Origin of the sequence: Streptomyces sp. NPDC005820 (genome assembly GCF_040630255.1) — a bacterium.
In the GTDB taxonomy this organism is placed as follows: Bacteria; Actinomycetota; Actinomycetes; order Streptomycetales; family Streptomycetaceae; genus Streptomyces.
The window spans coordinates 1-57,215 of the sequence record NZ_JBEXXE010000057.1; the positions used below are offsets into that span (position 1 = coordinate 1).

48 protein-coding genes and 1 pseudogene (1 of these 49 running past the window's edge) are annotated in these 57,215 nt (G+C 71.9%); 28 read left to right on the forward strand and 21 right to left on the reverse strand.

The window, feature by feature from the left end; translation table 11 throughout:
* The 9 genes from ABZ464_RS44770 to ABZ464_RS44810 all read left to right on the forward strand — a co-directional run.
* Positions 1–276, forward strand: a 276-nt coding sequence (locus tag ABZ464_RS44770; protein WP_359287691.1) for an alpha-glucosidase C-terminal domain-containing protein, incomplete at its 5' end; no start/stop codon positions are given.
* Positions 277–337: 61 nt separating this feature from the next.
* Positions 338–1,666 (forward strand): maltokinase, encoded by a 1,329-nt coding sequence (locus ABZ464_RS44775; RefSeq protein WP_359287750.1) that lies wholly within the window; start codon positions 338–340, stop codon positions 1,664–1,666.
* Positions 1,667–1,670: 4 nt separating this feature from the next.
* The gene (glgB, locus tag ABZ464_RS44780) at positions 1,671–3,875 is read left to right on the forward strand and encodes a 1,4-alpha-glucan branching enzyme (RefSeq protein WP_359287692.1); all 2,205 of its coding nucleotides are present in this window, start codon (positions 1,671–1,673) and stop codon (positions 3,873–3,875) included.
* Positions 3,876–3,975: 100 nt separating this feature from the next.
* Positions 3,976–5,070 (forward strand): glutamate--cysteine ligase, encoded by a 1,095-nt coding sequence (locus ABZ464_RS44785; protein WP_359287693.1) that lies wholly within the window; start codon positions 3,976–3,978, stop codon positions 5,068–5,070.
* Between the two features lie 165 nt (positions 5,071–5,235).
* Positions 5,236–7,134, forward strand: coding sequence for an AMP-dependent synthetase/ligase (locus ABZ464_RS44790; RefSeq protein WP_359287694.1), 1,899 nt, complete (start codon positions 5,236–5,238; stop codon positions 7,132–7,134).
* A gap of 151 nt (positions 7,135–7,285) precedes the next feature.
* Positions 7,286–7,720, forward strand: coding sequence for an ATP-binding protein (locus ABZ464_RS44795; protein ID WP_359287695.1), 435 nt, complete (start codon positions 7,286–7,288; stop codon positions 7,718–7,720).
* A gap of 117 nt (positions 7,721–7,837) precedes the next feature.
* On the forward strand, positions 7,838–8,227 hold the full coding sequence (locus ABZ464_RS44800) for an STAS domain-containing protein (protein WP_359287696.1): 390 nt from the start codon (positions 7,838–7,840) through the stop codon (positions 8,225–8,227).
* A gap of 259 nt (positions 8,228–8,486) precedes the next feature.
* A complete protein-coding gene (locus ABZ464_RS44805; protein WP_359287697.1) occupies positions 8,487–9,872 on the forward strand; it encodes an NAD(P)/FAD-dependent oxidoreductase in 1,386 nt (461 codons plus the stop codon).
* Complete coding sequence (locus ABZ464_RS44810; RefSeq protein ID WP_359287698.1) at positions 9,869–12,127, forward strand: FUSC family protein; 2,259 nt, start codon at positions 9,869–9,871, stop codon at positions 12,125–12,127. Before ABZ464_RS44805 ends, ABZ464_RS44810 begins: the two co-directional genes overlap by 4 nt.
* Positions 12,128–12,135: 8 nt before the next feature.
* On the opposite strand, the gene ABZ464_RS44815 is transcribed toward ABZ464_RS44810, so the two are convergent.
* From ABZ464_RS44815 to ABZ464_RS44830, 4 genes are all read right to left on the reverse strand, one after another.
* Positions 12,136–12,567, reverse strand: coding sequence for a hypothetical protein (locus ABZ464_RS44815; protein WP_359287699.1), 432 nt, complete (start codon positions 12,565–12,567; stop codon positions 12,136–12,138).
* 28 nt (positions 12,568–12,595) lie between these two features.
* Positions 12,596–13,447 (reverse strand): ANTAR domain-containing protein, encoded by an 852-nt coding sequence (locus ABZ464_RS44820; RefSeq protein WP_359287700.1) that lies wholly within the window; start codon positions 13,445–13,447, stop codon positions 12,596–12,598.
* 92 nt (positions 13,448–13,539) lie between these two features.
* Positions 13,540–14,382: a SigB/SigF/SigG family RNA polymerase sigma factor gene (locus ABZ464_RS44825; protein ID WP_359287701.1), complete on the reverse strand. Its 843-nt coding sequence runs from the start codon at positions 14,380–14,382 to the stop codon at positions 13,540–13,542.
* Positions 14,383–14,564: 182 nt separating this feature from the next.
* Positions 14,565–15,017 (reverse strand): ATP-binding protein, encoded by a 453-nt coding sequence (locus ABZ464_RS44830; RefSeq protein ID WP_359287702.1) that lies wholly within the window; start codon positions 15,015–15,017, stop codon positions 14,565–14,567.
* Positions 15,018–15,213: 196 nt separating this feature from the next.
* Between ABZ464_RS44830 and ABZ464_RS44835 the strand changes: the two genes are divergently transcribed.
* Both ABZ464_RS44835 and ABZ464_RS44840 read left to right on the forward strand, forming a co-directional pair.
* Positions 15,214–15,435 carry a hypothetical protein gene (locus ABZ464_RS44835; protein WP_359287703.1) on the forward strand — a complete coding sequence of 74 codons (222 nt, stop codon included), beginning with the start codon at positions 15,214–15,216 and terminating at the stop codon, positions 15,433–15,435.
* A 280-nt stretch (positions 15,436–15,715) separates the two neighbouring features.
* Positions 15,716–16,171, forward strand: coding sequence for a cyclic nucleotide-binding domain-containing protein (locus ABZ464_RS44840; RefSeq protein ID WP_359287704.1), 456 nt, complete (start codon positions 15,716–15,718; stop codon positions 16,169–16,171).
* Between the two features lie 14 nt (positions 16,172–16,185).
* On the opposite strand, the gene ABZ464_RS44845 is transcribed toward ABZ464_RS44840, so the two are convergent.
* On the reverse strand, positions 16,186–17,496 hold the full coding sequence (locus ABZ464_RS44845; protein WP_359287705.1) for an MFS transporter: 1,311 nt from the start codon (positions 17,494–17,496) through the stop codon (positions 16,186–16,188).
* 103 nt (positions 17,497–17,599) lie between these two features.
* Positions 17,600–18,217, reverse strand: coding sequence for a LysE/ArgO family amino acid transporter (locus tag ABZ464_RS44850; protein WP_359287706.1), 618 nt, complete (start codon positions 18,215–18,217; stop codon positions 17,600–17,602).
* A gap of 104 nt (positions 18,218–18,321) precedes the next feature.
* On the opposite strand from ABZ464_RS44850, the gene ABZ464_RS44855 reads away from it, so the two are divergent.
* Positions 18,322–19,224 (forward strand): LysR family transcriptional regulator ArgP, encoded by a 903-nt coding sequence (locus ABZ464_RS44855; protein ID WP_359287707.1) that lies wholly within the window; start codon positions 18,322–18,324, stop codon positions 19,222–19,224.
* A gap of 225 nt (positions 19,225–19,449) precedes the next feature.
* Here ABZ464_RS44855 and ABZ464_RS44860 read toward each other — a convergent pair whose 3' ends face one another.
* Positions 19,450–20,157 (reverse strand): TetR/AcrR family transcriptional regulator, encoded by a 708-nt coding sequence (locus tag ABZ464_RS44860; protein WP_359287708.1) that lies wholly within the window; start codon positions 20,155–20,157, stop codon positions 19,450–19,452.
* Positions 20,158–20,297: 140 nt separating this feature from the next.
* Between ABZ464_RS44860 and ABZ464_RS44865 the strand changes: the two genes are divergently transcribed.
* Together ABZ464_RS44865 and ABZ464_RS44870 are read left to right on the forward strand one after the other, a co-directional pair.
* Entirely contained in the window at positions 20,298–21,515 is a 1,218-nt protein-coding gene (locus ABZ464_RS44865; RefSeq protein ID WP_359287709.1) for a saccharopine dehydrogenase C-terminal domain-containing protein, read from the forward strand.
* 85 nt (positions 21,516–21,600) lie between these two features.
* Positions 21,601–21,849, forward strand: a complete 249-nt coding sequence (locus tag ABZ464_RS44870; RefSeq protein ID WP_359287710.1) for a WhiB family transcriptional regulator — start codon at positions 21,601–21,603, stop codon at positions 21,847–21,849.
* Positions 21,850–21,867: 18 nt separating this feature from the next.
* Here ABZ464_RS44870 and ABZ464_RS44875 read toward each other — a convergent pair whose 3' ends face one another.
* Positions 21,868–23,283 carry a M1 family metallopeptidase gene (locus ABZ464_RS44875; RefSeq protein ID WP_359287711.1) on the reverse strand — a complete coding sequence of 472 codons (1,416 nt, stop codon included), beginning with the start codon at positions 23,281–23,283 and terminating at the stop codon, positions 21,868–21,870.
* Positions 23,284–23,416: 133 nt separating this feature from the next.
* Here ABZ464_RS44875 and ABZ464_RS44880 point away from each other — a divergent pair, with 133 nt between their 5' ends.
* Complete coding sequence (locus ABZ464_RS44880) at positions 23,417–23,764, forward strand: DUF488 family protein (RefSeq protein ID WP_359287712.1); 348 nt, start codon at positions 23,417–23,419, stop codon at positions 23,762–23,764.
* A 22-nt stretch (positions 23,765–23,786) separates the two neighbouring features.
* Here ABZ464_RS44880 and ABZ464_RS44885 read toward each other — a convergent pair whose 3' ends face one another.
* Together ABZ464_RS44885 and ABZ464_RS44890 are read right to left on the reverse strand one after the other, a co-directional pair.
* Complete coding sequence (locus ABZ464_RS44885; RefSeq protein WP_359287713.1) at positions 23,787–25,460, reverse strand: FAD-binding dehydrogenase; 1,674 nt, start codon at positions 25,458–25,460, stop codon at positions 23,787–23,789.
* A 46-nt stretch (positions 25,461–25,506) separates the two neighbouring features.
* Positions 25,507–26,139 carry a TetR/AcrR family transcriptional regulator gene (locus ABZ464_RS44890; RefSeq protein WP_359287714.1) on the reverse strand — a complete coding sequence of 211 codons (633 nt, stop codon included), beginning with the start codon at positions 26,137–26,139 and terminating at the stop codon, positions 25,507–25,509.
* Positions 26,140–26,347: 208 nt separating this feature from the next.
* Here ABZ464_RS44890 and ABZ464_RS44895 point away from each other — a divergent pair, with 208 nt between their 5' ends.
* A complete protein-coding gene (locus ABZ464_RS44895; RefSeq protein ID WP_359287715.1) occupies positions 26,348–28,282 on the forward strand; it encodes an RICIN domain-containing protein in 1,935 nt (644 codons plus the stop codon).
* Positions 28,283–28,385: 103 nt separating this feature from the next.
* Here ABZ464_RS44895 and ABZ464_RS44900 read toward each other — a convergent pair whose 3' ends face one another.
* On the reverse strand, positions 28,386–29,939 hold the full coding sequence (locus ABZ464_RS44900) for an MFS transporter (RefSeq protein WP_359287751.1): 1,554 nt from the start codon (positions 29,937–29,939) through the stop codon (positions 28,386–28,388).
* 263 nt (positions 29,940–30,202) lie between these two features.
* Positions 30,203–31,234 (reverse strand): LacI family DNA-binding transcriptional regulator, encoded by a 1,032-nt coding sequence (locus ABZ464_RS44905; RefSeq protein ID WP_359287716.1) that lies wholly within the window; start codon positions 31,232–31,234, stop codon positions 30,203–30,205.
* 110 nt (positions 31,235–31,344) lie between these two features.
* Between ABZ464_RS44905 and ABZ464_RS44910 the strand changes: the two genes are divergently transcribed.
* From ABZ464_RS44910 to ABZ464_RS44920, 3 genes are all read left to right on the forward strand, one after another.
* Positions 31,345–32,523 carry a phytanoyl-CoA dioxygenase family protein gene (locus ABZ464_RS44910; protein WP_359287717.1) on the forward strand — a complete coding sequence of 393 codons (1,179 nt, stop codon included), beginning with the start codon at positions 31,345–31,347 and terminating at the stop codon, positions 32,521–32,523.
* Positions 32,524–32,629: 106 nt separating this feature from the next.
* Positions 32,630–32,821, forward strand: a complete 192-nt coding sequence (locus tag ABZ464_RS44915) for a hypothetical protein (RefSeq protein ID WP_359287718.1) — start codon at positions 32,630–32,632, stop codon at positions 32,819–32,821.
* A 56-nt stretch (positions 32,822–32,877) separates the two neighbouring features.
* On the forward strand, positions 32,878–34,191 hold the full coding sequence (locus ABZ464_RS44920; RefSeq protein WP_359287719.1) for a TetR family transcriptional regulator: 1,314 nt from the start codon (positions 32,878–32,880) through the stop codon (positions 34,189–34,191).
* Here the strand turns inward: ABZ464_RS44920 and ABZ464_RS44925 are convergent.
* The 5 genes from ABZ464_RS44925 to ABZ464_RS44945 form a co-directional block, all read right to left on the reverse strand.
* Positions 34,115–34,867, reverse strand: coding sequence for a DUF2071 domain-containing protein (locus ABZ464_RS44925; RefSeq protein WP_359287720.1), 753 nt, complete (start codon positions 34,865–34,867; stop codon positions 34,115–34,117). The genes ABZ464_RS44920 and ABZ464_RS44925 overlap by 77 nt on opposite strands.
* An 18-nt stretch (positions 34,868–34,885) precedes the next feature.
* Positions 34,886–35,887, reverse strand: coding sequence for an MASE1 domain-containing protein (locus tag ABZ464_RS44930; RefSeq protein WP_359287721.1), 1,002 nt, complete (start codon positions 35,885–35,887; stop codon positions 34,886–34,888).
* Positions 35,888–36,092: 205 nt separating this feature from the next.
* Positions 36,093–37,415: a hypothetical protein gene (locus ABZ464_RS44935; RefSeq protein ID WP_359287722.1), complete on the reverse strand. Its 1,323-nt coding sequence runs from the start codon at positions 37,413–37,415 to the stop codon at positions 36,093–36,095.
* Between the two features lie 137 nt (positions 37,416–37,552).
* The gene (locus tag ABZ464_RS44940; RefSeq protein WP_359287723.1) at positions 37,553–37,879 is read right to left on the reverse strand and encodes a helix-turn-helix transcriptional regulator; all 327 of its coding nucleotides are present in this window, start codon (positions 37,877–37,879) and stop codon (positions 37,553–37,555) included.
* Positions 37,879–39,009: a site-specific integrase gene (locus ABZ464_RS44945; protein WP_359287724.1), complete on the reverse strand. Its 1,131-nt coding sequence runs from the start codon at positions 39,007–39,009 to the stop codon at positions 37,879–37,881. The genes ABZ464_RS44940 and ABZ464_RS44945 overlap by 1 nt, the downstream gene beginning before the upstream one ends.
* Positions 39,010–39,368: 359 nt before the next feature.
* Here ABZ464_RS44945 and ABZ464_RS44950 point away from each other — a divergent pair.
* Positions 39,369–42,514 (forward strand): annotated as a pseudogene (locus ABZ464_RS44950) (Tn3 family transposase).
* Positions 42,515–42,589: 75 nt separating this feature from the next.
* Here ABZ464_RS44950 and ABZ464_RS44955 read toward each other — a convergent pair.
* Complete coding sequence (locus ABZ464_RS44955; protein ID WP_359287725.1) at positions 42,590–44,722, reverse strand: glycogen debranching N-terminal domain-containing protein; 2,133 nt, start codon at positions 44,720–44,722, stop codon at positions 42,590–42,592.
* 137 nt (positions 44,723–44,859) lie between these two features.
* On the opposite strand from ABZ464_RS44955, the gene ABZ464_RS44960 reads away from it, so the two are divergent.
* The 6 genes from ABZ464_RS44960 (at position 44,860) to ABZ464_RS44985 (ending at position 52,075) form a co-directional block, all read left to right on the forward strand.
* The gene (locus ABZ464_RS44960; RefSeq protein ID WP_359287726.1) at positions 44,860–45,909 is read left to right on the forward strand and encodes a LacI family DNA-binding transcriptional regulator; all 1,050 of its coding nucleotides are present in this window, start codon (positions 44,860–44,862) and stop codon (positions 45,907–45,909) included.
* A 339-nt stretch (positions 45,910–46,248) separates the two neighbouring features.
* The gene (locus ABZ464_RS44965) at positions 46,249–47,709 is read left to right on the forward strand and encodes a glycoside hydrolase family 32 protein (RefSeq protein WP_359287727.1); all 1,461 of its coding nucleotides are present in this window, start codon (positions 46,249–46,251) and stop codon (positions 47,707–47,709) included.
* Positions 47,710–47,791: 82 nt separating this feature from the next.
* On the forward strand, positions 47,792–49,135 hold the full coding sequence (locus tag ABZ464_RS44970; protein WP_359287728.1) for a sugar ABC transporter substrate-binding protein: 1,344 nt from the start codon (positions 47,792–47,794) through the stop codon (positions 49,133–49,135).
* A 68-nt stretch (positions 49,136–49,203) separates the two neighbouring features.
* On the forward strand, positions 49,204–50,193 hold the full coding sequence (locus ABZ464_RS44975; RefSeq protein ID WP_359287729.1) for a sugar ABC transporter permease: 990 nt from the start codon (positions 49,204–49,206) through the stop codon (positions 50,191–50,193).
* Positions 50,194–50,195: 2 nt separating this feature from the next.
* On the forward strand, positions 50,196–51,032 hold the full coding sequence (locus tag ABZ464_RS44980) for a carbohydrate ABC transporter permease (RefSeq protein ID WP_359287730.1): 837 nt from the start codon (positions 50,196–50,198) through the stop codon (positions 51,030–51,032).
* A gap of 35 nt (positions 51,033–51,067) precedes the next feature.
* Positions 51,068–52,075 carry a carbohydrate kinase gene (locus tag ABZ464_RS44985; protein WP_359287731.1) on the forward strand — a complete coding sequence of 336 codons (1,008 nt, stop codon included), beginning with the start codon at positions 51,068–51,070 and terminating at the stop codon, positions 52,073–52,075.
* An 8-nt stretch (positions 52,076–52,083) separates the two neighbouring features.
* Here ABZ464_RS44985 and ABZ464_RS44990 read toward each other — a convergent pair whose 3' ends face one another.
* Complete coding sequence (locus ABZ464_RS44990; RefSeq protein ID WP_359287732.1) at positions 52,084–52,980, reverse strand: recombinase family protein; 897 nt, start codon at positions 52,978–52,980, stop codon at positions 52,084–52,086.
* Between the two features lie 346 nt (positions 52,981–53,326).
* A complete protein-coding gene (locus ABZ464_RS44995) occupies positions 53,327–54,172 on the reverse strand; it encodes a PP2C family protein-serine/threonine phosphatase (protein ID WP_359287733.1) in 846 nt (281 codons plus the stop codon).
* Positions 54,173–54,267: 95 nt separating this feature from the next.
* Here ABZ464_RS44995 and ABZ464_RS45000 point away from each other — a divergent pair, with 95 nt between their 5' ends.
* Positions 54,268–54,675, forward strand: a complete 408-nt coding sequence (locus tag ABZ464_RS45000; RefSeq protein WP_359287734.1) for a hypothetical protein — start codon at positions 54,268–54,270, stop codon at positions 54,673–54,675.
* Positions 54,676–55,192: 517 nt separating this feature from the next.
* On the opposite strand, the gene pgm is transcribed toward ABZ464_RS45000, so the two are convergent.
* Positions 55,193–56,833, reverse strand: coding sequence for a phosphoglucomutase (alpha-D-glucose-1,6-bisphosphate-dependent) (pgm, locus tag ABZ464_RS45005; protein ID WP_359287735.1), 1,641 nt, complete (start codon positions 56,831–56,833; stop codon positions 55,193–55,195).
* Positions 56,834–57,041: 208 nt separating this feature from the next.
* On the opposite strand from pgm, the gene ABZ464_RS45010 reads away from it, so the two are divergent.
* Positions 57,042–57,215, forward strand: the beginning of a protein-coding gene (locus ABZ464_RS45010) for a lysophospholipid acyltransferase family protein (RefSeq protein WP_359287736.1). 492 nt of this gene lie beyond the right edge of the window; the window shows 174 of its 666 coding nt (coding positions 1–174); it begins with the start codon at positions 57,042–57,044; its stop codon lies off the right edge, out of view.

Consider the following 57,215-nt stretch of genomic DNA (forward strand, 5'->3'; position numbering starts at 1 on the left):
ACGTACACCGAACTGCCCTCCAGCAATCCGGCCGTGCTCGCGTTCCTGCGCGAATACGAGGACGACCTGGTGCTCTGCGTGCACAACTTCTCGCGTTTCGCCCAGCCCACCGAGCTCGACCTGCGCCGCTTCGACGGGCGCCATCCGGTCGAACTGTTCGGCGGGGTGCGGTTCCCGGCCATCGGCGAGCTGCCCTATCTGCTCACGCTGGCCGGGCACGGCTTCTACTGGTTCCGGCTCACCCGAGCCGCGGCCCGGGTCGGCCGACGCCTGTGAGCGTGCGCCGAGGAAAGGATGGGTCACCGTGACGAAGACCGCCCCGCTCAGGCCGAGCACCGTGAGCGCCTTCCGCTCCGGGGGGCCGCTCGTCGCGCTGTTGCGCGAGTGGCTGCCCCGGCAGCGCTGGTTCGCCGGCAAGGACCGGCCGCTCACCGATCTGCGCATGCTGTCGATGACCGAGCTGTACCCGGGCTGTCTCCATCTGCTCGTGCACGCCGGGCAGTCCGGGGTGCCGACCCCCGGCGGCACTCCCCCGGCCGGTGACTGCTACCAGCTGCTCATCGGTCTCCAGGAGCATCTGTCGCCCCGGCTGGGCCGGGCCCTCATCGGCAGGGTCGAGGAGGGCCCGCTGGCCGGGCTGACGGTGCACGACGCGTTGCAGGACCCCCGCTCGGCGCAGCTGCTCCTGGAGCGGATGCGGCACCCGGGCACGCTCGGTCCCCTGTCCTTCGAGTCGGATCCGTCGGTGTCGCTGCCCGCCGGGCTGGCGCCGCGGCTGCTGGAGGCCGAGCAGTCCAACACCTCGCTGGTGTACGGCGACGCGTTCATCCTGAAGATCTTCCGGCGGATCCAGCCGGGGGTGAACCCCGATCTGGAGGTGCCGGTGGCGCTGGCCGGCCAGGGGTGCGGGCGGGTCCCCGCGCCGGTGGCCTGGTTCCGGACCACCCACCCCCAGGAGGCCACGCTCGGAGTGCTCCAGCCGTTCCTGCCCGACGCGGCGGACGGCTGGACGCTGGCGCTGCAGGCGCTGGCCCGGGGCGAGGACTTCACCGCGGAGTCCGAGGAGCTGGGCCGGGCGACGGCCGATGTGCATCTGGCGCTGGCGGCGGCCCTGCCGGCCGGTCCGGACGCCGAGGACGGGCGTACGGCGGCGGCGATGACGGAGCGGCTGGAGGCGGCGGCGCACCACGTGCCGGCACTGCGGCCGTTCGTGCCGGGTCTGACCACGGCGTTCGCCTCGCTCGCCGTCTGCGACCAGGGGCCGCCCGCCCAGCGCATCCACGGCGATCTGCACCTGGGTCAGGTGCTGCGGGCCGGGCGGGACTGGTTCGTGATCGACTTCGAGGGCGAGCCGTCCCGTCCGCTGGCCGAGCGGCGGCTCGCCCACTCCCCGGTGCGGGACATCGCCGGGATGCTGCGCTCCTTCGACTACGCCGCCCGCCAGCGGCGGCCCTGGCGGCCGGAGTGGGCACGCCGCTGCCGGGAGGCCTACTGCGCGGGCTACGCGGCCCGGGCGGGCTGGGATCCGCGCAAGAAGCACGCCCTTCTGCGTGCCTATGAGACGGATCGCGCCGTTTACGAAGTGCTGTACGAGGCCCGCAACCGGCCCGACTGGCTACCCGTACCCATGGCGGCGATCGAACGACTCGCCGTCCGAGGAGGCTGACCCCATGGCCCTGCGCGACACCGCTCCCCCCGAGGCCGCCGGCCCCCGGCCGCTCGCGGCGCCCGCGCTCGACCCCGCCGACCGCGCCCGTCTGCTGTCGGGCGCCCACCACGACCCGCACGCCCTGCTGGGCGCGCACTCGGTGGCGGGGGGCGTGCTGTTCCGGACCCTGCGCCCCTTCGCCGACTCGGTGAGTGTGCTGGTCGGCGGTGCGGCGACCCCGCTCGCCTCGGAGGAGGACGGTCTCTTCGCCGCCGTACTGCCGCTCGAGGAGGTGCCCGCGTACACGCTGCTGGTGTCGTACGACGGCGACCCGCGCGAGGTGGAGGACCCGTACCGGTTCCTGCCGGCGCTCGGTGATCTCGATCTGCATCTGATCCGGGAGGGCCGGCACGAGGAGCTGTGGCGGGCGCTGGGCGCCGAGCCGACGACCCACCAGGGGGTGGCCGGCACCCGGTTCACGGTGTGGGCGCCGAACGCCCGGGGGGTGCGGGTCGCGGGTGACTTCTGCTGCTGGGACGGGACCGCGTTCCCGATGCGCTCGCTCGGCGCGGCCGGGGTGTGGGAGCTGTTCCTGCCCGGCATCGGCGAGGGCACCCGGTACAAGTTCGAGATCACCTCGCGGCACGGCGGCCGTTTCCTGAAGGCCGATCCTATGGCCCGGCGGGCGGAGGTCCCGCCGGACACGGCGTCGATCGTGCACGCCTCGCACTACGCGTGGGGCGACGCGGAGTGGATGGCGCACCGCGGGGACGTCCCGGTGCACGAGGCGCCGTTCTCGGTCTACGAGGTCCATCTGCCGTCCTGGCGGCCGGGGTCGACATACCGGCAGCTCGCCGAGGAGCTCCCGGGGTATGTCCAGGACCTCGGTTTCACGCATGTGGAGTTCATGCCGGTCGCCCAGCACCCCTTCGCCGGTTCCTGGGGCTACCAGGTCACCGGCTTCTACGCGCCGACGGCCCGGCTCGGCACCCCGGACGACTTCAAGTACCTGGTGGACGCCCTGCACCGGGCGGGCATCGGGGTGATCGTGGACTGGGTGCCGGCGCACTTCCCCAAGGACGACTGGGCGCTGGCCCGGTTCGACGGGGATCCGCTGTACGAGCCCGGGGACGCGCGGCGGGCCGAGCACCCGGACTGGGGGACGTTCGAGTTCGACTACGCGCGGACCGAGGTGCGCAACTTCCTGGTCGCCAACGCCACGTACTGGTGCGAGGAGTTCCACGTGGACGGGCTGCGGGTGGACGCCGTCGCCTCGATGCTCTACCTCGACTACTCGCGGGACTCCGGGCAGTGGGAGCCCAACGCGTACGGCGGGCGGGAGGATCTGGCCGCGATGGCGTTCCTGCAGGAGATGAACGCCACCGTGTACCGGCGCAACCCGGGGGTCGTCACGATCGCGGAGGAGTCGACCGCCTGGGGCGGGGTGACCCGGCCGACCGACAGCGGCGGGCTGGGCTTCGGTCTGAAGTGGAACATGGGCTGGATGCACGACTCGCTCCAGTACATGACGAAGGAGCCGGTGCACCGCAAGTACCACCACCACGAGATGACCTTCTCGATGGTGTACGCCTACAGCGAGAACTACGTGCTGCCGATCTCCCACGACGAGGTGGTGCACGGCAAGCAGGCGCTGGTGTCGAAGATGCCCGGCGACTGGTGGCAGCGGCGGGCGAACCACCGGGCGTATCTGGGGTTCATGTGGGCCCATCCCGGCAAGCAGCTGTTGTTCATGGGGCAGGAGTTCGCGCAGGGGGCCGAGTGGTCCGAGGCGCACGGTCCCGAGTGGTGGCTGCTCGACCCCGGGTACGCGTCCGCGGGTGATCACCGGGGCGTGCAGGACCTGGTGCGTGACCTGAACACGCTGTACCGGGCGACCCCGGCGCTGTGGGAGCGCGACACCGACCCGGCCGGGTTCCGGTGGGTGCTCTGCGACGCGGCCGACGACAACGTCTTCGCGTTCCTGCGGTACGGCGCCGACGGCACCCCGCTGCTCGCGGTGAGCAACTTCTCGCCGGTGGTCCGTCACGACCACGTCCTGGCCGTTCCCGGTGAGGCACCGGTGTGGGAGGAGGTCCTCAACACCGACGCGGCACGGTACGGCGGCGGTGACGTCGTCCACGCCGATCCGGTCAAGGCGGCGAACGGGGAGCTGGTGCTCACGCTGCCGCCGCTGGCCACGGTGTGGCTGAGGCCGTCGTCCGTGTGAGGTAGCGCTTCAGGGGGCAGTCGGGTGCGTACCACCCGCCCGCAGCCCCACCCATCATCAGTCGGCCCCGCAGCCAGGGCGCAGAGAAAGGCCGCATCGCGTGCGCACCGTCGGAGTGGAGGAGGAGCTCCTCCTGGTCGACCCGGAGACCGGGGAGCCCAGGGCGCTGTCCGCCGCGGTCCTCGCCCGCGCCGCGCGGTGCGAGGTGGCGGAGCAGGAGCCCGTCTTCCAGAAGGAACTGCACAACCAGATGGTCGAGTTCGCCACCCATCCCCAGTCGGAGATGGGTGAGCTCGGCGCCGATATCGTCCGGATCCGCGCGGAGGCGGCCAAGCACGCGCGGGAGGCCGGCTGCGCGGTCGCCGCGCTCGCCACCTCCCCGCTGGCGGTGCGCCCCTCGGTGAGCATCGGGACGCGCTACCGGTGGATGGCGGACCAGTACCGCATCGCGACCCGTGAGCAGATCGTGTGCGGCTGTCACGTACATGTCTCGGTCGACTCCGACGAGGAGGGGGTCGCGGTCATCGACCGGCTCCGGCCGTGGCTGTCGGTGCTGACCGCGCTGAGCGCCAACTCGCCCTTCTGGCAGGGCCGGGAGACGGGGTACAGCAGTTATCGCAGCCGGGTGTGGCTGCGCTGGCCGTCGGCCGGCCCGACCGAGCTGTTCGGGTCGGCCGATCGCTACCACCGGCGGGTGGCGGACATGCTGGCCACGGGGACGATCCTCGACGAGAAGATGGTCTACTTCGACGCCCGGCTGTCGGCGCGCTGGCCGACGGTGGAGGTGCGGGTGGCGGACGTCTGTCTGCACGCGGACACCGCCGTCCTCGTCGCGACGCTGGCGCGGGCCCTCGTGGAGACGGCCGCCCGTGACTGGGAGGCCGGGAAGGAGCCGGTGGACCACAGCGTCAGCCTGCTGCGGCTGGCCGACTGGCGGGCCGCCCGCTCAGGTCTGACCGGGGACCTGGTCGACCCGCTGACCATGCGGAACGCGCCCGCCGAGACCGTCGTACGGTCGCTGCTGGAGTACGTCGAGGACGCGCTCTCGGACAGCGGGGACCTGGAGCGGGCCCGGGAGACGTGCGCCGGGCTGCTGCTGAACGGCAACGGGTCCCAGGTGCAGCAGGAGGTGTTCGAGCGTACGGGCAGTCTGCGCGAGGTCGTCACCACCTGCGTACGGCATACGCAGGGCTGAGGCGGCTTGGCCGGTTTCCGTCTGCCCCCTGTGACAAGCGAGGGTCACCGACGCTCATCACTTAGTCGGTTCCCGGCCACAACCGGTCCGACCTGGGCTACATTCGCCAGCGTCGATAACAGTACTCGTCGACAGGGTCACCCTTCGTCACGTCAGGAGCAGCGTATGCGCGACTTCGCTGTCGCTCCCCCAGCCGTTTGGCCCCTGACCGGAGGGCTCGCCGACAGCGTTTTCGAGACAGCGTCCCGCACTCCCACGCTCACCGTCCTGGCCCGCCGCCGTGAGCCCGGCTCGGCCACCTGGGAGGAGGTGACGGCCGTCGAGCTGCGCGACGAGGTGGTGGACCTGGCCAAGGGGTTCGTGGCCTCCGGGATCACCCCCGGCCACCGGGTCGCGATCATGGCGCGTACCCGGTACGAGTGGACCGTCCTCAGCTACGCCCTGTGGGCGGTGGGCGCCGAGGTGGTGCCCGTGTACCCGACCTCCTCGCGGGACCAGGTCGAGTGGATCCTGCGGGACTCGGCCTGTGTGGGTGTGGTCGTCGAGGACGAGCAGAGCGTCATGACGGTGGGGTCGGTGTGCGCGACCCTGCCCCGGCTGCGGCACGTCTGGCAGCTGGACACGGGGGCGCTGGCGGAGCTCGCGCGGCGCGGCGAGTACGTGCCGGTGACCACCGTGGACTCGCTGCGCCGGATCGTGCTGCCCGACTCCACCGCGGTGATCGCGTACACCTCGGGCACCTCGGGCCGTCCGCTCGGCTGCGCGCTGAGCCACCGTAGCCTGGCCAGCCCCTGCGACACCCTGCTCGCCGGCTGGGGCCACACGGCGGCGCGCGCCGGTGAGCAGGCCTCCGTCCTCGCGTTCCTGCCCTTCTCCCATGTGTACGGTCTGATGATCCAGGGGCTGTGCCTGCGCGGCGGCATCGTGATGGGGCACGAGCCGGACCTCGGCGGGGAGTCGCTCGCGACGGCGCTGCGGACCTTCCGGCCGACGTATCTGTACGCGGTCCCCTCGGTGTTCGAGAAGATCTACAAGAACTTCCTGCGGGCGGCCCAGGAGGCGGGCCGCGGGGCGCTGTTCGAGCGGGCCGCGGAGACCGCGCGGGACTTCGCCGCGGCCGTCGAACGGCAGCGGCTCGGCCGTGGTTCGGGCCCCGGCTTCGACCTGCGGCTGCAGCACGCGCTGTTCGAACGGACGGTGTACCGCCGGCTGCGGGCGGCGCTGGGCGGCCGTGTCCACCGCGCCACCTCGGGCGGCTCGCCGCTCCATCGCGACCTGTCCCTGTTCTACGAGGGCATCGGCGTGTACGTCCACGACGGATACGGGCTCACCGAGACCAGTGGCGGGGTCACCATGCAGCCGCTGGGCCGGGAGCGGTCCGGGACGGTCGGGCAGGCCCTGCCGGGCACGGACATCCGGGTGGCGCAGGACGGGGAGATCCTGGTGCGCGGCCCGTCGGTGTTCCAGGGCTATGTCAACGACGACGCCGCGACCCGGGCGGCGCTGCGGGGCGGCTGGCTGGCCACGGGCGATCTGGGCTTCCTGGACAACGAAGGCTATCTGACCATCACCGGGCGCAAGAAGGACGTCATCATCACCAGCAGCGGCAAGAGCGTGGCGCCGGCCGCGCTGGAGCAGCGGCTGCGGATGCATCCGCTCGTGCACCAGGCGGTGGTCGTCGGGGACAACCGGCCCTGCGTGGGCGCGCTGATCACCCTGGACCCCGAGTTCCTGGCGCACTGGCGCGGCAGCCTGACGCTGTACGGGGAGGGCCGTGAGGCCCGTGAGGAGAACGCGCTGCGGGAGGAGATCGCCCGGGCGGTGGCGGCGGCCAACAGCACGGTGTCCCGTTCGGAGTCGATCCGCGCCTTCCGGATCCTGCCCCAGCCCTTCGACCAGTCCAACGGTCTGCTGACCCCGTCGATGAAGCTGCGCCGCGACTCGATCGTGCGGCACTACGCGGCGGAGATCGAGGCGATGTACCAGGCGCGGGCCCGGCCGCCCCGGCAGGCCCCGGCGGAAGAGGTCCTGAGCTGGGACGACGGGGACGACGTGTTCCGCTGACCGGCGCCGGGCCGGGGTGGCCGCAGGTGGGGCGGACCGGCGTGCGTAGGGCGGGCCGCGTCGGGAACCCTGTGAGTGGCGACGAGAGATCCGTACGAGAAAGGACGCCGGCCCCCGCCGGGCAGAGGGCGCGGAGGGCCGCACCCACCCCATGGCGATCGACCCGCGCGGTGACGACTCACGGGCCTCCACGGCCGTGCCGGGTCGCACCGTGCGGTTCGCCGGCGAGCCGCACGATGTGACCGGCGCGCGGCTGGCCGCGGAGGAGTTCCTCGACGCGCTCGCGGAGGTCACGCCGCCGTCGGCGCCGGAGTGCTGGCACGACATCGTGCTGATCGTCACGGAACTGGCGTCCAACGCGGTCCGGTTCGCGCCGGGGCCGTTCGAGCTGGCGCTGCGGCCGACCTTCGACGGGGTGCACGTCACCCTGCACGACACCAGTGCGGTGCCGCCGGCCCCGCGGCCCTTCCGGCCGGACAGCGGGGGCGGCGGCATCGGCTGGTATCTGATCGAGGCGCTGTGCACACAGGTCAGCGTGGTCCCGGACGGGGCGGGCAAGGAGGTCCACGTGTTCCTGCCGTGGTGAGGCACGGCCGTGCCTCGGTGGGGCGGAGCGGCACCGGCACGCGGAGGGCATGAGGGGAGGGTTCCGGGGTAGCCGCTCGGCGCGAGAAGAAGGCCGCAGCCCCTGGAGGAGGCAGTCGTGTCCACCGCCCAGCACCCCCTGTCCGTCGAGGTCGACGTGGTCCGGGAGGACGTCGCCCTGGTCACGGTCGAAGGTCATCTGGACCTCGACACCGCGAACGAGCTCCAGGCGCAGCTGGCGAACCAGCTCCACCACGGCCGCCGGCACTTCCTGCTCGACCTCTCGGCCGTGCCGTTCATGGACTCGTCCGGGATGAACATCATCCTGCGCGTCTATCACGAGGCCCGCGTGCTGCCCGGCAGCGTCCACGTCATCGCCCCGACGCCCGCCGTGCGGCGCGTGCTCGATCTGACCGGGGTCAGCCTCACGGTGCCGATCTCGCGGGACGTCGGTGACGCGCTGGCGCTCGTCGACCGGGGCGAGGACGGGATGCATCAGGACGACTGACCGGGGAGCCGCGTCGCACCCGTTTCACGTCAGTGACCTCCTGTCACCCCAATTGTCATGTACCTCGACCTACCCGGAGGTACCTGGCGTACGCGACCCTTGCGCGGGGTACGACGGGAGCCTCAGCAGAAACGTTCGTCTGCATGCCTCGCCCGGCTGGCGGAACCGGTCCGGGCGGGGTGGGATCGATGGGGTGCGAAAGGCTCGCGGGAGGGCACGCGCATGACGTCGGGCAGACCGCCTGGAGCCGCAGAAAGGGATGGACACCGTGACACGACCCAGGATCCTGGTGGTGGGCGCGGGCTTCGCCGGAGTGGGATGCGTTCGACGTCTGGAACGCAAGCTCGCCGGTTCCGAAGCCGAGATCACTCTGGTGACGCCGTTCGCCTACCAGCTCTATCTGCCGCTGCTGCCGCAGGTCGCCTCCGGGGTGCTGACGCCCCAGTCGATCGCCCTGTCGCTGCGCCGCAGCAGGAAGTACCGCACCCGGATCATCCCGGGCGGCGCCATCGGTGTGGACCTGAAGTCGAAGGTCTGCGTCATCCGCACGATCAACGACGAGATCGTGAACGAGCCGTACGACTACATCGTGCTGGCTCCCGGCAGTGTGACCCGCACCTTCGACATCCCGGGGCTGACCGAGCACGCCTTCGGCATGAAGACGCTCGCCGAGGCCGCGTACATCCGCGACCACGTCATCACCCAGCTCGACCTCGCCGACGCCAGCCACGACCCCGCCGAGCGGGCCTCCCGGCTGCAGTTCGTGGTCGTGGGCGGCGGCTACGCGGGCACCGAGACCGCCGCCTGTCTGCAGATGCTCACGCACAACGCGGTCCGGCGCTATCCCCGGCTGGACCCGGCCCTGATCAAGTGGCATCTCATCGACATCGCGCCCAAGTTGATGCCGGAGCTCGGCGACAAGCTGGGCTCCAGCGCGCAGAAGGTGCTGCGCAGGCGGGGCATCGACATCTCGCTGGGCGTGTCCATCGCCAAGGCGGGACCGGAGGAGGTCACCTTCACCGACGGACGGGTGATCCCGACCCGCACGCTGATCTGGACGGCCGGGGTGGTGGCGAGCCCGCTGATCGCGACGCTCGGCGCGGAGACCGTGCGCGGGCGGCTCGCGGTCACCTCGCACATGGACCTGCCGGGCCAGGACGGGGTGTTCGCCCTCGGCGACGCGGCCGCCGTGCCGGACGAGGCGAAGGCCGCCAAGGGCGAGCCGGACGCGGTCTGCCCGCCGACCGCGCAGCACGCGATGCGGCAGGGCAAGGTCGTCGCCGACAACGTCATCGCGACCCTGCGCGGGCAGCCGACACGGCCGTACGTGCACAAGGACCTCGGTCTGGTCGTCGACCTCGGCGGCACCGACGCGGTGTCCAAGCCGCTCGGCATCGAGCTGCGGGGGCTGCCCGCGCAGGCCGTGGCGCGCGGCTACCACTGGTCGGCGCTGCGCACGGGCGTGGCCAAGGCCCGGGTGCTGACGAACTGGACGCTGAACGCGGTCGCGGGCGACGATTTCGTCCGGACCGGGTTCCAGACACGCCGGGCCGCCCGGCTGAAGGACTTCGAGTACACGGACAGCTATCTGACGCCCGAGCAGGTGCGGGCGCACGTCGAGGGCTCGGGTCCCGGGTCCGGGTGACGGCAGCGGGGGTGAACGCGGCGGCCCGATGGCGGGACCGGGTCGCCGCGTCCGATCCCGGGCTGCTGCGGCTGGCGGCGGGGCTGCGGACGGTGGCCGCGATCTCGCTCACGCTGGCCGTGCTCTCGCTGCTGGGCGCGGACGTCCAGCATCTGGTCGCGGGGGCCATCGCGGCGATGGTCGCCACCTTCGCGATCCGCGAGAAACAGCGGCCCCGGCAGGCGGTCACCCTGGCGCTGGGGCTGCCGGTGGCGCTCGCCTCGGTGTCGGTGGCGGCGCTGCTCGGCACCCGGCAGGTGGCCGGTGACGTCTTCTTCGTGGTGCTCATCTTCTGCGCGGTGTACGGCCGCCGGTTCGGCGACCGGGGCACCACCCTGGGGCTGGTCGGCTTCCAGGTCTACTTCCTGGCCCTGTTCGTGGGCGTCACCACCGACAGCCTGGCCGGGTTCTGCGCGGTGATCGCCGTGGCCTTCGCATGCAGCGCGGTGGCGCGGTTCGCGCTGGTGCCGCAGACCCCGGCGGGGATCCTGGAGCGGCTGCGGCAGGCGTTCCGGGCCCGGCTGGCGCAGTTGATCGACGCCCAGCTGGAGTTGCTGGACGCCGGTCCTGACGACGTGGACAAGGCGCTGGAGCATGCGCGGGAGGGCACCGCGCAGCTGCACGAGACGGCGATGATGATCCAGGGCCGGCTGGAGGAGGGCACCTCGGACCAGGCGGTGGCCCGGCTGGTGCAGCGCCGGATCGCCGACGCGGAGATCACCGCCGAGCGGCTGGGGCTGATGCTGCTGACGGCGCGCGGTGCGGAGCGCGCCGACACCCTGACCATGCACCTGCCCGGGGCGCCGCTGCCCGAGGGCGGTCATCTGCCGGTGCGCGACGGGGCGCTCGACACCCTGCGCCGGGATCTGACGGACCTGCAACTGCTCGTACGGCAGCCCGGGGCGGACGGCGCGGCCACGGCGCGGGTGCGCAACCGGCTGCTCGGGTACCGGGACGAGGAGAACCTGCCGGCGGCGTCGCCGGACGTGCAGGACGTCTTCCGGGGGCTGGGCGAGGCGGCGCGGGCGGTGCTGGGGCTGCGGATCGCGCTCGACGGGCCGCAGGACGAGTCGGAGGACAGTCCCGAGACGGCCCGGTCCCGGGAGGAGCTGGACGCGGAGGACGCGGCCATCGCCGCCGAGGAGGAGGAGCCGCAGGAGACGGGGCTGCGCCGGCCGACCACCCGGGCCGCGGTGCAGGTCGCCGTCGGCTCGTCGCTGGCGATGGTGGGCGGCGAGCTGCTGTCCGCGCACCGCTGGTACTGGGCGGTGCTGACCTGCTGGATCGTGTTCCTCAACACCGCGTCCACCGGGGAGATCCTGGTCAAGGGCTACCGCCGGCTGCTGGGGACCGTGCTCGGGGTGGTCGCGGGCATCCTGCTCGCGGGGAACGTCGGGCATCACACGTGGACGGCGTTCGCGGTGGTGCTGCTGTGCGTGTTCGCGATGTTCTACACCGCGCCGCTGTCGTACACGCTGATGTCCTTCTTCGTCACGGCGGCGCTGGGGGTGCTGTACACGCTGCTGCACACCTACAGCCTGTCGGTGCTGGTGCTGCGGATCGAGGAGACGGCGCTGGGGGCGGCCTGCGGGGTGGTCGCGGCGGCGCTGGTGCTGCCGGTGAAGACGGACCGGCGGACGAACGAGCTGCTGACGACCGTCCTCGACCGGCTCACCGACGTCACCTCGGACGCCGTCGACCAGCTCAGCGGCGGGCCGCCGGCCGAGCTGCTCGACCGGGCCCGGGACCTGGACGAGGCACTGGCGGACCTGCGGGCGGCCACCCAGCCGCTGACGCATCCGGTGACCCCGCTGCGGACCCGGCGGGACACGGCCCAGTACGTGGTCGCGCTCCTGGAGACGTGCGCGTACCACGCCCGGTCGCTGGCGGCGACCGCGGAGCTGCTGCCCACGCATCCCTCGATCGCGGCGGATCCCCGGCTGCGCGGGGCCGGACAGCGGATCCTGCACAACATCGGCGCGATCGCCGCCCGGGTCGCGGAGGAGCCGGCGGCCACGGCCGAGGTGCTCACCGGGCCGAGCATCGCCTCGCTGCTGAAACCGGGCGGAATCGGCACCCCGCGCTACGGCCGGGTCACCGACCGGGTCCTGCGGCATCTGCAGCGGCTGGACGAGGCCGTACTGGGACTCGCCCGACCGCTGGGGGTGCCGGTGACGCGCCCGCCGGGGGTACCGGTCGCCGGCCCGACGGTGTGATCTGACGGTCAGAAGTCGGTGGGCAGGTCGCTCGCGGCGGCGATGCCGCGCAGTGCCTCGATGTCGTGCTGCCGTTGCCGGATGCAGCCGGCGATCTCGGCCAGGCGGTCGGGGTCCTCGGCGGTGACCGCGTCGGTGACCACCCGGACCGGTCCGGTGCCGTCCACGTGGATCTCGACCAGCTGGTTGTCCAGGCGGCCGGTGAGGGCGGTGGCGATGACCAGGGCGGCCTCGTCGCGGATCTCCTGGGGCAGCTCGTCGGTGTCGTCCGGGTCCAGGGCGAAGTCGAGACTCTCCGGGGGCTGTTCCTCCAGGGCGCGCAGCGCCGGGGCGACGATCCTCATCAGCAGCCGGTAGTCCTCGCTCTCCATGCGCAGGCGCAGAAGGTCGAGGTACATGTCGACGGGCCGTGCGTCCGGCGGGAACTCGGATTCGTTCATGTGCTCCGGGTTCCCCGGCATCCGGGTGTCAGACCTCGCGCCGGCGGCCCAGGGCGTGCAGATATTCCAGGGCGTCCAGCAGGACGGTGCGGTCGTGCCAGGCCAGCCAGCGGCCCGCCTCGGCGCCCAGGTCGCCGAGGGTCCTGAGCCGGTCGGCGCGCAGGGAGTCCAGCGGGCGGTCGGCGTGTGCCGAGACCATGCCGACGCAGGCCCCGGAGGACGCGGTCAGGGGCACGCTGTGACAGGCCCTGCTGCCGGCGGCGAGGACGGCCGCGCGGGCGGGCTCGGTGAACACCGGGTCCCGCTCCACGTCCCGCACGGTGACCTGGGCGACCTCGCGGGCGGCCTTCGCGCAGGAGGTGCCCTCCTCGCCGACCTGGGCGAAGAAGTCCAGGAACTCCTCCGTCAGCCCGGTGTGCCGCTCTATGCGCAGCTGTCCGGTGACGCGGTCGACCATCTGCACATTGCCCATGTCGGCGCCGACCACGTCGAGCGTCCGGCTGAGCACGGCGCCCAGCACCGCGCCCCGGCTGCGGCCGCCCGGCGGGTCCTGGCACGGCAGGAAGCGGAGCGGCGGCTCGGGCCGGCGCACCCGCCGGGGGAACCACAGCACGGTCCCTCCGTCCGGCCGGGGCGTGGTCACCAGGACCCCGGCGAGGGTGCGCATCTTGACGTTGTACCGCTGCGAGGCGCGCCGCATGAGCGTGAACGCGCCGTCCGCGTCGGGAAGGGCGTACCGCTCCTGCAGCATGCCCTGGGCCTGCGCGATCAGCGGATGGGCGCGGCTGCGGGCGCGCAGCGCCCGCACCTCGGCGCGCAGCCGCAGCACCTCCTCGCGCTCCCGGTTCTCGTCCGCCGTCCCTGGTGCCGTCGCGGTCATGGGATCTCCGTCCGGTCGGCGTCGTACAGCCGCGCGCACACGGCTGCTGCGGCACGTCTGCCCCGGCCGCCCCCGGGTACACGTGCGGGGGTTCAGCCCCCGCCGTCGTGGCGGCGCTGCCCCAGGGCCTCCTCGCGGACCCGCTCGCAGCTGCGGCTGATGAGCCGGGAGACGTGCATCTGGGAGATGCCCAGCCGGTCGGCGATCCGGCTCTGGGTCATGTCCTCGAAGAAGCGCATGTAGAGGATGGCGCGTTCGCGTTCGGGCAGGCTGCGCAGGCCCTGCCGGGCGGACTCGCGGTCGACGACGGTGTCGTACGAGGTGTCCGGGCCGCCCAGGGTGTCGGCGAGGCTGTACCCCTCGTCGTCGGTGCGGAGTTCGGCGTCCAGCGAGAGGGTGCTGAAGCTCTCCAGGGCCTCCAGACCGGCGCCGACCTCGTCCTCGGTCAGGCCCGTGCGGGCGGCGAGGTCGGCGACCGAGGGCTCGGGGGAGCCCGGGTTCTGGGTGAGTTCGCGGCGGGCGATGCGTACCTTGTTGCGCAGTTCCTGGACCCGGCGGGGCACGCGCAGCGCCCACATCCGGTCCCGGAAGTGCCGCTTGATCTCGCCGGTGATGGTGGGCACGGCGTAGCTCTCGAAGGCGCCGCGCTCGGGGTCGAAGCGGTCGACGGCCTTGACCAGGCCGAGCGCGGCCACCTGCCGCAGGTCCTCGACGGCCTCGCCGCGGTCGCGGAACCGGCCGGCGATGCGGTGGGCCATGGGCAGCCAGGCGGTGACGATCTCGTCGCGCACGGCGTCCCGCTCCGGCCCCTCCTCCAGGGTGGTGAGCCGCACGAACATGCGGGCGGTGTCAGGGGCGTCGTCATGGGTCCGGCGGGATCGCGCAGTGGAACGGGCGGATCCTGCGGGACGGCTGGTCGACAGGTCGATGAGCATGCTGAATCGGCTCCTGAACGGTCGTCTCGGGGATTGACCACGGGAGGGGCCGCCGTCGTCCGGGGCTCGCGGGAGCGGCCCGGAGCGGACATACCGCTTCCGTCGGCGCGCCTCCGGTCCGAAGCACGAACCTCCGTCTGCCCTGCCGCCGGAGGAACAAACTCCGTTCGCGGGGCGGCCTTTCAGAACACGGGGACCACGGCGGTGATGCGCTTGCCGCCGGAGGGCAGGCCGGACACGCTCACGTCCCGGGCGAGCCGGCACACGATCGGCCAGCCCCGGCCGCCGCTGCGGGTCCACCCGTGCTCGTCGAGCGGGTGGGCCACCACCGGCAGCCGGTCGCTGCGGTCGCTCACGGAGACCCGTACGGCGGGTCCGTCGAGTTCCACGGCGTACGCGGTGACGCCGCCGCCGTGGAGGATGGCGTTGGTGGCGAGTTCCGAGGCGACGAGCAGGGCGTCGCCGAGGGCCTCCTCGTCGTACGGAGGTCCGCCGCCCCCGCACCGCCCGGTCACCGCCCGCAGTACGGCCCGGCGGACGTCGCAGGGCCGGCAGGGGCCCGCCGCCGCGCCGGGATCGGGTCCGCGCGGTGCGTCGAGCGCGTCCGTGCGGTCGGTGGATTCGTTGACACGCATCCTTTCGCTCCCCTGGCCGTTCCCGTGCGGGTGGATGGGTGGTCGGACCGAGGGGCCGGCGGTCCACGGGCGCGCCCGGTACGGTCCCCTCCGGGCGGCGCGGGCCCCTCCCTGTTCGGCTGGCCGCCCGGGCGGACTCCAAACATGCGGGGCGCGGAGAGTCGTCGGACCGGCCGCCGGAGGGTACATATCAGGCATGACCGATGTCGTGGACGCGGGTGAACTGCTGCGCCGCATCCAGCGCGCGAGGGCCTGCGCGCGGGAGGAGCTGCGGACCTGGCGGGCCCGGAGCGGGGAGCTGGAGCGGGACGATCCGGACGCGGCGCGCGAGGCCCGGGTGCGCGGTCTGGCGTACGAGGCGGTGCTCAGAGCCCTGGACGAGATAGTGACGCCGGGCCGGGCCGGCGTGCAGCACTGACCCGGGCGAAGTGAAACAGGTCACGTGACCGGGTTCCTGGTGCGCGAAAACCCCTTGGATGGTTTACGGTTCATCCATAGGCGGTGAGCGAGGTCGAGAGCCAGTCTCCTTCGCACACCATCCTTGACGGCCCTGGCTGGCTTCCCCCGTCCAGCCAGGGCTTTTTCCTGCCCTTCCGCCGAAAGTCACCTCCGCCGAGGTGCCCGGCGGCCCGGCAGCGGCTGAAATGGGCTGTGGAGACAAGCACCGCGACCGATCGCCCGGCGAGGAGCACCGCGCCATGACCAAAGCGACGAAACTGCTGACCGCCCTTCCCCCGCCCCAGCGCCAGAGGCTGATGGAGCTCGCCCGGGAGGTCTCCTTCCCGGAGGACGCGCGGATCTTCGAGGCGGGCGGCCGGGCCGACCGCTTCTGGGTCGTCCGCTCCGGCGCGGTCTCCCTCGTCCAGCCGGTGACCTCGGTGCAGCGGGTCACCGTCGCGAGCCTCGGCGCCGGTGATCTGCTCGGCTGGTCCTGGCTGTTCCCGCCGTACCAGTGGGACTTCGGCGCCGAGGCGTTCAGCCCGGTCCGCGCCTACGAGTTCGAGGCGCAGCCGGTGCTGAAGCTGTGCGAGGAGGATCCGGCGCTCGGGGTGACACTGGTGCGGATCGTGGCCGAGATCCTCGCCCACCGGCTGGAGATGACCCGGGGCCGGCTGCTGGAGCAGTACGGAACGCGCCGGCGCGGGGCGCTGTAGCCGGCCCGGGCGGGTCAGACGCGGTAGCGGCGCAGCGCCGGTACCGCGACGGCCAGGGCCAGCATCACCGCGACGACCAGCAGACCGCCGCCCGCGACCGCAGCGCGGGGGCCGAAGACGGCGCCGGCGGTGCCGTGCAGGACGTCGGCGAGCCGCGGTCCGCCGGCGACGACGACCGTGAAGACGCCCTGCATACGGCCGCGCATCTCGTCGGTGGCGGCGGAGAGCAGGATCGCTCCGCGGAAGACCATCGAGACCATGTCGGCGACGCCCGCGGCGGCCAGGAACAGCACCGCGCACCACAGACTCGTGCTCAGCCCGAACCCGGTGATCGCGGCGCCCCAGGCGACGACCGCGCCGATCACCATCCAGCCGTGCCGGCGGGCCCGCGAGAACGTTCCGGAGAACAGTCCGCCCAGCACCGCGCCGATGGGGATCGCCGCGAACAGCAGACCGAGGGCGAGCCCTTCGCCGTAGGAGGCGTACGTCTCGGCGGCGAGCTGCGGGAACAGGGCGCGGGGCATGCCGAGAACCATGGCGACCACATCGGCGAGGAAGGACAGCAGCAGGACCTTGTGCCGGGATATGTACCGGAAGCCCTCGGCGATCTCGCGCACCCCGGCCCGCCGCGCCACGGTGGCCGCGAGCGGCGGCAGCGCGGGCAGCCGGACGACGGCCCACAGCGTCACGGTCAGGGCGAGGGCGTCGAGCAGATACAGCTCGGGCAGGCCGATCACGGGGATCAGGGCACCCGCGAGGAGCGGGCCCGCGACCAGTCCGGTCTGCATGACCGTTGAGCCCAGGGCGTTGGCTGCGGCGAGCTCCTCGGCCGGGACCAGACGGGCGATCGAGGCGTTGCGGGCGGGCGCGTTGAGGCCGAAGAACGCCTGCTGGGCGGCGAGCAGCAGCATCAGGACGGCCACCGAGTCCAGGCCCGAGACCGCCTGGAGCCAGAACAGCACGGAGGTGACGGCGATCCCGCTGTTGGTGATCAGCATCAGCCTGCGCCGGTCCATGGTGTCGGCGACCGCGCCGCCCCACAGGGCGAACACCACCATCGGCACCAGCCCGGCGAGGCCGGCGTAGCCGACCCAGGCGGAGGAGCCGGTGATGTCGTAGATCTGCTTGGGCACGGCGACGGCCGTCAGCTGGCTGCCGACGGCCGTGACGATGGTCGAGGACCACAGTCTGCGGTAGGCGGGGCGGCGCAGGGGACGGGTGTCCATCGCCCAGCGGCGCCAGCCGCGCCGGGGCGCCTCCTCGGTACTCGGGCCGTCGTCGGTACCGGCCTCGCGTGCGGTACCGCTGCTCTCGCTGGTGTCCACGGGCGTCCTGGTTGCTCGTTACATCTTTCGGGTCGGGGGCCACTATTTCAGCAGCACCAGTGGTTTCGCCGCCCTTTTGGACATGCGGTCTCACCATACGGACTCAGGCGCCCGTGACGAGCAGCACCCCGAGGGTGATCATCGTGGCCGCGACCAGACCGTCCAGCACCCGCCAGGCGGCGGGCCGGGTCAGGAATCGGCCGAGCAGCCGGGCGCCGAAGCCCAGGGCGGCGAACCAGCACAGACTGGCGAAGGCGGCGCCGAGGCCGAAGGTCCAGCGCAGCGGGCCGCGGTCGGCGGCGATCGAGCCCAGCAGGAAGACGGTGTCGAGGTAGACGTGCGGGTTGAGCCAGGTCAGGGCGAGGCAGGTGAGCACGGCCCGGCGGCGTGAGCCGGCCACCTCGCCGTCGGTGACGAGCGCGTCCGCGCCGGGCCGGATCACCCGGCGGGCCGCCAGCAGCCCGTACCCGAGCAGAAACGCGCCGCCGACCCACCCGACCACGGTCAGGGCGTCCGGCCAGGCCACCACCAGGGCGCCCACCCCGCCCACGCCGAGGGCGATGAGGACGGCGTCGGACAGGGCGCAGATCCCGACGACGGCCAGGACGGCGTCGCGGCGGATCCCCTGCCGCAGGACGAAGGCGTTCTGGGCGCCGATGGCGACGATGAGCGAGAGACCGGTGCCGAAGCCTGCGGCCGCGGCGGCTAGTGCGGTGGACATGACCTCCACGCTAAGGAGACGATCACCGGACGTACAGCTAAAGATTTTTACGTACCATTAGCGCTCGTGAAGGACCATGATGAAGGACTCGTGATGAAGGGCTCATGATGATCGACCTCCCGCTGGAGCAGGTGCGCACCCTGCTGGCCGTGGTGGACGAGGGCACCTTCGACGCGGCGGCCGCCGTCCTGCATGTGACGCCGTCGGCGGTCAGTCAGCGGGTGAAGGCGCTGGAGCAGCGCACGGGCCGGGTCCTGCTGCTGCGCACCAAACCGGTGCGGCCGACGGAGTCCGGTGAGATCGTCGTCCGGTTCGCCCGGCAGCTGGCCCGGCTGGAGCGCGACACGCGGTCCGAGCTGGGCATGAGCGGGGCCGGTGAGCCGACCCGGGTGACGGTCGCGGTGAACGCGGACTCGCTGGCGACCTGGTTCCTGCCCGCCCTGAGCCGGGTACGGCAGGAGCCGCCGCTCTGCTTCGAACTCCACCGCGAGGACGAGACCCGTACGGCGGAACTGCTGCGGGAGGGGCTCGTGATGGCCGCGGTCACCTCGTCGCCGGAGGCCGTGACCGGGTGTTCGGTGCGTGCGCTGGGCACCATGCGCTATCTGGCCGCCGCCAGCCCGGACTTCGTGGCCCGCCATCTCGAGGACGGCCCCTTGCACGAGACCCTGGCGCGGGCGCCGGTGCTGGCCTTCGACCGCAGCGACGACCTCCAGGACGCGTTCGTCCGCGGGCTGCGGCGCGGCGCATCGGGGGCGAGTCCGGTACGACACGCCGTGCCGACCTCGGAGGGATTCGTGGCCGCGGTGGCCGCGGGGTTCGGCTGGGGCATGGTCCCCGAGGCCCAGGCCGACACCCTCCTGCGGACCGGCCGCCTGATCCCCCTCGCCCCCGACCGCCCCCTGGACGTCCCGCTGTACTGGCAGCAGTGGAAGCTCGACTCACCCGCCCTGGCGACGGTGGCCGAGGCGGTGGCGGCGGAGGCGGCGGGGATGCTGAGGGGCTGACGGGCTGACGGGCTGACGGGCTGGGGGGATGAGCGGCGGAGGCGGCCGGGATGCTGAGGCGGCCGGGATGCTGACGGGCTGAGCGGCTGAGGCGGCCGGGATGCTGAGCGGCTGAGGCGGCGTAGGCGGCGCAGGGCCGTGCCGGGTGGCTGAGCGGCTGAGGCGGCGGCGGGCCGGGGCGAGTGGGTGTCTTCAGCGGGTGCGCGCCGGGGGGGCGGCCCGGCTTCAGGGGGCGAGTCGTGCCAGCGTGCCCGCCGCGCTGTCCAGGAGCATCGCCAGGGCCGTCGGGTAGGCGCTGGTGACCATGTGGGCGGGCAGCAGGGGGGCCGCTTCGGCGATGCGGGGGTGGGTGGCGGCGGGCAGGCGGGCGTAGGTCGAGGCCCACTTGGCGTCGTCGGCGCGCTGGGAGGCGCGGGGCAGGGCGAGGGAGGCCGCGTCCAGGGCGGCGAAGGCCAGGGTCTGGTCGATGAAGGCGTGGTAGATGCGGACCGTCTCGGGGAGCGGGAAGCCCGCGGTGCGCAGGACGTCGAGGACGGCCTCGTCGGCGGCGAGTTCGTTGGCCCGGCCGGTGACCCGGCTCGCGGTGAGCTGGGCCGCCTGCGGATGGGCGACGTACGCGGCGTGGATGCGCAGCCCGATCGCGTGCAGATCCGCCCGCCACTGCCCCGTCGGCTCCCAGCCGCGCAGCGCCTCGCCGATCAGCGCGTCACCGATGGCCAGGGTCAGCTCGTCCATGCCCCGGAAGTAGCGGTAGAGCGTGCTCGGGTCGCAGTCCAGGGCTAGGCCCAGACGGCGCGCGGTCAGCCCGCTGCTGCCGTGCTCGCGCAGCAGCCGCAGCGCGGCCTCGACGATCAGCCGCTCGGACAGCACGGTGCCGCTCCTGGTGGGCCTGCGCCTGCGCCGCTTCTCCTCCGGTACGACCGCCTTCGGCATCCTCGCCGCCTTCCTCGCCGCCTCCTTATGCCAACGCCATTGACCTTACGGCAGGGGAAGGCGTTGTATCACGGACGGGGCCCCTTCTTTCGCACACCTTTCGCACACCTTGCGCATCTTTGACCGAGGGAGTTCTCGTCATGCGTGTCCTGCTCGTGGGCGCCGGCGGTGTCGGCACCGCCGTCACCCGGATCGCCGCCCGGCGCCCGTTCTTCGAGGCGATGGTGGTCGCCGACTACGACCCCGCCCGTGCCGCGGCCGCCGTCGCGGCGCTCGACGGCGACGACCGGTTCACCGCCGAGCGCGTCGACGCCGGCGACGAGGCGGCGGTCGTCGAGCTGCTCGCCCGGCACCGTTGCGACGTGCTCCTCAACGCCACCGACCCGCGCTTCGTGATGCCCCTGTTCGGCGCGGCGCGCACCGCCGGGGCCACCTATGTCGACATGGCGATGTCGCTGTCCCGGCCGCATCCGGAGCGGCCGTACGAGGAGTGCGGGGTCAAGCTCGGCGACGCGCAGTTCGCGCGGGCCGAGGAGTGGGCGGCGGCGGGCGGACTCGCCCTGGTCGGCATGGGGGTGGAGCCGGGGCTGTCCGACGTGTTCGCGCGGTACGCCGCCGACGAGCTCTTCGACGAGATCGAGGAGATCGGCATCCGGGACGGCGCCAACCTCACCGTCGACGGCGCCGACTTCGCGCCCTCCTTCAACATCTGGACCACCATCGAGGAGTGCCTCAACCCCCCGGTGGTCTACGAGGCCGGCCGCGGCTGGTACACCACCGCGCCCTTCAGCGAGCCCGAGGTGTTCGACTTCCCCGAGGGCATCGGCCCGGTCGAGTGCGTCAACGTGGAGCACGAGGAGGTGCTGCTCGTCCCCCGCTGGGTGGACGCCCGCCGGGTCACCTTCAAGTACGGCCTGGGCCGCGAGTTCGTCGACACCCTGAAGACGCTGCACAAGCTGGAGCTGGACCGCACCACGCCGGTGACCGTGCCGAGCGCGGCGGGACCCGTGCCGGTCTCGCCCCGGGACGTGGTCGCCGCCTGTCTGCCCGACCCGGCGACGCTGGGCGAGCGCATGCACGGCAAGACCTGCGCCGGCACCTGGGTGCGGGGTGTGAAGGACGGCGCGCCGCGCGAGGTGTACCTGTACCACGTGGTCGACAACCAGTGGTCCATGGCCGAGTACGGCAGTCAGGCCGTGGTCTGGCAGACGGCCGTCAACCCCGTCGTCGCCCTGGAACTCCTCGCCGGCGGCGCCTGGTCCGGCACGGGCGTTCTCGGCCCCGAGGCGTTCCCCGCCCGCCCCTTCCTCGACCTGCTGACGGCGTACGGCTCCCCCTGGGGCATACGGGAGCAGTGAGGAGGTTTCCGGTCACGTCCGTTTCACTTCCGCCCCCGCGGTGACCCGCTCCGGAACACCGACGACTTCGAGCGGAGCGACTTCGATGGACGACTGGCGACAGCATGCGGCGTGCCGCCACGAGGACCCCGACCTGTTCTTCCCGATCGGCACGTCGGGCCCGGCCCTGATGCAGACACAGCAGGCGAAGGCGGTCTGCCGCCGCTGCCCCGTGCGGCAGCAGTGCCTGGACCGGGCCATGGACACCGACCAGACCCTGGGCGTGTGGGGCGGCACGACCGAGGCGGAGCGGCGCGCGCTCCGGCGGAACGCCACGGCACGCCAGGGTTCCTGACGCGCGCCGCCCCGGCCGTCACGGGGTGCTGGGCTTGCCCGCCCCGTACAGCCACTTCTGGAACAGCGCACCCAGATCCTTGCCGGACTCACGCTCCGCGAGGCGCTCGAACTGGGCGGTGGTGCCATGGCCGTAGCGGTGCTGCTGCGCCCAGGCGCGCAGGACGCGGAAGAAGGCCCGGTCGCCGATCTCGGTGCGCAGGGCCTGCAGGGTCATGGCCCCGCGGGCGTAGACGGGGCTGCCGAAGATGTTGGCGCCGCTGCCGGGGTCGGCGGGCGGGTAGGCCCAGAGGCCGTCGGTGGCGGGGGTGGCGTACAGGGTGTCGAAATTCTTCTGGGCACTGGCGCCGCCGTGCTGCTCGGAGTACAGCCATTCGGCGTAGGTGGCGAAGCCCTCGTTGAGCCAGATGTCCTTCCAGGTCGTCAGGGAGACGGAGTCGCCGAACCACTGGTGGGCGCTCTCGTGGACGAGGGTGCTCAGGCTGGGGGCGCTGTCGTACACCGGCCGGGACTGGGTCTCCAGGGCGTAGCCGACGTTCGGCGCGTGGTCGACGATCGAGCCGGCGGCACGGTAGGGGTAGGGCCCGAAGAGCCCGCTCTCCCACTCCAGCACGGACGGCAGCTTCTTCAGCACGGGCGCGGCGGCGTTGGCCTCGCGCGGGTCGACGGCGTCGTACACCTTGACGCCGTCCCGGGTCGTGTACTGCTTGACCTGGAACTTCCCCACGGTGGCGGTGGCGAGGTAGGCGGCCATGGGTTCCTTCTGGCGCCAGCGGAAGGTGGTTTTCCCGTTGCGGGTGCTCTGTCCGAGCAGGACGCCGTTGGAGACCGCGGTGCGGCCCTTGGGGACGGTGATCGTGATGTCGTACGACGACTTGTCGAGGGGGTGGTTGTTGCCGGGGAACCAGGTCATGGCGCCCTGCGGCTCCCCGGCGACGAAGGCGCCGTCGTCGGTGGGGATCCAGCCGTCGAGGGAGCCGTCGGGGTCGGTGACCGGGCCCGGCTTGCCCTGGTAGGTGACGGTGACGCGGAAGGTCTGGCCCTTGCGCAGGGGGCGGGCGGGGGTGACGACGAGTTCCTGGCCGTCGCGGCGGTGGACGGCGGTGCGGTGATCGACCGTCAGACCGGTGATCTTCAGGCCCTTGAGGTCGAGGTCGAAGCGGCTGAGGCGCTGGGTGGCGGTGGCGGTGAGGACGGCCTTGCCGGTGAGGTGACGGCCGGTCGGGTCGTAGTCGAGCGTCAGGCCGTAGTGGGTGACGTGGTAGCCGCCGTTTCCGGCGAGCGGGAAGTACGGGTCACCGACGCCGGGTGCGCCCACCGAGCCGGCCGCGGTGGCGGGTCCGGCCGCGGTCAGCAGGGCCGCCACGGCGACCGGGACAGTGGCGACGACGGCTTCGCGCCGTAGCGGGGCGGGGCGTCTGCGGGGGTGGGTCACGTGCGCTCCTTGGGGGGTGGCGGGTGATCAAACGCCCATCAGATTAGGCAACCAGCTGCCCGGAGTCGCCCTCCTCCAGGTCAAGCCGCGCGGCGTCGCGGGACGGCCGCGGGCAGGCCCTACGCTCGGCGGCATGAGTGTCCGTGTACGCCGTGTCTACGAAGAACCCGAGCCCGAGGACGGCGTGCGTGTCCTCGTCGACCGGCTGTGGCCGCGCGGCCTGGCCAAGGACGTGGCCCGGATCGACGAGTGGCCCAAGGCGATGACCCCGTCGACGGAGCTGCGCCGCTGGTACCACGCGGGCGAGGCGTCGTACGAGGAGTTCTGCCGCTGCTACGAGGCGGAGCTGGCCGCGCCCGAGGCGGCCGAACTCCTCGACCACGTCCGTACGTTGGTCGGCGAGGGCCCGGTGACCCTGCTGACGGCCGCGAAGTCCCCGGAGGAGAGCCACGCGGCCGTACTGCTGGGGCTGCTGAGCTGAGCCGAGCTGAGCCGACGGTGGCTCAGCCGGTCTGCTGTGCCGCCGCCCGGCCCGCCGCGCGGCCCGAGAACAGGCAGCCGCCGAGGAAGGTGCCTTCGAGGGCGTTGTAGCCGTGGACTCCGCCGCCGCCGAAGCCGGCCACCTCGCCCGCCGCGTACAGGCCCTCGATGGGCTGTCCGTCGGTGCCGAGGGCGCGGGAGTCGAGGTCGGTCTGGATGCCGCCGAGGGTCTTGCGGGTGAGGACGTGCAGCTTGACGGCGATCAGCGGGCCGGCCTCGGGGTCGAGGATGCGGTGCGGGGTGGCGACCCGGCCGAGCCGGTCGCCGATGTAGCGGCGGGCGTTGCGGATGCCCTGGATCTGGGCGTCCTTGCTGTAGGGGTTGTCGATCTGCAGGTCGCGGGCGCGGATCTGGCGGCGCAGTCCGTCCGCGTCGAGCAGGGGCTTGTCGGTGAGGGCGTTCATCTTCTCGACGAGCCGGTCGAGGGTGTCGGCGACGACGAAGTCCGCGCCGTGATCGAGGAACGCCTGCACGGGGGCGGGGGCGCCCTTGCCGAGCAGCCGGTCGCGCAGGACGGCCCGGCGGTCCTTGGCGGTGATGTCGGGGTTCTGCTCGGAGCCGGAGAGCGCGAACTCCTTCTCGATGATCTTCCGGCTGAGCACGAACCAGGAGTGGTCGTACCCGGCGATGTCCTCGGTGGTGCGCAGGTGCTTGAGGGTGTTGAGGGTGTCGTAGCCCGGCAGGCAGGGGTCGGGCAGCCGGCGGCCGAGGGCGTCGAACCACATCGAGGACGGTCCGGGCAGGATGCGGATGCCGTGGCCGGGCCAGATGGAGTCCCAGTTCTGGATGCCCTCGGTGTAGTGCCACATGCGGTCGCGGTTGACCAGCCGGGCACCGGCCTCGGCGCTGATGTCGAGCATGCGGCCGTCGACGTAGGCGGGCACGCCGGTGACCATCTCGGCGGGCGGGGTGCCGAGGCGCTCGGGCCAGTAGCGGCGCACGATCTCGTGGTTGGCGCCGATGCCGCCGCTGGTGACGACGACGGCCTGGGCGGTCAGCTCGAACTCACCGACGCCGTCACGGTTGGAGGCGACACCGCGCGCGGAGTCGTCGGGCGCGAGGACCGTGCCGCGTACGCCGCACGCGGCGCCGTCGGTCACGACCAGCTCGTCCACGCGGTGGCGGTGGTAGAAGGTCAGCAGCCCGTCCTTCGCGGCCTGCTTGGCGTAGCGGGCGAACGGCTCGACGACGCCGGTGCCGGTGCCCCAGGCGACATGGAAGCGGGGCACGGAGTTGCCGTGGCCGTCGGCGCGCAGGTCGCCGCGCTCGGCCCAGCCGACGGTCGGCACGAAGGAGATGCCGTGCCCGGTCAGCCAGGTCCGCTTCTCCCCCGCCGCCCACTCGACGTAGGCGCGGGCCCAGCGCACCGCCCAGGAGTCCTCGTCCTCGGTGCGGTCGAACCGCGCGCTGCCCTGCCAGTCGTTCCAGGCGAGGTCGAGGGAGTCCTTGATGCCGAGGCGGCGCTGTTCCGGGGAGTCGACGAGGAACAGCCCGCCGAAGGACCAGAACGCCTGGCCGCCGAGGTTGGCGGCGTTCTCCTGGTCGACCAGGGCGACCCGTCTGCCCCTGCTGGTGAGTTCGTGCGCCGCGACGAGGCCCGCGAGGCCCGCTCCGACGACGATGACGTCCGCGTCCATGGCGACCGTTGCCTTTCTCTGCCTGAGGTCCTGACCGGGGGTGGTGCTAGTGCGGGGCGCTGCCGTCCGTCAGCAGCGCGGTGAGCAGTTGCTTGAGCCAGGCGCGGGCGGTGTCCACGTCCTTGTCCAGCAGCAGTTGGGTGGTGACCCCGTCGTACGCGGCGACGACCGCGTGGGCGGCGGAGTCGGCGTCGCCGAGGACGGCGGGCAGCGGGGTGTGGCCGCGGGCCCGGGCGAGCCGGTCGGCGACCGCGCGGCGCAGCCTGGCCCGGTGTTCCAGGAGGGTCTGCGCGACGGCCGGGTCCCGGGCCGCGTGCACCAGGAAGTCCGTCTTCACCAGCAGCCAGTCGAGGTCGAGCAGCAGCACCTCGGTGACCCGGTCCACGGAGGCCGGTACGTCGAGATCGGGGCCGTCGCCGGCGAGGGCGTCGGCGACCTGTTGGGCGATCAGGTCGGCGCGTTCCCGGTAGAGCGCGAAGAACAGCTCGTCCAGGGTGGCGAAGTTGGAGTAGAAGGCGCCCCGGCTGTAGCCGGCGGCCTCGCAGACCTCCTCGATGGAGACCCGGCCGAAGCCCTTGGCGGCGAACACGGCGAAGGCGGCGTCGAGCAGATTGGCCCGGGTGCGCACCCGGCGCCGGGTGACCCGGCCGGTCGCCCGTGCGTTCTGTTCCGTCGCCACTGCCGGACCTCCGTTCGATACAGGAATGTATCGGATGCATTCGTGTATCGAAAGGGTTCGCACCCGATCGGACGAGGACCGGACGAGGACCGGACGGAGATCGGACGGAGATCGAGTGCGGCAACCTCCGGGGCTCCGGTGACCACTGGGGGACGGAGCCGGCGACCTCTGCCGGGTCCGCACGGTGTCATCGAAGGAGAACTGTCATATGAGCGACCTCAACCGGCGGTCCGGCGGGCGTCATCGCAAGCGGTGGACGGCGACCGGCCTGCTGATCGGTGTGCCCGCCGTGCTGGGGCCGTACCTGTTGCTCTCGCCCTCGTCGAAGTCCGAGGCCGCGACGATCGACGGCGACGCCTACTACCGGCTGGTGTCGGTGCGCAGCGGGAAGGTGCTGGAGGTCGCCGGGGCCTCCACGGCCGACGCCGCGAAGGCCGTCCAGGGCGCCGACGACGGCGGCACGGACCAGCAGTGGCGGTTGAGGGCGACCGACGACGGCTACTACGAGCTGGTGAACCGGGGCAGCGGCAAGGTGCTCGAGGTCCGGGGCGCCTCGACGTCGAACAACGCCGTCGTCGACCAGAGCGCCGACGCGGGGGCCGCGCACCAGCAGTGGAGGATCGAGGAACTCGACGGCGGCGCGCTGAAGGTCGTCAACCGGCACAGCGGCAAGGTGCTGGACGTCAAGGCCAAGTCCACCGCCGAGGGTGCGGGGATCGTCCAGTACAAGTCCAACGGGGGCACCAACCAGCAGTGGAAGCTGGCGGCGGTGCCCGGCACGGGCGCCTCGGCGAGCCCGACGGCCTCCCTCTCGGCCTCTCCCTCGTCCTCTCCCTCGTCCTCTCCCTCCTCCTCCCCGTCCCCGACCGCTCCGTCCACGGCGTCCGGCACCTCGCTCGCCCAGCGCCTCACCGTCTCCAAGGTGACGCTTCCGACGGCCTTCGGCTATCTGGAGTCCGGCTACAACGGGCTCCCGCAGTGGACGCGGGTCGCCACCCAGGCGGCGCCCGACGGTTCGGTGCGGGTCGCGTGGCCGGCCTCCGACGGCGTCCATGTGACCGCGCTGTCCTCGAAGCTGGCCCGTGAGGGCTCCGACACGGTGGTCCCGGACACCGAGGAGGTCGGCGGACTGGTCGCCCACGACGACGGTTTCGCGCTCCTGACCAGGGTCCCGGACTCCAACAAGTGGAACGACACGGCCGCCGCCCTGATCCGGTACAAGAACGGCTCGGCCGTCTTCAGCAAGAAGCTGACCGGCACCGCCGGCAACGACACCTCGCCGGTGCTCGACGGCGCGCTCCAGTGGAACGGCAGCCAGTACGGCGCCTACTTCGTCGTGCACGGCGCGGGCGGCTTCGCCGACGGGCACTACGGAGACAAGCTCGCCTACCTCGACGCCGCCGGGGCCACCCGGTCCGGTGGCTGGGACTGGGGGTGCAGCCACAACGAGGGCATAGCCCTGGCCCCGGGCGACTCGGGTGCCTTCCCCTCGCTGTGCTTCGACGACTGGCGGTCCGGACTCTTCGTCAGCACCGGGATCGCGGCGCCGGACGAGGCCCCCGCGGTGCAGCGCGAGCAGTGCTGGGCCGGCTACTGCGGCGGGGCGTACCCCAGTTCCTCCGGCGACCTGGTGAAGACCTCCACCGGCGGGTACGCCACCGCCTTCGCGGACCGCGGGGCGGCCTCGGCCGTCAAGAACAGCGCGGACAGCAGCGGCCGCGGCTGGACCGTCACCCCGAAGACCGACACCCACCAGGTGACGGTCGCCCTGCTCAAGGACGCCAAGACCCCCGGCAGCACGGTGACGCTCACCGACGACCCCGGCACCGACCACGTCAACGTCCACCTCGCCCCGTACGGCAAGAACCTGCTGGTCTCCTGGGAGAGCGTCGCGAACGCCACCTGCAAGGACGGCACCTGCACGGGCAAGTTCACCGGGACCCATCTGCGGGTGATCGACCCCACCGGGAAGCCGGTCTCCGAGGACGAGGTCGTGGACGCGCACATCTCCGGCGATCTGACGACCCTGGCGGACGGCAGCCTCGCCTGGGCCTTCGTGTCCGCGACCCCGGACTACGGCTCCTCCCTGTCCGGTTCCGCACCGACGACCACGACGCTGTCGATCGCGCGTCTCGCCGAGTGAGGGGGGCGGGGGCGTCGTAGGAAGCCCTGCGGCAGGACGGGCGGCGGCGGTACCCGGCCCGGCGTTCCGCTCGGTACGCCGTGGGCCGAATACGTACGGGAGGTCAGCCTCCGGTGCGGTTGCCCGCCAGGGACGACGCCGCGAGATGACCGTCCGCGGCGGATCCGGAGGCCACGGGAGGGGCCGTGCGGCGCGGGCCGCTCAGCAGGAGCACGCCCACGGCGGCGGCCAGCAGGGTCAGCACGGCGGAGACGATCAGGCAGAGGTGGAGGCCGTCCAGGAAGGCCTCGGACAGCGCGCCGAGGACGCGGGGCGTGTCCGCGCCCAGGTCGATCCCGGCCACGGCGCCCAGGCCGCCCTGTTCGGCGACCGCCGTGACCCGCCGGACCGTCGGGTCGCCCAGGCCCGCCCCGGTGAGGTGACCGGGGAGGGCGTCGAGGGCCTTGGTGGACAGCAGGGCGCCGAGGACGGCGGGGCCGAGGGCGGCGCCGACCTGGCGGAAGGCGTTGTTGCCGGCGGCTGCCATGCCGGCCTGCTGGAAGGGCACCGCGCTGACGGCGGTGGCGGTCATCGGCGTGATGACGAAGGCCATGCCGAGACCGAGCAGCGCGAGCCGCCAGGCCAGCGAGCCGAAGGAGGTGTGCGCGTCGATGTCCGTCAGCGTCAGCAGGGCGGCCGTGGAGACGAGCAGTCCGCCCGGGATGAGCAGCCGCGCCGAGACCCGGTGGACGAGCCGGCCGACGGGGGCGCCGAGCACGAGCGGGACCGAGGACACCATCAGCAGCCGCCAGGCGGCGTCGAGCGTGGACAGGTGCTGGACCATGCCGAAGTAGAGGCTGAGGGCGAAGAAGAACCCGATCAGGCCCAGGAAGCTGATCATGGCGATCAGGGTGGTGGCCGTGAAGGCCGGGCTGCGGAACAGGCTGAGGTCCAGCATGGGGCCGGCACTGGCACGCTCCACCAGCACGAACGCGACGGCGGAGACCGCGGCCGTGAACAGCGCGACCATCACCTCGACGTCGGTGAAGGACCCGGAGCCGCCCTCGATGATGCCGTAGACCAGCGCGGTGATCGCCAGGGCGGCGGTGAGCTGGCCGGGCCAGTCCAGGCGTCGGGAGCCCGGGGCCCGGGAGTCGGTCAGCAGCCGGGCCGCGCCGGCCAGGGCGGCGAGGGAGGCCGGGACCGGCAGGAGGTGGATCCAGCGCCAGTCGAAGTGGGCGAGGACCGTGCCCGCCACGACCGGGCCGAGGGCCAGCGCGGCGGTCAGGGAGGTCGCCCACAGGCCGATGAACTTGCCGCGCTCGCGCGGGTCGGGGACGGCGTGGCTGATCAGGGCGAGGGTGGTGGGCAGCAGGGCGGCCGAGCCCAGTCCGGCGAGTGCCTGGCCGGCCCAGAGGGTCTGGACGTTCTGCGCGCACAGGGCGACGAGCGCGCCGAGGGCGCTGAGGGCGAGTCCCGCCTGGTAGACCTTCTTGCGGCCGTGGACGTCGCCGAAGACTCCGGCGGTGAGGATGAGGGCGGCCATGGGCAGCACGAACGCGTCGGAGACCCAGGACAGCTGGGAGGTCGAGGCGTTCAGCGCCCGCTGGATCGCGGGCAGGCTCGCCGAGACGGTGGTCACCGGCAGATAGGCGACGAACACACCGACGCAGGCCATGACGAGCGTGGCGGCCCGTCGTTCCCGCGGCGTGTTCGCCGTGGTCGTGGCATTCACGGAGGACTCTTCCTGACGGCGCCCGGACACCGGGCGCTGGGTGGGGCTGACGGCCGCCACTCTCCGTGACCTCGGCGGGCCGGGGCGAGCCAGGGGCCGCCGGGACGCGGACAACCGACATCCGGGGGCCGCTTTCCGTGGATCTTCGACACCCCGGTCCCGTCCCGTCCCGGCCGACCCGGCTACGGCTACGGCTACGGCTACGGCTACGCGGACGCCTCCGGAGGCAGGTTGAAGGGCGTCACCACCTGGATCGCCGAGGGCAGCGGGGCCCCCTCGTCCGGGAGGGCGCCGTGGGCGCGCATCACGGTCTGGCAGGCGCGCCGTACGTCCTGGCGCAGATCGTGGTGGAGGACCGCGGACAGCCGGCGCTCGCGCAGCAGCCGGGTGTTGTCGTGGTCGAGGTCGTGGGCGACGAACACCGCGCAGCTGCGGCCCAGCACGTCGAAGGCGGCCAGCGTCGCGAGGTTCCCGCCGCCCATGGAGTACACGGCCACGATGTCCTCGTCGCGGCGCAGCGCCTCGAGGACCAGGTCGTGCTGGGTGGCGTCGAGGCCGTCGCTGTCGGTGACCTCCACCAGGGCGCGCCGGGGGTGGGCGAGGCGCATCGCGCTGCGAAAGCCCATCTCGCGCTCCTCCTCGCCCCGGAAGGAGCCCCGGCTGATGGTGGTGAGGACATGGCCGGGCCGTTCGCCGAGCCACTGGCCGAGGAGGTAGGCGGCGGTGCTCCCGGCGGCCCGGTTGTCGATCCCGACGTACGCCACGCGCGCGCTCGACGGCAGGTCGGTGACCAGGGTGACGACGGGGATGCCGACGGCGGTGAGCCGGCCGACGGCGGCGGTGACCTCCGGCAGGTCCGGCGCCTTGAGGATCACCCCTTGCGAGCCGCGTCGGGCGATCCGGTCGAGGACGGTGGTCAACTCGTCGACGGGCGCGGTCTGCCGGAAGTGGAACCGCGAGCGCACCACGGCGGGGTGCAGCGACGGCAGTTCGGCCTCCAGGGCCTCGCGTACGGCGGTGGAGAACCGCTCCGGCGCCTGCATCACGATGTCGACCATGAAGGTACGGCCGCCGATGCGGACCTGGGTCTGCTGGCGGTCGAGGTCCTCGACGGCCCGCCGCACCTCCCGGACCGTGCTCTCGCGGACCCCGCCGCGGCTGTTGAGGACCCGGTCGACCGTGGCCGTGCTCAGGCCGGACTGACGGGCGATCTCCTTGATCGTATACGGGTGTCGCATGCCTGATTTCCCACGGTTGCTGATGTGTTTTTGATGTGCTTACGCACCTTGAATGAGGGGTTCGATCTCAGAAGACTGGCAGAAAAGCGAGGGCTGCGAAAGGACCCGCGATGATCCCCACCCCTGTGCGCTCCCGGACCTGGCTGACCGAGGAGGACTGCGATCTCGACGTGTTCCGCTCGCTCGTCGAGCAGCGCACCGACCTCGCCGAGCACCCCTCGGCGCTGCGGATCGAGCGGAACGTCCCGCTCTACGACAGCGAGCGGCTGCGCGAGCTGTCCGCCACCGCCGAGGGCCGCCGCGCGGTGCAGAGCGAGCTGGTGCGGACCCTGCTGGACGGTCCCGGTGCCGTGGTCCTCAAGGGCGCGTACACCGATCCGGCGGTCGTGGACCGGGCGTCGGAGGCGTTCCGGGCGCTGATCGAGGAGGAGCGCGCCGCGGGCACGGCCCGCGGTGACCACTTCGCCAAGCCCGGTGCGAACGACCGGGTGTGGAACGCGCTCGACAAGATGGCCGTGCGGGCGCCGGAGGTGTTCGCGGACTACTACGCCAACGACATGCTGGAGCTGATCGCCGAGGCCTGGCTCGGCCCCGCCTACCAGGTGACCTCGCAGGTCAACGTGGTCAACCCGGGTGGCGCCGCGCAGAGCCCGCACCGCGACTACCACCTCGGCTTCCTGTCCCAGGCGCAGGCTGCCGCGTACCCGGCGCATGTGCACCGGCTGTCGCCCGTGCTGACCCTGCAGGGGGCGGTCGCCCACTGCGACATGCCCGTGGAGTCCGGTCCGACCCTGTACCTGCCGCACTCGCAGAAGTTCGAGCCCGGCTATCTCGCCTGGCGGCGGCCCGAGTTCATCGCGTACTTCGACGCCCACCACGTACAGCTCCCGCTGGAGAAGGGGGACGCGGCCTTCTTCAACCCGGCGCTGTTCCACGCGGCCGGGCACAACGTCTCCCCGGACATCCGGCGGATGGCCAATCTGCTGCAGATCTCCTCCGCGTTCGGCCGGGCGATGGAGACGGTCGACCGAGAGGCGATGGCGAACGCGCTGTTCCCGGTGCTGCTGGAGCGCAAGGCCGCGGGGGCCGCGGAGGACTGGCTGCGCCGGGTGGTCGCCGCCACCGCCGAGGGCTACCCCTTCCCCACCGACCTCGACCTCGACCCGCCGGTCGACGGCCTCGCCCCGCCCTCCCAGGCGGACACCCTCTGGCGGGCGGTCACCGAGGGCTGGGAGCCGGAGCGGCTGCGGCGGGAACTGGCGGCAGGCGCGGAGCGGCGCAGGAGCTGAACCGGCGTGCGCCGGGCCTCGCCGTGAGCGCCCTGCTGCACCGGGCAACGGCCACCGACAAAGTAACGAGTCGTTACTTTGTGACGCCCATGAACGTTGGTGGGACGTGAAGAACGTCGACATGCTCCTCACCGGCGGCTTCGTCGCCGTCACCACGGTGGCCGTCCTGGCCGTCCACGGCCTTCAGCCGGCCCCGGCCGAGGGCTTCTTCTGCGGAACCCGGCAGGTCACCGACCCGACCTGGGTACTGTCACATCCCGCTCCCCTCGAAACAGGCCGGCTCAAGGAGGACGACTGAACGAGGACGACGACCCGAGGTCCGCCCCCACGCGCCGTGAGCGGCTGCGCCGTCAGATGTCGCGGGAGGTCCGTGCCGCGGCGCGCGCGATCATCACCGATCAGGGGGTGGAGGCGCTGACGCTCGCCGAGATCGCCCGGCGGGTCGGGGTGACACCGGCGGCTCTCTACCGGCACTTCGACGACCTCGCGGACATCGTCCGGCACACCGCCCGGGACATCGTCGCCGAACTGACCGGGCTGCTGCGGGAGTCGGTCGAGGCCGAGCACGAGGCCGATCTCGCGGCGCGGCTGGTCGCGCCCTGCCGGGTGTTCCGGCAGTGGGGGCTGACGCACCGCCAGGAGTTCAGCCTGCTGTTCGGCACGCCCACGGTGGCCGCCGGTTCCGCCCAGACGGATCTGACCGGCGACTGGATCCGGGAGCTGGCCTCCGTCTGGGGGCCCGAGCACGTACGGCTGTGGGAGACCCGTCCGTATCCCGTCATCGCGGACGCCGACCTCGATCCGAGGCTGCGTCGGCAGATCGCCGAGTACCGCTCGGCCACCGGGGTGGAGATGCCGCTCGGCGCGCTGGTCGTCATGCTGTCGTGCTGGCGCTCGCTCTACGGGCAGGTGGCCCTGGAGGTGTTCGCGCACTTCAACCCGCTGATCCTCGACCAGGAGCCGATGTTCGAACTCCTGATGCTCGAACTGGCGATCAGACTGGGCCTGGGACCGGACTACCGCCCACCGACGGGCCTCAGGGTGACGGCGGCTCCGGGGGCTTTCGGGGTGCCGGCGGACCTGGGGGGCGGCGGGGTGCCGGCGGGCCTGGGGGGCGGCGGGGTGCCGGCGGACGCGCGGGGCGGCAGGGTGACGGCGGACCCGGGAGGCGGCAGGGTGCCGCCGGCGGACGCGCGGGGCGGCAGGGTGACGGCGGACCCGGGAGGCGGCAGGGTGCCGCCGGCGGACGCGCGGGGCGGCAGGGTGCCGGCGGACCCGGGAGGCGGCAGGGTGCCGCCGGCGGACGCGCGGGGCGGCAGGGTGCCGCCGGCGGACGCGCGGGGCGGCAGGGTGCCGGCGGACCCGGGAGGCGGCAGGGTGTCGGCCGTCCCGGCAGCCCGCGGGGCGGCGGCGGTCCAGGGGGCCCTCGGCGCGTCGGCGGCGGCTCCGGAAGGCCTTGGGGCCTCGGCGCCTCCGGAGAGCCCTGGGTTCCTTGCGGGTTCGGAGAGCCCCGGGTTCTCTGCGGCTTCGGAGAGCACTGAGTTCTCTGCGGCTTCGGAGAGCACTGGGGCGTCAGCGTCCCCAGAAGGCCTCAGGGGGTCGGTAGTCCGGCCGGGTGGGACGGGCGGCCCAGGCGTACCGGGACGCCCGGGGAGTACAGGACGCTGACCGGTGCCTCGCGCGGTGCGGGCAGGCCCGCCGCGGTGATCAGGTTCTCCTCGCACGTGAGCAGCTCGGCGCGGTGCAGCGGCCAGCGGGGATGGTGATTGGGGAGGTAGGCGGCCCCGCCGAAGAAGGCGTTGTGCATCCCCCAGCGGGCGGTGAGGAAGTGCTCAAGACCGGTCGGCTCCTCGATGCGCGCACCGGGACGCACCGTGATCCGGCTGTACGCCCCGCGCGGACCGGGCCAGCGGCGCCGGCTCGTGTACGTCACGGTGTCGCCGACCGCGCGCACGCTCATCCGCGACCACAGGTACGGCAACCGGAAGCCGGCCCGCCCCATCACCACCGGGATCAGCCGCGCCGCGTCCATCGACCGGAAGACCACCCCGCGCCGTCCGTGCGCGTCGACCGAGTACAGCCGGACGTTGGTCTCCGGGAAGGAGCCGAGGTACGGAACCCCGGGCAGCCGGAACCAGCCGACCCGGTGCATCCGGAAGGCGACGAGTCCGACGTACGACATCCCGCCGTACGTGTCGGGGACGGTCCCCCTCGGCAGCAGTCCCACCACGGTCTCCGGGGCGGCGGCCCAGTGCAGGAAGCACAGGTCGAGCCACCGCTGGGTGAGAAGCGGGAAGGCTATGCGGCCGGGGGCGTCGGGCGTGACCGGGGCTGGCTGCTGCACGGCGCCAGCATGCCAGGCTCAGCTCTCGCGGTCGGCGTCCCTCGGCTGCCGGCCGGGCGGGCCCTCGCCGGCCGTGAGGTGTTCCAGGACCTCCACCAGTTCCTGGCAGGCGCGCTCCACCGAGCGCCGGGTGGTGCGCTGTTCCATGATCACGGCCGAGAGGAGCAGCGCGGTCAGGGCCATCGTCCCGTTGAACGCCTGGAGTTTGATCATCACCTCGACCCGGCTGAGGCGGGCGAACGGCCCGATCCGGTCCGTGGCGGCGATCGTCGCCATGACGGAGGTGAACAGCGCGCACAGCATGCTGCCGGCCAGCAGGAAGCGCAGGGCCGCCCAGACCAGCAGCGGATAGACGAGGAAGAGCATGCTGACCTCGCTCCGGGTGGCCAGCGGGACCAGGGCGAGGCAGATCACCGTGAGGCCCGCGGCCTCCTTCCAGCGGGACAGCAGCAGGGGGCGGCGGGCCGTCCGGAGGATGAGCAGGACGGGTGTGACGATCAGGACGCCCATCGCGTCCCCCACCCACCAGCCCAGCCAGACCGGCCAGAAGGACTCGGCGTCGATCCTTCCGGTGAGGACGAGCAGGCCCACGCCGACGGTCGCGCTCAGCAGCATCGCGGTGAGCGCCGCCAGGAAGACCAGGGCGAAGCCGTCGCGTAAGCGGGCGAGGTCGGTGCGGAAGCCGACCCTGCGCAGCAGGAGGTAGGCGCAGACGGGGGCGGCGGTGTTGCCCACCACATTGACCAGGACGACGGGGCGCAGGGTGGTGATCGACAGGATGACGAGGAGGACGCCGAGGGCGATGCCCGGCCAGGCCCGCAGACCGAGGATCAGCAGGGCGGCGACCGCGACGCCGGTGGGCGGCCAGATGGGGGTGAACACGGCGCCCTCGACGACGAGCTGGCGCATCAGTCCGAGCTGTCCGGCCCCGTAGTAGCAGACGGCGACCGCGAGCGTCTGGACGGCGAAGACCGCCGTCCCGCGCAGCTCGAGGTCCCGGATACCCACCACAGCAGCCATCAGACACCGCCCCGACGCGGTCGGCGAGGCGGGAAGCGTGCCGTCGGGGCCTAGGTCGTGTCCGCAAAGTCCCGCCTGCCTCGCGCCGCCCGGCACGCCCTCTCGCCGCACCGGGCGGAAGCCCGAGTACGCCCAGTAGGGGTGGGGAACTGGCGACCTCGCGTAATCGGGAGTCGCGTATTCCTCAGATGTTGAGGGTCCGTGATCACTGTGAGTGATCACCGGGGGCATAGTGACGCCAGGTTCCTCCGGCATCTTCGGCGAGGCGGGCTGTGGTGTCGTCGTCATAGCCGAGCATCCGGGCGACCACCGGGGCCGGGGCCTGGAGAACGAGGTGGCGGATCGCCGCTGTGCGTCCTCGCTGAGTCGGGAAGCCCAGGTGGCGGAGCCGAAGTTCCAGGGATTTCGGGGTCATGGGCTGTCCGGCCCGGCGGCCGGGGAAGAGCCATCGGGCATCGGGGTTGGTCGCTGTCATGGTGTTCGGCCGCTGCCCCAGGTAGTCCAGCAGCATCCCGGCGAAGGGGGCCGGGACGGGCGACGGCGGGTCTCCGAGCCGGACGAGAACTTCGCCGTCCCTGTGCTGGACGTCGTCGGTGCCGAGCCTGGCGATCCGTGTAAGCGGCTGTGCATAGAGAAGGACGAGCACGGCAGCCACGCGGTCCTGGAGCGGGACATCGTCGTGGTTCACGAGCTGTCGCAGCAGCGCGAGCCGCTGATGCTGGGCGATCGGCGCAGGGTTACTCGTTGAGCGGTGCGGAACGGTGACGGCGGGCATGTACTTGGACCGCATGGCCCAGCGGAGGAAGGCGTGGGTGGGACGCCGGGCGGTATAACCGCCTGCGTACCAGGCATCGACATCGGCCTGGGCGCAGTCGGCGAGATCGTGACCGCGCTGGGCGAGGTGACCGAGGAAGGCGGTCGCGAGGCGGATCTCTTCGCGGGCCTGTTGGACCTGATTGCCGGTGAGCGGGCCGCGGCCGGCCAGTATGCGAAGGCAGCGCTCGACATGCCAGGCGGCGAAGAGTTCCAGGAGCCTGCGGTGCTCGGCGTCGCCGACGGCGGGCAGTTTCTCAGCCAGCGACCGCTGAAAGAACAGCAGCTGCCGATCGGCCGGGGGCAGGACCTTGCTCTGCATCAGCAGGTCGCGCAGGTAGGCGACTGACCGCCAGGGTGTGAGTTGGCTCAACCCTTCGTGGGTGAGGGGTACTTGGCCGCAGGCCAGGGCTCGCAGGTTCCGCTGGACGTGGGGATGGCTGGTCCAGGTCAGCCCGGCCCAGGGACGTTTCATCTGCCGGAGCATGTCGAACAGCGGGTGGAGTTCGGTCCGGATGCTGCCGGTGCCGTCGTCGAGGAGTTCGTGGAGGCGTTCGGCCAGGACGCATCGGCCGCAGACCCCGCGTCGGTAGCGCCGTGCTTCCTGGCCGCACTGTTCGCAGGTGAAGTCGCCGAGGCCGCCGGCGCAGTCGGTGCAGAGCTTGCCCCCGTCCGGTGCGAGGCCGGGGGTGAGCCGATCGACACCGCAGCTCACGCATGTTCCGTAGGACTCCAAAGCCCTGGTCATGCAGCTTTGACAGATGTAGCCCTCGGGCCAGTGGTTCGTCTCGGGCCGCACTGCCCGGCCGCAGCGGGCGCAGAACCGCGCGCTCGTCGGCACCCGGGTGCGGCTCATCCTTCGGGCCGGATGCGGGCGCGCTTGGGCCGCACCGCCGACAGGTCGACGACCGCGTCTCCGGTGGCGACCTTGCGGATGACGGCGTTCTCGGCCTTGGTGGCGATCAGGTCGGTGGGGGTGCACTCGAAGATGTCGCAGAGCGCGGCCAGCACCGGCAGCGACAGCCGCTCGGGGGTGCCGGTGACCAGGCGGTGGATCTGGGAGAGGGAGAGGTTGATACCCCGCTCGGCGAGCGGCGGGGCGAGCTCGCTGGTGGTGAACATCCCGGCCGCGGCCATTCGCTCCCGAAGCCGCCACTGGTAGCTGATCTGGCGTTTCATCAGGCCCCCCTCGCGGGCTTGAGCGCGGCCTCGATCGTGGAGTCCAGAGCCCGCCGCAGGGTGCGGGTGCGGAAGTCGGAGGACACACAGGTGTAGATGGAAGTGGTGCTCGCATGGTCGTGGCCGGCTTGCTGCTGAACAAATAGGGCGTCCCAGCCGTCCTCGATGAGATGAGTGACGTACGACCTTCGCAGCGAGTGGAAGTCCAGAACCGGGTCCAGACCGAGGTCGTCACGGTATGCGGCGAAGCGGGAATCCAGCCGCTGCAGACCGACCCGCCGACCGCGTTCGGACGGCCACAAGGCGGGCCCGTCCGCGTGCCGCATCGCAGGTCTGACCTCACTGACCCACTGGTCGAGGATCTCGGCCGACCAGTCGAAGACGGTCAGCACGCTGCGGCGCTTGGGGGGCGAGCCCTTCTTGGCCTTGCCGTGGCGGACGTAGCAGACGCCGTACTCGCCGAACTCCGGTCCTTCGGGGTTGCGGCCGAAGTCGGCCGTGTCCAGCATCCGCGTCTCGTTGCGCCGCAGCCCGTAGGCATACGCGGTCTTGAAGAGCATCGCGTCGCGGAAGGCGGGCAGCCAGCCCTTGCGGCCGCGACCGCGGACCCGGCCCACCTCGTCGTCGGCGTGGTCGAAGAACGCCTGCAACTCCTCACGGGTGAAGGCCCGTTTCGGGGCCTCTGCCTCGCACTCCTGCATGTGCACGGCGGTGTTCCACTCGTGACACACCTGGATCGGATGGGTGCCGAACCGCCGCTCGCACTCGGCCGCCCAGTCGTAGGCCGAGTCGGTGGTGTAGTCGCAGAACAGCCGAACTGCCTCCTGGTAGCCGCGCAGCGTCGAGCGGACACAGCCGCGGACCGCCCGCAGGTCACCGAACCACTCGTCCGCCAGCGGCGAGGACCAGTTCCACGGGAAGGCGTTCGCGTGTGCGGCGAACGCCCGCACCTTCCGCTCCCGACCGTTGATAGTCGACAGCGCGAGGTTCCGCGCCAGTTGCTGGTTGCGCCAGCCGTCCAGCATCGCCTCGAACACCTGCTCCTCCGGCCGCAACAGCGGCACCCCGTCCGCCAGGTGCAACCGTGCGGCCCCAGGCGTCGTCCCGTTCTTGTCCGCCAAATCCGTCACGCTCCGTAGATCGCATCTGGCGCGAGAATCTCGCATCAGATGCGAAGCCCGGAGAGAAACGGCAGGCCAGCCATCCGATCGAGTGAGGCGGAACGACACGGGGCAGGTCCATCGGCTACCGTCTCGTCAGACACGGGGGTGACCCCTCTACCCGCTGATCAGCGGCTCCCCGAGGCCCGGTCGGCCAATGCGACGCAACGTGCGTCCAGTTCGCATCAGATGCGATTCGCGGCGGTTCCGGAATACGAGCGAAACGTGCCATGGCCTTGTTCCCGCGCTGATGGAGGTCGGCGCGGGTCGCCTGGAGAGGGATCGTTAGGATTCCGTCATCCTGGCCGCAGTGATTTTCGAGGTGTGCGTTGACATCGATCGACCGCACCGCCTACCCGAGGTTCCGTGGGACCGTCACGGCGCGGGAGCTGGTCGAGTCGTTCACACCCACAGCGGACGAGGCCAGTTGGGCGCGGGGGAAGACGACAGCTGACCAGACCTTCCTCGTGCTGGTGATACGGCTGAAGTGCTATCAGCGGATGCACTATTTCCCTGGCCTGGACGAGGTTCCCGACGCGGTGGCCAGTCACGTCCGCACCGCGCTGGGACTGCCGGACAGTGTGGCGGTCGGGGTGGAAGCGGTGCGGTCGGCTGCGCGGTCTCGCGACTATGTGCGCGAGCGTCTGGGGGTGAAGTACGACGCGGCGGATGTGCGCGGCATCGCCGAGACTGCAATCCGAGAGGCAGCGGTCACGAAGGACAACCCGGCCGACCTGATCAACGTGGCGTTGGAAGAGTTGCTGAATTCTGGTCGGGAGTTGCCCGGATACACCACGCTGGATCGGATGGTGGCCAAGATCCGCGCCGAGGTGAACCGGGACGTGTTCGCCACTGCCGCTGGCCGGATCACTGCGGGGCAGCGCGCGAGGCTGGCCGAGCTGCTGGTGGTGGACCCGTCCAGTCGGCGTAGCCGGTTCGATCGGCTGAAGGACCCGGCGAAGGCCGCGACGATCGGGAAGTTCAAGGTCCGCTTGGCGCATCTTGCCGACCTGGACGCGCTCGGCCCGACCGGTACCTGGTTGCAAGGGATCCCGCCGGGGAAGATCTCGCACTTTGCTGGCGAGGCGCGGGTCACCGATGTCGCGGACTTCGTCAAGATCGGCGAGGCGAAGCGGTTCACGCTGCTGGCCAGCTTCATCCACGTGCTGCGCACCTCCGCTCGGGACGAGGTGACCGAGATGTTCTGCAAGCGCATGGCGGTCATCCACAAGAAGGGCCGGGCCCGGCTGGAGGCGCTGCGCGAGGAGCACCGCGCCGAGTCCGAGCGGCTGCTGGAGGTGTTCGGCGATGTCCTGGCCGCGGTGCGCGAGGCTGCTGAACCGGCCGACACGGCGAACGAGCCCGACGCCGAGAAGGACATCGGCACCGCGACTACCGATGCGACCGGCCGCGGCACCGTCGACGGCGCAGGTGAACCCGTAGCCGAAGACTGGAGGTCCGCAACGGCGCGGACTGGGGAGATGGTCCTGGCGGCGCTGACGGCCGGCGGAGGTCTTGCGGCGCTGAGCGCGTCGCACGAGGCGGTGGCCGCGCACCACGGCAATAACTACCTGCCGCTGTGCGAGCAGTACTACAAGTCGCACCGGCCGGTGCTGTTCACGCTGGTGGACGCGATCGAGCTGGAGGCGACGTCCGCGGAGCGGTCGGTGCTGGACGCCCTGGAGTTCGTCAAGGCCAACCGGGATCTGGACCGGCGGGCGGAGTGGATCGAGGAGAGCGTCACCGTCAAGCGCGATGGCAAGGACGTGGTCCTGACGGTCGACGTCGACGCCTTCGCAGGGCTCTTGTGGAGGCGCACGCTGCGCGACCGGCGGCGTCCGGGGATGCTGGCCCGCCGGCACCTGGAGGTGTGCGTGTTCTCCCTTCTGGCCGCCGAACTGCGGTCCGGGGACATCGCGGTGGTCGGCTCGGACTCCTACGCCAACCTTCACGCCCAGTTGATGAGCTGGGAGGAGTGCGAGGGCAAGGTCGCTGAGTTCTGCACCCAGGCGGGTATTCCGGCCGACGCGAAGGCGCTGGCGGCGCACTACCGGGCGCTGCTGACGAAGACGGCCGCGGAGGTCGACGCGGGCTACCCGGCCAACAGCGACCTGCGTCTGGAGGGCGGACGGCCGGTGCTGGCGCGGCGCAAGGGCGCCGAGCGGCGGCCGGCGGCGATCGCGCTGGAGGCCGCGGTGCTGGACCGGCTGCCCGACCGCGCGCTGCTGGACATCCTGGCCCGCGCCGCCCACCTGACCGGCTGGCCGCGGCATTTCGGTCCGGCATCCGGCTCCGATCCGAAGATCCGCGACACCTTGGGCCGGTACGTGGTGACCGCGTTCGCCTACGGAGGGAACCTCGGGCCGACCGAGGTCGCCCGGCACATGCGCGGGGTCAGCGCCCACGAGATCTACACGGCCGGGAACAAGCACGCCACCCCCGACAAGATCTACAAGGCTTCGGCGGACGTGGTCAACGCCTTCGCGAAGCTGGATGTCGCCGCGATGTGGGCGACGGGTCGATTGCGGCCACCGACGGCTCGCAGATCGACACCTGGGAGGACAGCCTGCGGGCCGAGTCCCACGTCAGGTACGGCGGGTTCGGGGCTCTCGCGTTCCGGCTGGTGTCCGACAACTACATCGCGCTGTTCTCCCACTTCATTCCGTGCGGGGTGTGGGAGGCGGTGTACTTGCTGGACTCGCTGCTGTCCAACGTCTCCGACGTCCAGCCCGACACCATCCACGCCGACACGCAAGGGGCTTCGCTGCCGGTGTTCGGCCTGGCCGCGCTCCTCGGGTTCGACCTCCTTCCCCGCATACGCAACTGGCACGACCTGAACTTCTACCGGCCTCACGCCAAGGCGAGGTACAAGCACATCGACTCTCTGTTCGGCGACGATGTCATCGACTGGGCGCTCATCGAACGTCACTGGACGGATCTGCTGCGCACCGGGATCTCGATCCGGGAGGGCCGACTGTCCTCGGTGACGCTGCTGCGCCGCCTGGGCAACCACTCGAAGCGCAACCGGATCTACAAGGCGCTGCGCGAATTGGGCAGGGCCGTCAGGACCGTGACGCTCCTTCGGTATCTGTCCGAGCCCGGGCTGCGCGAGCAGATCACCGCGATCACCAACCGTACGGAGGCGTTCCACGGCTTCGCTGCGCATCTGATGATCGGCGGACGGCTGATTGGCCACAACGACCCGGACTACCAGGAGCGCGTCGTCAAATTCAACGAGCTGATCGCCAACTGTGCGATCTACTCCACCGCGCTGGACATCACCGACGCCGCCAACGCCCTCGCCGCCGAGGGCCATCTCGTGGACCCCGACGACCTGGCCACTGTCAGCCCGCTGATCACGCGCACGATACGCCGCTTCGGTGACTGGCATCTGGACCTCACCCCGCCCAAGGACGTCGTCGCCACCAGGCTGGACCTGGTCCCCGGAGCACTGTTTCCCACCGCGCCGGTGTGACGCCGCGGTCGGCCGAAGATCTGCGGCCGGCTCATGCCTCGCGGGTGTGCGCACGGAGCTGCGTCCGGCGGTCGGTCAGGCCCGTTTGTTGAGCACTGTCAGTTCTTCTGGTGCCACCGCGCTCGCAGTGCCGTTGGCGGCGAGGGTGATCTGCAGCGGGCCGTTGGCCACCAGCAGTCCCGTCACTGTCAGTGGACCGTACGCGTCCGCGAAAGCGGGGTCGACTGTCACAGTGCCGCCGGGCACGTCCGCCTCCAGGCCGAGGGCGGCCTGGAGCACCAGGATCGACGACGCTGCCGCCCATGCCTGTGGGCGGCAGGAAGCGGGGTAGGGCGCGGGGCGGGAGTCGGCCTTGGTGCCGTGGCCGGCGAAGAGTTCGGGCAGTCGGGCGTCGAAGTCGGTTGATGCGGTGAGCAGGCCGGCCGCGAGGGAGGCTGCCGCCTGCGGGAAGCCGGCCCGGACAAGTCCGTGCACGGCGATCGCCGTGTCATGGGGCCAGATGGATCCGGTGTGGTAGCCGTAGGGGTTGAAGCCCCCCGACTCGCTGCTCAGGGTGCGAAGCCCGTGGCCGGAGTCGAGGTCCGGTGCGCTCAGCCGGGCGGCGAGCAGGGCGCACTCCTCGCGGTTGAGCAGGCCGGTGCCGAGCAGGTGGCCGATGTTGGAGGTGACCGAGTCGACCGGGCGGCCGTCCCGGTCCAGGGCAACGGCTGGGTACGGGCCCTGGGAGTCCTGCGCCCAGAACCGCTTGCGGAAGCGCGCGGCCAGCCGCTCGGCCCATTCCTCCCACTGGTCTGCTCCGGGGCGGTCGAAGGCGCGCAGCAGTGCGGCTCCGCCGCGCGCGGCCTCGTAGGCGTACGCCTGTACCTCGCACAGGGCGATCGGGGATGCGGCGAGGCGGCCGTCACGGTGGCGGATGGAGTCGTCGTGGTCCTTCCAGCCCTGGTTGGCCAGGCCACGGCCGGTCTGGTCGACGTATCTGAGGAACCCGTCGCTGCTTGCGTCGCTCTGCTCGCGCATCCAGGACAGGGCTGCTTCGGCGTGCGGCAGGAGCTGTTCGACATCCTCGGGGGCCAGGCCCCAGCGCCAGGCGTCGTGCAGCAGGGTGATCCACAGGGGGGTGGCGTCGATGGTGCCGTAGTAGACCGGTGGCAGGACGAGGGTGTCGCTGAACTGCTGTGTGGTGCGGCGTACTTCGTGGAGGATCTTGCCCGGCTGTTCCTCGGTCGTCGGGTCGGCGACTTTGCCTTGGCGCCGGGCGAGGGTGCGCAGGGTGCCCGCGGCCAGGTCGGTGCCCAGGGGCAGGAGCATGCGGGCCGCCCAGAGGGCGTCGCGGCCGAAGAGGGTCAGGTACCAGGGGGCTCCGGCGGCCAGGAACTGGTCGGTGCGGCCTGCCGGGGTGACGGCTGAGAGCGGGTCGGTCAGACGCAGCCGGTCCAGGTCGGCGAGCGACTGCTGCAGCCATCGGTCCAGGCGCCAATCGGCGCTGCGCAGCACAGGTGTGCTCCAGGGCACCTGGCCGGTCGGCGCGGCCGGGAACTGGTCGCCGTCGGTCTGCGCGGCGGTGCAGGCCAGGAGGATGGTCTGCGACTGGCCGGGGGCCAGATCGATGTCGTACGACAGCCGCCCGGCCGGCGCGTCCAGTGCGTCGGGCGCCGGAGTGCTGAGCAGTCTCACCGTGAACCCCTCGCGGGACCAGACCAGTCCGCCCGACGCGACCTGGGCCGGGATGCCGTCCTGGGAGTGTCCGGACTTCACGGTGTCCATCAGGGCGAGGTCGGTGGCCGCCTCCATGGTGAGCCGGAAGCGGACGGCCCGCGCGCCCGCGTTGGTGACCTCGAGGGTCTCCTCCAGGCGGCCGGGGGTGACGCTGCGGCGCCGGTGCAGCGCCACCACCGGGTCTTCCGTCACCTCGCCCAGCCCCCGGAAGACCGCCCGGAAGCCGGCCCGGTCGGCGCCCTGCAACCCTCCGGAAACCGGCGCGAGAACGATGCCGTCGGCGGACACCGTCAGCCGGGCCAGCGCCCTGCTGTCGCCGTGGAAGAAGCCGTCCGCACCGCCCGTGACCTGCCCGTCTGCCCGCGAGATGACGAAGCTCGGCGCATGCAGCGTGACGACGGCGTCGTGCAGGAACGGCTGCAGGCCGTGGGCCGCGGCGCCCGGGGCGGTGGCGGAAATGTTGCCGTCGCGGGTCTTGACAGTGACGTTCAATGGGGCGCAACCTCTCGTTCATTAAATCGATAAAACGAACCTAACCACGAGGCCACATGCCTGACAAGCCGCTCTGAATCGCTTAAATAGAGCCCACAACTGTCTTGTTCCGCTCACGTCCGATCCTGGAGATCGCCATGCCCCGCTCCCCGCGCAGTTCCTCGGCCAAGGGCCCGGTGACCATCGCCATGGTTGCCGCCCGGGCTGGCGTCTCCGCACCGACCGTGTCCAACGCGATCAACGCGCCGGAGAAACTGCGTCCTGAGACCCTGGAGCGGGTGCTGCGGGCGATCGACGAGACGGGCTACCGCCCCAGTCGCGCCGCCCAGACCCTGCGCACCCGCTCCAGCAAGCTGATCGGCTACGGCGTCCGGCCCACCCCGCCCGGCACCACGGCCCCGGTCATGGACCGCTTCCTGCACGCCCTGTCGGAGGCCGCCGACGAGGCCGGTTACCGCATCCTGCTGTTCGCCTCCCCGCCCGGCGGCGCGAGCCTCACAGGCTACGAGGACCTCCTCGACCAGCACGATGTCGACGGTTTCGTCCTCAGCGACACCGACGAGCGGGGCGACCCGCGTCAGCCCTGGCTGGACAAGCAGGGTGTGCCGTTCGTGGCCTTCGGCCGGATGTGGTCGAAGCGGCAGATCGGCGACTGGGTCGACGTGGACGGCGCCGCCGGAACCGACGCGGCGGTGGAGCACCTGATCTCCCTGGGTCACCGGAAGATCGCTTTCCTGGGCTGGGAGCGCGGCTCGGGTGTCAGCGACGACCGTGCCGAGGGCTGGCAGCGGGCCATGCGCCGGCACGAGTTGCCGACGCGGGCCAGGCGGGCCCAGTGCGCCGACGACGTCGATTCCGCACGCGCCGCGGTCAAACCGCTGCTGGACGCGGGCGCCACCGCGGTGGTCGCGGCCAGCGACACCCTCGCCTTGGGCTGCTATTACGCGCTGCGCGAGCGGGGGGCCGCCCCGGGCCGGGACGTCGCCGTGGTCGGCTTCGACGACTCACCGACCGCCGGCATCCTCTCGCCCGGCCTGACGTCCGTCGCTCAGCCGCTGGAAGCTGTCGGCCGGGAATGCGTCCGGCTGCTGCTGGCACGGATGGCCGACCCGGACGCGGAGCCCGAGCGGGTCCTGCTGGAGCCGTCGTTGAACGTCCGCGACAGCACGCCCGCACCGGACGCCTGACGTAAGGGGCTGAGCCGCCATGTCCCTCGGCACGACACGCCGCCGGGCCCGGAGTGCCCGCGGTGGCACGCCACGACGGCTCGCCGCCGCTGCCGCGTCACCGATGCGTTCCCGAATCACCGGTGTGCCGGGCATCCCTGACCTGCCCGGCACACCGGTCCGACCGCGGCGCCCCGCGTCCTCCCCGCCCCGCGCGCGGGGCGCCGCCAAGCCCAGGCCACCGCAGGCCCGCTCCTCGGCAGCCCTGCCGCCCGTGCAGGCCACCGCCGCCGAGCACCCCACGGCCCGCGTTCACCGCTGACCGCGGTCCGCTTCTCCGATCCACCGAAAGGCACGCGTGTGTCCACCGCACCCCTCGATCCGCACCGGCCGGTCGCGCATCTGCGCCCGCCCCGGAACTGGATCAACGACCCCAACGGGCTGGTCTTCCACGACGGCCACTACCACGTCTGCTACCAGTACAACCCGCACGGTGCGACGCACGCGAACATGCACTGGGGCCACTTCCGCAGCCCCGACCTGATCAGCTGGGAACCGCTGCCGCTCGCCCTGGCCCCTACCCCAGGGGGCATGGACGCCGACGGCTGCTTCTCCGGCAACGCCGTCTCCGACGGTGACCGGATGGTCGCCTTTTACTCCGCCCACCGTCAGGAGAGCCCGCAGCACCAGCCGGTGACCTGTGCCGTCTCCCACGACGGTGGCCGCACTTTCCACCCGAGCGGCCGGCTGCTCATCCCCGGGGTGCCCGAGGGCTGCACCATGTACCGCGACCCCTACGTCTGGCGCCACGGCGACGGCTGGCGGATGCTGGTCGGCGCCGCCTTCGCCGACGGCCGCGGCGCCGCCCTGCTCTATGACTCGCCCGACCTGGAGACCTGGACCTACCGAGGCCCCTTCGCCGCCCGGGAGAAGCAGGGCGTCGGCGGCGCCGGCCTGCACACCGGCGAGGGCTGGGAGTGCCCCCAGTACCTCCCGGCCGCCGACGGGCCCGGCGCCCTCATCTTCAGCGCGTGGAACGACGACGACAGTCCCCGGTGTGTCGTCGCGCTGGTCGGTGAGGAACACGGCGACGGCTTCGAGGCCGGTCCGCCGGTCCTCGTCGACCACGGCCCGGACAGCTACGCGTCCGCGCTGCTGCGCGCGCCCGGCGGCCGGTGGCTGCTGTGGGGCTGGTCAGGGGAGGCCCGTGACGAAGCCTGGAGCGTCGCAGACGGATGGGCCGGCGTGCTCACCGTGCCCCGGGAGATCTCGGTCGCGGGTGACGGTTCGCTGCGCCAGCAGCCCGCCGCCGAGCTGCTCGCCCTGCGCGGCGAGCGCACCCTCCACGCCACCGGCCAGACGCACGGCGCGGACGCCGTCGTACTCGGCGGCGTGGGCCCGGCCTTCGACCTGACGGCCCGGCTGGAGCCGGTCGGAGCGGCCGGCTTGCGGCTGCTGACCAGCCCGGACGGCTCCGAGTACCTCGATATCCGCCTCGATGCCGACACGGGCGAACTGGTCGTCGACCGCGACCACGCCTCCCTGGATCCTCGGGCCCAGGGCGGCTCCTACCGGATGCCCTGCCCCACCGACGGCCCGGTTGACCTGCGCGTGATCGTCGACCATTCCATCGCCGAAGTCTTCCTCACCACCACCGGCCAGGTCCTCACCCTGCGCCTCTACCCGACAGGCCAGGGCCCGTGGCGCCTTGAGGCCCGCAGCATGCCGGGCGCGCACCTCGGCTACGCCGTCGACGCCTGGCAGCTGCACCCGCTTGTGATCAAGGAACCGGCCGACTGCGCCGCGCACCCGGAGCCGTAGGGCTGGCTCCCCGCGATACCCCACACCCCCACACGAGCGCACCACCCACCCTCACCCCGCACGACGTACGGAGGCACCACCCATGATCCTAGGAAACAGCAGACCCCGCCGGGCAGCCTGTACGGCCCTGGCCATTGCCCTGCCACTGGCGGCGCTGGCCGCCTGCGGCGGTGGAGGCGGCGACAGCGCCAAGTCCTCCGGAGGCAGCGGCACGGGCACCATCACGGTCTGGGCCCACCAGGGCCAGGCCAGCGAGGACGCCGCCGTGCAGAACGCGGTGAAGTCCTTCAACTCCTCCCAGGACAAGATCAAGGTCAAGGTGACGCTGATCCCCGGCCAGGACTACACCAAGACCGTCACCACCACCGACGCCTCCAAGCTTCCGGACGTCATGGAGATGGACGGCCCCACCGTCGCCAACTTCGTGTGGAACAAGAAGATCTCCCCGATCTCCTCCTACGTCTCCGCCAAGACAATCGCCAACGCCACCGACGCCATCAAGGCCGAGGGCACCGTCGGCAGCAAGCTGTACGCCCTGGGTATGTACGACTCCGGGCTCGGCATGTACGGCAACAAGAAGCTGCTGGACGCCGCCGGGGTGAAGTACCCCACCGGCCTGTCCGATGCCTGGACCGCGGACGAGTTCAACGCGGCACTCAAGAAGCTCGCCGCCAAGGACTCCGACGGCAAGCCCCTCGACCTGTCCGAGAGCGGCGGCTACGCCAACGAGGGCGGCACCTACTTCTTCTCTCCCATCGTCTGGTCGGCCGGCGGTGCGCTGATCAAGAACGGCAAGGCCGAGGGCGCCCTCGACACCCCCGCCGTGGCCTCCGCAATGAAAACCTTCCAGTCCTGGAAGACCTACGTCGACCCGAACACCGACGGCAACGCCTTCACCAAGGACCGCGTCGCACTGAGCTGGGTCGGCCACTGGATGTACCCCACCTACAGCAAGGCCCTCGGCAAGGACCTTGTGGTCCTGCCTTTGCCCGACTTCGGTAACGGGCCCAAGACCGGCGAGGGCTCCTGGACCTGGGGCATTGGCGCAGCCACCAAGAACGGCAAGGCCGCCGGTGCCTTCCTCGACTACCTCCTCAACGACACGAACGTGGCCGCGATGACGACGGCCAATGGTGCCCCTCCCGGCACCAAGTCCGCGCTTGCCAAGAGCACCCTCTACCAGCAGGGCGGTCCGCTGCAGCTCTTCGCCGACCAGCTCGCCAAGCCCTGCGGCGACACCATCATCGACAAGTCCTGTGTCGCGGTGACCCGCCCGGTGACCGCCGGATACCCCACGGTCACCGCCAAATTCAGCACGGCCGTCAACGAGATCTACGGCGGCGCCGACCCGAAGACCGCCCTGTCGAAGGCCGCCCGCGCCATCGACCAGGACTTCTCCGACAACAACGGCTACAAGATCCCGTAGAACCCGTATCGGCGGGGGCGGGCACGTGGACGACCGTGCCCGCCCCGGCCGGGAAGTAGGACCGCCCCGTGAAAATCGTGGAACCCGCGCATGCCGCGCCCCCGGGCCGCGACCAAGCCCCACCGGCCGCCTCCGGCACGCCGCCGCGGCCGGCACGTAAGAACCGCGAATGGGTGACCGGACTGCTCATGTCCGCCCCCGCTCTCGGCGGGCTCATCGCCTTCGTCGGCGTGCCGTTCGTCTACGCGATCGTGCTCTCCTTCTACAACGTTCGCCTCGGCTCCCCGCTGCCGCCGACCTTCTTCGGCCTGGAGCAGTACCGGCGCATCTTCACCGACCCCGACATGTCCGGCCCCTTCTGGCGGGCCCTGCTGAACAACCTCACCTTCGCCGTGGTCGTGGTCCCCGTGCAGACTGCTCTCGCACTCGGCCTGGCGATCCTACTCAACCGCAAGCTCAAGGCCATCGGCCTGTTCCGGTCCCTGTTCTTCATGCCGGTCGTCTTCCCCATGGCGCTGGTCGCCGTGATCTGGCGGCTCATCCTCGCCCGCAGCGACCAGGGCTTGCTCAACTCCGCCCTGCACGCGATCAGCTTCGGCAACTGGGGTGCCTTCGACTGGCTCGGCGACAGCCTCACCGCCATGGCCTCGATCATCGTCCTGTCCATCTGGCAAGGCGTCGGCTTCCAGATGGTCATCCTGCTCGCCGGCCTGCAGCAGATCCCCACCGAGCTCTACGAGGCCGCCCAGCTCGACCGCGCCAGCCGCTGGCAGCAGTTCCGCCACATCACCCTGCCCGGCATCCGCCCCACCCTCGTCTTCGTCGCGATGCTCACCTCGGTGCTGGCCTTCCGCGTCTTCGACCAGGTCTACGTCCTCGTCAACGGCGGCGGCCTGGACGAGGACGCCACCCGCACCGTGATGTACCAGGCGGTCACCACCGCCTTCGACCAGAACAACATCGGCATGGGGTCCGCGATCACGGTCGTCTTCTTCCTGATCGTCGTCGTCCTGACCCTCATCCAGCGCCGCGTCGTGCGCACCGGCAACGAGGACTGACCATGACCCGCACACCCCTGCGCCGCTTCCTCGACTACGCCGTCCTCAGCGTCCTGGCGTTCATCTTCGTCCTGCCCGTCCTCTACCTGATCCTCGGCAGCTTCAAGCCCTCCGACGAGGTACTGAACGGCCTGACCGGCTTCCTGCCCACCCACCTGTCCTTCGACAACTACCGTGCTGTCCTGGACGGCTTCGACTCCGACGCCACCGGCTACTTCTGGCGCTTCATGGGCGTCTCCGTGCTCCTGTCCACCGTCGTCGTCCTCGGCGGGTTGATCGTCAACTCCATGGCCGCCTACGGCCTCACCCGGCTGAAATGGCGCGGCCAGGGCGCCGTCTTCAGCGTTGTCCTGCTGCTCATGCTGGTGCCGTTCGAAGCAGTCGCCGTGCCGCTGTTCTACCTGTTCAACGACCAGCGCAACACCATCTACATCCAGGCCATCCCCTTCATCGCCAACGCCTTCTCCCTCTACCAGTTCGCTACCTTCTTCCGCGCCATCCCCTCCAGCATCGAAGAAGCCGCCCGCATCGACGGTGCCGGCCCCTGGCGCACCTTCTTCGCGATCATCGTCCCCATGAGCAAGCCGGCGTTCGCCTCGGTCGCGATCCTGACCTTCCTCACCCAGTGGGGCTCCTACCTCTGGCCCGTCCTGATGGTCTCCGACCCCTCCGTACGCCCCCTGCCCCTGGAAATGGGCGTCTTCTCCGCCCAGCAGCCCGTCGACTGGGGCCAGATCCTCGCCTTCGGCGTCCTCCTGGTCCTGCCCGTCCTGATCGTCTTCGCCTTCTTCCAGCGGTGGTTCGTCCAAGGCGTCGCCAGCTCCGCCGTCAAGGGCTGAGCGTTCCCACACCGCAGAGAGGAAGCCAGCGCCCCATGCCCTCACACCTTCCCCGCCCAACCGTCGCTGTCCTGGGCGAGTGCGTCGCCGACGCCTTCACCACCACATCCCCACGCCCGAACACGGAGACCTCACCCACCGGCCTCGACCTGCGGGTACTGCCCGGCGGTGGCCCCGCCAACACCGCCGTCTCTCTCGCCCGGCTCGGCACCCCCACCCGCTTCCTCGCCCGGCTCTCCCACGACCTGTTCGGCGACATCTTCCGCGCCCGCCTCACCCACTCCGGCGTGGACGTGTCCGCCTGCATCCCCGCTCCCGAGCCGAGCACCCTCGCCGTCGCGGCCCTCGACGAGATGGGCCAGGCCACCTACTCCTTCTTCGCCGACGGCGCCGCCGACTGGCAGTGGACCGACGCCGAACTGTCCGCCGCGCCCCTGGACTACACCGCCTGCCTGCACACCGGCTCACTCGCCCTCGCCCGCGAACCGGGCGGCCCCCGCCTCGAAGAACACCTCGCCACAGCCCGCCAGCGCATGACCATCTCCCTCGACCCCAACGTCCGGCCCCTACTGGTCGAACCCGCCGCGTACCGAAAACGTCTCAACCGCTGGTGCGAACTCGCCGACATTCTCCGCCTCAGCGAGGATGACCTCACCCACCTGCTCCCGGGCACCTCCCCGGAAGACGCCTGCGACACCCTGCACACCGCCGGCGCACCCCTCGTCGTCATCACCCTCGGCGACCGCGGCGCCCTCGCCTCCCTCAACGGCACCCGCACCCGCATACCCGCCAGCCCCACCCACGTCGTCGACACCGTCGGCGCCGGCGACTCCTTCACCGCAGGACTCCTCCACCACCTCAACACCCTCGGACGGCTTGGCAGCCGCCTGGACGAACTGACCATCGACGAGACCACCAACGCATGCACCTACGCAGCCGAAGTCGCCGCCAGAACCTGCGCAGTCCCCGGCGCCGACCCACCCTGGGCACACCAACTGCCTTCAACGCGGTCGCATAGTTCTCGCCGAAACGCCAGGGACTGAGTCGCACGTCAGGCTGTGGGCTCCAGCGGGGCCTTGGCTGTCTGCTCGTCGTGCTCGCGCAGCATGCGCATGACGGTCGCCGGGGCTGGGTGCCGGCCCCGCTTCTTCCCGGTGCGGATCACGAGGCGCGAGGCGATCTCGCGCAGCGAGAGGCGTTCGTCGTCGCGCAGGCGCAGGGCGGTGGCGAGCATGTCCTCGTCGGAGACCTTGACGCCGCCGATCGCCTTGCCCTTCGTACGGGCGGTCTCCTGGCCTTCGAGGGTCTTGTCACGAATGTAGTCGCGCTCGGACTCCGCCATCGCGGCGAAGAACGCAAACAGGGCGGTCCCGTGCCCGGCCGGGTCGTGCTTCCCCGCCAGCGGGCCGGTGAGGAACTCCAGCTCGATCTCCGCGTCCCGCAGTTCCTCGGCGACCTTCAGCAGCTCCAGAGCGCCACGCCCCAGACGCTTCATCTCGTGCACCACGAGGGTGACCTTCGCGCCCAGCGAGCGGTACTCGCGGGCCGCCGCCAGGGCGGCCTTCATCTCGGGGCGCTCCCTGACCCGGGTGCTGATCTGCTCCTGGAACAGCCGGTGCACGCCGGAGGCTTCGAGTGCTTCGACCTGGGAGCGGATCTCCTGTGTCCGGGTCGAGACTCTGGCGTACGCGAGCCGGACTTCCATCGGCACGGCCGGCGCCGCGAGCTTCTGCACCGGCAGGGCTGTCCAGACGGAGCCGGGATGGCGTACGGCCGGGGTGGCGACGTGCAGTTCGGAGCGGAGCGCGGGGACGAGCTGGAAGCGGGCAGTGTGGTACTTGAGTGCGACCTTGCCGGAGGTGGTGCGGCAGGGCGAGCCCGCCGGGGCCTGGCAGGTGGACATAGGGCAGACGTGCGACTCGACGAGCCGGTATGGGTCGGTGATCACGCCGGAATCGTTTCAGAAATGTGTTTCACCGGTCAAAAGGAAGGAAACGACCGGTGAAACAAATCGACCTGCGGAGATACCGTCGTCGCTCGGTGTTGAAACGGGGACCGCCTATGAAACAACCTCGGTGTCCGCGTTGTCGTCTCTTCGAGTCGGCGGACGTCCTCGCTACCGCCCACGACACCGGTTCGTGCCCGTGACGTACTGGCCGCTGGCGTGTGGCACGTTTCGCTCGCATTCCGGTCCTACCCCCAGTACGGGGGCTTCCGCCCGGCACGCCGAGAGCACGCACCGGACGCCGCGAGGCCCGCCCTGCGGGCGAACGACGGGACTTTGCGGACACGGCCTAGGGCGGCATCCGGAGTACGCCCGTGAGGGGTCCGTCGTGGCCGACCACCAGGACCGCCGCGTCGTCCTCGTGCCCGGAGCGTTCGGCGCCCCTGATCACGGCGGCGGCGAGCGAACCGGCCTCCATCCCGGCCACGGCGGCGACGCCCGCGAGGCGCACGACCTGGTCGAGGCCCTCCTCGACACTGAGCCGGGGGCCCTCGACGACCCCGTCCGTGAGCAGGACGAACACCCCGCCCTTGGAGAGGCGGTAGCGGGTGACCGGGTAGTCGATGCCCGCAGCGACGCCGAGGGGCGGGCCGCCCTCGTCCTGGGCTATGCCGGACTTGCCGTCCGCGGTGGCCCAGACGCAGGGGATGTGTCCGGCCCGGGCGCTCTCCAGCACCCCGCTGGCCGGGTCGAGCCGCATGAAGGTGCAGGTGGCGAAGAGATCGCCGCCGAGGGAGAGCAGCAGGTCGTTGGTGCGGGCGAGGAGCTCGCCGGGCTCACCGGTGACGGAGGCGAGGGCTCGCAGGCCGACCCGGACCTGCCCCATGAACGCGGTCGCCTCGATGTTGTGGCCCTGGACGTCGCCGATGGACAGGCCTATGCGGCCGTCGGGCAGGGTGAAGGCGTCGTACCAGTCGCCGCCGACGTTGAGGCCGGAGCAGGCGGGGGCGTACTGGACCGCGAGCCGGTATCCGGGGGCCACGGGGAGGTCCCGGGGCAGCATCCCGCGCTGGAGGGCGAGGGCCAGTTCGACGCGGGAGCGTTGCAGTTCCGCGCGCTCGCGCGCCTGGGCGGTCAGCGAGCCGAGCCTGGCCAGCAGCTCGTCGCCTTCGTCCGGGGGACGCTTGCGGGACATCGATCACTCCGGGGATCACTCCGACGGGGCGGCAGCCCCTTGGGGCAAACCTCGCATTTCATATTGAGGGGATCATATCGAGCGCCACCCGCAGGGTGCCATCGCCGACCGCGACGGCCCGGGCCCGCCGCCGCGCCTCCGGCGGCGCCTCCCGGCTGCCCGCGCCCCCTCCGGAGCCCGCCTCCCCGCACATCCACCGCAGTGGTGAGAAGCGCCGGCTCGCCCTCGGGTGGAACCTGACGAAGTACCAGCGGCTCGGCGAGGACGGCACCGTGGAACCGAGCGACATCGACGCCGCCCTCTTCGAACACATCAGCCGAGCCCTCTGCCCCACGACCTTCCAGCCGTCGGCGGAGCCCGGAAGCGGGGGCCGGACCGGGCCGGGCACCGGCACCGACACCGGCACCGGCACCGGCACCGGCACCGGCACCGGGAAGGCGATCCCCACTGGGCTGCTCGCCGTCGGCCTGCCCCCGAAGGACCCGGCCACCCGGTCCCGTTGACCCCACCGCCCCCATCCACACACGACCGCCTGCCACCGACGACCCGTCACCCCCACCCGACGACGGCACGGCGCCCCACCGAGGACGACGCGAGGCCGCCTGCCAAAGACAGCACCGAACCACCTGCCGAAGACGGCACGGGACCGCCAGCCAAAGACGGCACGGGACCGCCAGCCGAAGGCAACACGGGACCACCAGCCGAAGGCAACACGGGACCACCTGCCGAAGGCGACACGGAACCGCCTGCCGATTCGCGGCATGGCGCCGCGACCGCCGCCGACGGCACGGCGACCTACCGAGCGCAACGCAAGGCCGCCCGTCCTTACGGCATCCCACCGGCAACCGCCGAGCACGACGCCAGGCCTGCCGCCCCCGCGGCATGGCATCGGCGACCCGGTGCCGGCGCGGAAGCGCAAGGCGCACCCGGGGCCCGGGGCCCGTGGCCCGGGGCCCGTGGCCCGGTGGCAGGCCGGGGGCGCGCGCGTGCGCCCCCGGTCCGCCGTCGGTGTCGGGCCTGTCAGCCCTCCAGCGCCGCCATCACCACGCCCTTGGCCTCCTCCTGGACCCGGCCGAGGTGCTCGGCGCCCAGGAACGACTCGGCGTAGATCTTGTAGACGTCCTCGGTGCCGGAGGGGCGGGCCGCGAACCAGGCGTTGGCCGTGGTCACCTTGATTCCGCCGAGGGCCGCGCCGTTGCCCGGGGCCGCGGTGAGGACACCGGTGACGGCCTCTCCGGCCAGCGTGTCGGCGGTGACCTGCGCGGGCGAGAGCTTCGCGAGCAGCGCCTTCTCCTCGCGGGTCGCGGGCGCGTCGATACGGGCGTACACCGGCTCGCCGAAGCGCTCGGTCAGGCCGGCGTAGCGCTCCGAGGGGGTCTTCCCGGTGACCGCGGTGATCTCGGAGGCGAGCAGCGCCAGGATGATGCCGTCCTTGTCGGTGGTCCAGACGGAGCCGTCGCGGCGCAGGAAGGACGCGCCGGCCGACTCCTCCCCGCCGAAGCCGAGCGAGCCGTCGACCAGCCCGTCCACGAACCACTTGAAGCCGACGGGCACCTCGACGAGCCGGCGCCCGAGGTCGGCGGCGACCCGGTCGATCATCGACGAGGACACCAGCGTCTTGCCCACCCCCGCGTCGGCGGGCCACTGCTCGCGGTGCGCGTAGAGGTAGGCGATGGCGGCGGCCAGATAGTGGTTGGGGTTCATCAGACCGGCGTCCGGGGTGACGATCCCGTGCCGGTCGGCGTCGGCGTCGTTGCCGGTGGCGATCCGGAACCGGTCCCGCTGGTCGATCAGCGAGGCCATCGCGTACGGCGAGGAGCAGTCCATGCGGATCTTGCCGTCCCAGTCCAGCGTCATGAACCGCCAGGTGGGGTCGGTGAGCGGGTTGACCACGGTCAGGTCGAGCCGGTGCTGCTCGGCGATCCGGCCCCAGTAGGCGACCGAGGCCCCGCCGAGCGGGTCCGCGCCGATCCGGACCCCGGCGGCGCGGATCGCGTCGAGGTCCAGGACCGCCGGGAGGTCGGCGACGTACGCGCCGAGGAAGTCGTGGCGCCCGGTGGTGGGCGCGGCGAGCGCCCGGGTGTACGGGATGCGGCGGACGTCCTTCAGACCGGCGGCGATGATGTCGTTGGCCCGGTCCTGGATCCAGGAGGTGGCGTCGGAGCCCGCGGGGCCGCCGCTCGGCGGGTTGTACTTGAAGCCGCCGTCGGCGGGCGGGTTGTGCGAGGGGGTGACGACCACGCCGTCGGCGAGGCCGGAGGCGCGGCCGCGGTTGTGGGTGAGGATCGCGTGCGAGACGGCCGGGGTGGGCGTGTAGCCGTCGGCTTCGTCGATGAGCACGGTGACGTCGTTGGCCGCGAACACCTCCAGGGCGGTGACCCGGGCGGGCTCGGACAGGGCGTGGCTGTCGGCGCCGAGGAAGAGCGGGCCGTCGGTGCCCCGGCCGGCGCGGTACTCGCAGATCGCCTGGCTGGTCGCGGCGATGTGGTCCTCGTTGAAGGCGGTGTTCAGGGACGAGCCGCGGTGGCCCGAGGTGCCGAACGCGACGCGCTGCGCGGGGTCGGCCGGGTCGGGGTGCAGCGCGTAGTACGCGGTGACCAGCCGGGCGACGTCGACGAGGTCCTCGGGGCCGGCCGGCCGACCCGCTCGCTCGTGCTGCATGTGCCCGCTCCTCCATGTCGGTTGACCATTGGCTTGCGGTCCCATCTTCCCCCGCCGCGGTGATCACCCGCGACGCGAGTCCGGAGGAAGTCCCGGCGACGACGTGATCCGCCCGATCGCCCCTCGCGTTGAGTATCCGTACTCAGGCGCCCGGCCCCCGCCACCCGCGAGACTATGAACGGATCATCACCCGTCGAGAGGCCGACCCGTGTTCAGTCGCACCGTCATCGCCCTGACCCCGTTCTTCGGGCGGCTCACCGTCACGAGTGAGATCAAGATGCGGCTGCCCGAGGGGAGCATCTTCGTCGCCAACCACGACTCCCTGGCCGACCCGGCGGTGGTGATGGCCGCGCTGCGCAGCTTCGACCTGAAGCCGGTGGTG

Excerpts from the sequence above, each read along its gene's own strand:
- ABZ464_RS44870 (WP_359287710.1), top strand. The coding sequence starts at position 21,601 with ATGGACGACTGGCGACAGCATGCGGCGTGCCGCCACGAGGACCCCGAC.
- ABZ464_RS44825 (WP_359287701.1), bottom strand. The coding sequence starts at position 14,382 with ATGCTCATCGACCTGTCGACCAGCCGTCCCGCAGGATCCGCCCGTTCC.
- ABZ464_RS44885 (WP_359287713.1), bottom strand. The coding sequence starts at position 25,460 with ATGGACGCGGACGTCATCGTCGTCGGAGCGGGCCTCGCGGGCCTCGTC.
- ABZ464_RS44830 (WP_359287702.1), bottom strand. The coding sequence starts at position 15,017 with ATGCGTGTCAACGAATCCACCGACCGCACGGACGCGCTCGACGCACCG.
- ABZ464_RS44985 (WP_359287731.1), top strand. The coding sequence starts at position 51,068 with ATGCCCTCACACCTTCCCCGCCCAACCGTCGCTGTCCTGGGCGAGTGC.
- ABZ464_RS44905 (WP_359287716.1), bottom strand. The coding sequence starts at position 31,234 with ATGCGACACCCGTATACGATCAAGGAGATCGCCCGTCAGTCCGGCCTG.
- glgB (WP_359287692.1), top strand. The coding sequence starts at position 1,671 with ATGGCCCTGCGCGACACCGCTCCCCCCGAGGCCGCCGGCCCCCGGCCG.
- ABZ464_RS44960 (WP_359287726.1), top strand. The coding sequence starts at position 44,860 with ATGCCCCGCTCCCCGCGCAGTTCCTCGGCCAAGGGCCCGGTGACCATC.
- ABZ464_RS44910 (WP_359287717.1), top strand. The coding sequence starts at position 31,345 with ATGATCCCCACCCCTGTGCGCTCCCGGACCTGGCTGACCGAGGAGGAC.
- ABZ464_RS44920 (WP_359287719.1), top strand. The coding sequence starts at position 32,878 with ATGTCGCGGGAGGTCCGTGCCGCGGCGCGCGCGATCATCACCGATCAG.
- ABZ464_RS44865 (WP_359287709.1), top strand. The coding sequence starts at position 20,298 with ATGCGTGTCCTGCTCGTGGGCGCCGGCGGTGTCGGCACCGCCGTCACC.
- ABZ464_RS44835 (WP_359287703.1), top strand. The coding sequence starts at position 15,214 with ATGACCGATGTCGTGGACGCGGGTGAACTGCTGCGCCGCATCCAGCGC.
- ABZ464_RS44980 (WP_359287730.1), top strand. The coding sequence starts at position 50,196 with ATGACCCGCACACCCCTGCGCCGCTTCCTCGACTACGCCGTCCTCAGC.
- ABZ464_RS44900 (WP_359287751.1), bottom strand. The coding sequence starts at position 29,939 with ATGGCCTGCGTCGGTGTGTTCGTCGCCTATCTGCCGGTGACCACCGTC.
- ABZ464_RS44930 (WP_359287721.1), bottom strand. The coding sequence starts at position 35,887 with ATGGCTGCTGTGGTGGGTATCCGGGACCTCGAGCTGCGCGGGACGGCG.
- ABZ464_RS44795 (WP_359287695.1), top strand. The coding sequence starts at position 7,286 with ATGGCGATCGACCCGCGCGGTGACGACTCACGGGCCTCCACGGCCGTG.
- ABZ464_RS44995 (WP_359287733.1), bottom strand. The coding sequence starts at position 54,172 with ATGTCCCGCAAGCGTCCCCCGGACGAAGGCGACGAGCTGCTGGCCAGG.
- ABZ464_RS44940 (WP_359287723.1), bottom strand. The coding sequence starts at position 37,879 with ATGAAACGCCAGATCAGCTACCAGTGGCGGCTTCGGGAGCGAATGGCC.
- ABZ464_RS44790 (WP_359287694.1), top strand. The coding sequence starts at position 5,236 with ATGCGCGACTTCGCTGTCGCTCCCCCAGCCGTTTGGCCCCTGACCGGA.
- ABZ464_RS44840 (WP_359287704.1), top strand. The coding sequence starts at position 15,716 with ATGACCAAAGCGACGAAACTGCTGACCGCCCTTCCCCCGCCCCAGCGC.
- ABZ464_RS44815 (WP_359287699.1), bottom strand. The coding sequence starts at position 12,567 with ATGAACGAATCCGAGTTCCCGCCGGACGCACGGCCCGTCGACATGTAC.
- ABZ464_RS44880 (WP_359287712.1), top strand. The coding sequence starts at position 23,417 with ATGAGTGTCCGTGTACGCCGTGTCTACGAAGAACCCGAGCCCGAGGAC.
- ABZ464_RS44820 (WP_359287700.1), bottom strand. The coding sequence starts at position 13,447 with ATGACCGCGACGGCACCAGGGACGGCGGACGAGAACCGGGAGCGCGAG.
- ABZ464_RS44805 (WP_359287697.1), top strand. The coding sequence starts at position 8,487 with ATGGACACCGTGACACGACCCAGGATCCTGGTGGTGGGCGCGGGCTTC.
- ABZ464_RS44855 (WP_359287707.1), top strand. The coding sequence starts at position 18,322 with ATGATGATCGACCTCCCGCTGGAGCAGGTGCGCACCCTGCTGGCCGTG.
- ABZ464_RS44860 (WP_359287708.1), bottom strand. The coding sequence starts at position 20,157 with ATGCCGAAGGCGGTCGTACCGGAGGAGAAGCGGCGCAGGCGCAGGCCC.
- ABZ464_RS44970 (WP_359287728.1), top strand. The coding sequence starts at position 47,792 with ATGATCCTAGGAAACAGCAGACCCCGCCGGGCAGCCTGTACGGCCCTG.
- pgm (WP_359287735.1), bottom strand. The coding sequence starts at position 56,833 with ATGCAGCACGAGCGAGCGGGTCGGCCGGCCGGCCCCGAGGACCTCGTC.
- ABZ464_RS44895 (WP_359287715.1), top strand. The coding sequence starts at position 26,348 with ATGAGCGACCTCAACCGGCGGTCCGGCGGGCGTCATCGCAAGCGGTGG.
- ABZ464_RS44850 (WP_359287706.1), bottom strand. The coding sequence starts at position 18,217 with ATGTCCACCGCACTAGCCGCCGCGGCCGCAGGCTTCGGCACCGGTCTC.